This is a genomic window from Pseudomonas sp. PS02288, assembly GCF_029959715.1.
GTDB classification, from domain to species: Bacteria; Pseudomonadota; Gammaproteobacteria; order Pseudomonadales; family Pseudomonadaceae; genus Pseudomonas_O; species Pseudomonas_O kuykendallii.
This window is the reverse complement of the sequence record NZ_JASCPA010000001.1, coordinates 1-56,193: the sequence shown is the minus strand read 5'-3', so window position 1 is coordinate 56,193 and position 56,193 is coordinate 1. Positions and strand designations below refer to the sequence as shown.

Here is a 56,193-nt window from a genome sequence, read left to right as displayed (position 1 = left end):
TGGCCTGAAGCAGCTCGCCCGACGCCTGCGCGCCGGGCGATTCGATCGCCGCGCTCAAGCGATGTGCAGTTGCCCGCTGGCCACCAGCGTCGCGTAGCCGCCGATCTTCACCCGTTCGCCTTCCAGCAGACACCACAGCTGCCCTCCCCGCGCGCCGCCTTGGTATGCCCGCAGTTCGTTCTTGCCGAGCCGCTGCGCCCAGTAGGGAATCAGGATGCAATGCGCCGAGCCGGTCACCGGGTCCTCGTCGATACCGATCGCCGGGGCGAAGTTACGCGAGACGAAGTCGTACTCGCTGCCCGGCGCGGTGATCATCACGGTCGGCCAGTCCTGGCTGGCGAGGCTCTTCAAGTCAGGCACGCAAGCGCGTACCGCGTCCTCCGATTCGAGGAGCACGAGCAACTGCGGCGCATCGAATACGGCAGACACCTTCTGCCCGAGGATGCTTTCCAGGCCCTCGGGAATGGCGACGGGCGTCGCCGCCTGGGCGGGAAAGTCCAGCACCAGCCGCCCCTCCTCCCGCGTCACCGCCAGTTGGCCACTGCGACAGGTGAAATCGATGCGCTCACCCGGTTCGCGGTATACCTCGAACAGCACGTGGGCGCTGGCCAAAGTCGCGTGGCCGCACAACGGCACCTCGGCGGTCGGGGTGAACCAGCGGATGTGCCAGGCGGCCCCCTCGCGCACCACGAAGGCGGTTTCCGCCAGGTTGTGTTCGGCGGCGATGCGCTGCATCAGCGCGTCGTCGAGCCATCGATCAAGGCGATAGACCATCGCCGGGTTGCCGGCGAACGGGGTGTCGGAGAAGGCATCGACCTGGTGGAAAGCGAGGGGCATATCGGGCTCCATTGCTGAACGGTGGTGGCAAAGCATGCCCGTTCGACCGAAATGGCGAGCGATACAGTTTCGAACTTTTATGGCGATACAAGCCGCTGTACGGATGACCCTCGCAGGGTCGCCTGAGCCATCCGTGAGCGGACGGCGCGTTCAGCCGCGGCCGATGGCGGCGAACAGCCCGCCGGTGTGCTCGGCCAGCACCGCGGCGGCCAGCTCCACTTCCAGCCCGCGGCGCCCGGCGCTGACGTGGATGGTCGGGAAGTTCTGCGCGGAGGCGTCGATGAAGGTGCGCAGGCGCTTCTTCTGTCCCAGCGGGCTGATGCCCCCGACCAGGTAGCCGGTCGAACGCTGCGCGGCGTTGGCGTCGGCCATCTCGGCCTTCTTCGCGCCCGCCGCGTGGGCCAGCGCCTTCAGGTCGAGGCTGCCAGCTACCGGCACTACGGCGACCAGCAGTTCGCCCTTCTCCGTCGCCGCGAGCAGCGTCTTGTACACGCGCTCCGCCGGAAGACCGAGCTTCTCGGCGGCCTCCAGGCCGTAGGACTGCGCCTTGGGGTCGTGGACGTAGCTGTGAACCTGGTGTTCGGCGCGGGCTTTCTTGAGCAGATCGATGGCGGGAGTCATGGTCGTAACGGGGTACTGGAGGGGTTTGTCTACCTTATCGCAAAGCCCGCGGCGCATGCAGCGCGCCGCGTCAATCGCCTCAGATTTCCACCTGGGTGCCCAGCTCGATCACCCGGTTGAACGGCAGCTTGAAGTAGCGAAGGCTGCTGTTGGCATTGCGCAGCAGGAAGGCGAACAGCGCCTCGCGCCAACGCGCCATGGCCATGCGCTTGGTCGGGATCACCGTTTCCCGGCTGAGGAAGTAGGTGGTGCGCATCGGGCTGAAGTCCAGGTCGGTGAGATGGCACAGGGTCAGCGCCTGCGGCACGTCCGGCTCCTCCATGAAACCGAAATGCAGGATCACCCGGTAGAAGCCCTCGCCATAGGCCTCGACCTCGAAGCGCCGGTCCTCCTCGACCCGCGGGCGGTCTTCGCTGACCACAGTGAGCAGCACCACCTGCTCGTGCAGCACCTGGTTGTGCAGCATGTTGTGCAGCAGCGCATGCGGCACCGCATCGCTACGGGCGCTGAGGAACACCGCCGTGCCCATCACCCGGGGCGGCGGCTGGATACGGATGCTGGCGACGAAGGTCGGCAACGGCAGCACGCTCTCGCCGAGACGCTCGACGAGGATCTCGCGACCGCGCTTCCAGGTGGTCATGAGGACGAACAGTCCCATCCCGGCGATCACCGGGAAGGCACCGCCCTCGAAGATCTTCGGCACGTTGGCGGCGAAGAACAGGCTGTCCACCAGGAGGAAGCCGAGCAGGATCGGCAGCGTCACCAGCAACGGCCAGCGCCACAGGCGCAGCATCACCACCGAGAACAGCAGCGTGGTGATCAGCATGGTGCCGGTCACCGCCACGCCATACGCCGAGGCCAGCGCGCCGGACGACTTGAAGCCCAGCACCAGCAGCACCACGCCGACCATCAGCGCCCAGTTCACCGCGCCGATGTAGATCTGCCCACGTTCATGGCTGGACGTGTGCTGGATGAACATGCGCGGGATATAGCCGAACTGGATGGCCTGGTGGGTCAGGGAGAAGGCCCCGGAAATCACCGCCTGGGAGGCGATGATGGTGGCCAGGGTCGACAGCGCCACCAGCGGCAGCAGCGCCCAGCCCGGCGCCAGCAGGAAGAACGGGTTGCGTGCGGACTCGGGGTCGGCCAGCAGCAGCGCGCCCTGGCCGAAGTAGTTGAGCGTCAGCCCCGGCAGCACCAGGCCGAACCAGGCGCGGGCGATAGGCGCGCGGCCGAAGTGGCCCATGTCCGCATACAGCGCCTCGGCGCCGGTGAGCGCCAGCACCACGGCGCCGAGCACGGTTACGCCGATGCCCGGATGAGCGAGGAAGAAATTCACGCACCAATACGGGTTGATCGCCTTGAGCACTTCCGGGCTCTGCACAATGCCGTACAACCCGAGTGCGCCAAGGGCGATGAACCACGCCAGCATCACCGGACCGAACACCACACCGATGCGCGCCGTGCCATGGCGCTGGATAAGAAACAGCCCGATCAGCAGCGCCAGCGACAGCGGCACTACCCAGTGCGCCACCCTGGGGAATGCCACTTCCAGGCCTTCCACGGCCGAGAGCACGGAAATCGCCGGGGTGATCATGCTGTCGCCATAGAACAGCGCGGCGCCGAACAGGCCGAGCAGCATCAGCAGGTTCTGCAGCCGCGGATAGCCCGCCGCGGCGCGGCGCGCCAACGCGGTGAGCGCCATCACGCCGCCCTCGCCCTGGTTGTCGGCGCGCAGCACGAAGAGCATGTACTTGATCGAGACCACCCAGATCAGCGACCAGAAGATCATCGAGAGAATGCCGAGCACGCCGTCGTGGTTGGCCTGCACGCCGTAATGCCCGGCGAAGACTTCCTTGAGGGTGTACAGCGGGCTGGTGCCGATGTCGCCGTAGACGACGCCTACCGCGGCGATCAGAAGGCCTATCCCCGCAGGGCGATGCGCGTTGGCGACGGCGGGCGTGGGTTCGCTCATGGACTCTGATTTTTCCGCACAAAAGGGAGCGAATGCTGCGCCTCTCTCGACGGCCGATCAAGCCCCCGGCCACCACGCCCGCGGCCTGCAAGGGTTCGCCGCGAGGCAAGGCGATGCCCACGTCTCGCCCCGATGCCCTGCCGAACGCCGGCTGTCTGAAGCCGCCCCAGGGGCGAGCCGAACTCAGGCCAGTTGGCTGCGCAATTGCCGCGCGGCGGCGACCATGTTCGCCAGCGCCTGTTCGGTTTCCGCCCAGCCGCGGGTCTTCAGGCCGCAATCCGGGTTCACCCACAGACGCTCGGTGGGAATCCGCCGCGCCGCCTTGCTCAGCAGGCCGACCATCTCCGCAGTTTCCGGCACGCGCGGCGAGTGGATGTCATAGACGCCGGGGCCGATGTCGTTCGGGTAGGCGAAGGCCTCGAACGCCTCCAGCAGCTCCATGTCCGAGCGCGACGTCTCGATCGTGATCACGTCGGCATCCATCGCGGCGATGGACTCGATCACGTCGTTGAACTCGCTGTAGCACATGTGGGTGTGGATCTGCGTCTCGTCGCGCACGCCGGAGGCGCACAGGCGAAACGCCTCGGTGGCCCAGTCGAGGTAGTGCTGCCAGTGTTCGCGGCGCAGCGGCAGGCCCTCGCGGAACGCCGCCTCGTCGATCTGGATGATGCGGATGCCGGCGGCTTCCAGGTCGACCACTTCGTCGCGGATCGCCAGCGCCAGTTGCCGCGCCTGCACCTCGCGCGACACGTCCTCGCGCGGGAACGACCACATCAGCATGGTCACCGGCCCGGTCAGCATGCCCTTCATCACCTTCTCGGTGAGGCCTTGCGCGTAGCGGATCCAGTCCACCGTCATGGCGTGCGGGCGGCTCAGGTCACCGTAGATCAGCGCCGGCTTCACGCAGCGCGAACCGTAGCTCTGCACCCAGCCGAAACGGCTAAACGCATAGCCGTCGAGCTGCTCGGCGAAGTACTCGACCATGTCGTTGCGCTCGGCCTCGCCATGCACCAGCACGTCCAGGCCGAGGCGCTCCTGCACCTGAACGGCGTGGCGGATTTCGCTGTGCATCGCCTCGGTGTACTCCGCCACCGACAGCCTGCCCTGCCTGAACGACTGCCGCGCCAGGCGGATCGCCGAGGTCTGCGGAAAGGAACCGATGGTGGTGGTCGGGAACACCGGCAAGCGCAGGCGCTCGCGCTGCAGCTCGATACGCGTTTCGAACGGCGACTGGCGCCGCGCGTGGACCGGCCGGATCGCCGCCAGACGCGCCTGCACCTGCGGCTTGTGGATGCGCGGCGAGGCGGCGCGGCTGGCCTGCACGGCGCGACTGGTGCGCAGCGCGGCCTGCACGTCGGCAGCATTCGGCTCCTCCAGCGCGCGGGCCAGGATCGACACTTCGGCACACTTCTGCACGGCGAAGGCCAGCCAGCTCTTGAGCTCATCGTCGAAACGGTCCTCGCGGTCCAGGTCGACCGGGCTGTGCAGCAGCGAGCAGGACGGCGCCACCCAGAGGCGCTCGCCGAGCCGTTCGGCGGCCGGGCGCAGCACGTCCAGCGCCTTGTCCAGGTCGCACCGCCAGACGTTGCGCCCGTTGACCAGGCCTAGGGACAGCACCTTGTAGGTCGGCAGGCGGTCGAGAATCGTCGGGTACTGTTCCGGCGCGCGCACCAGGTCGACGTGGATGCCGTCCACTGGCAGATTCACCGCCAGCCCGAGGTTGTCATCGAGTGCCGAGAAATAGGAGGCCAGGAGTTTCTTCAGCGGCGCGTGCTGCAGCAGGTTGTAGGCGCGCTCGAAGGCATTCTTCCACGCCTGCGGCAGGTCGAGGGTGAGGATCGGCTCGTCGATCTGCACCCATTCGACGCCCTGCGCGGCCAGCCGGCCGAGCACTTCGCCGTACACCGGCAGCAGCCGTTCGAGCAGGTCGAGCTTGTCGAAGCCGGCCTCCTTCTCCTTGCCCAGCCACAGGTAGGTCAGCGGCCCGATCAGCACCGGCTTGACCGCATGGCCCAGCGCCCGCGCCTCGGCGACCTCCTCGAACAGTTGCTCCCAGGACAGGCGGAACTGCTGGTCGGCGCCGAATTCGGGGACCAGGTAGTGGTAGTTGGTATCGAACCACTTGGTCATCTCGGCCGCATGCGCGCCACCGCAGCAGCTGGAACTGACGCCGCGCGCCATGCCGAACAGGGTGTCCAGCGTGGGCAGGCCGCCTGCCGGACGAAAGCGCTGGGGGATCGCGCCGAACATCAGCGAGTGGGTGAGCACCTGGTCGTACCAGGCGAAATCGCCCACGGGCAGCAATTCGATGCCGGCATCCTTCTGCAATTGCCAGTGTGCGGCGCGCAATGCGCTGCCGACCGCACGCAGCCCGCTTTCGTCGAGTTCACCCTTCCAGAAGGCTTCGAGGGCTTTCTTCAGTTCGCGGTCGCGACCGATGCGGGGAAAGCCGAGGTTGTGGGCGAGTGCCATGAATATCTCCATCCGATTGATGGGAGGTAGTGTCGACGGCAGCGCCCACATGAGACAAACTCAACCTGTTCTCTTTCATCACAAATTCTGCTCATCCAAAAGCAGCCGGAGTCAGTCCTCCATGCTCGAACTTCGCCATCTGAAGACCCTTCACGCCCTGCGCGAATCCGCCAGCCTGGTGGAAGCCGCCGAACGCCTGCACCTGACCCAGTCCGCCCTCTCCCACCAGTTCAAGGAACTTGAGGATCGGCTGGGGATGTCGCTGTTCGTGCGCAAGACCAAACCGGTGCGCTTCACCAGCGCCGGGCTGCGCCTGCTGCAACTGGCCGACTCGCTGCTGCCGCAGTTGCGCGCCGCCGAGCGCGACCTCACGCGGCTGGCGGGCGGCACCGCCGGCCGGCTGCACATGGCCATCGAGTGTCACAGCTGCTTCCAGTGGCTGATGCCGACCATCGACCAGTTCCGCGATGGCTGGCCGGAGGTCGAACTGGACCTGGCTTCCGGCTTCTCCTTCGCGCCGCTGCCGGCGCTGGCGCGCGGCGACTTGGACCTGGTAGTGACCGCCGATCCACTGGAACTGCCGGGCATCACCTACGTGCCGCTGTTCACCTACGAAGCGCTGCTGGCGGTGGCCAACCAGCACCCGCTGGCGAGCAAACCCTTCGTGCTGCCGGAAGACCTGGAGAAGGAGATCCTCATCACCTATCCGGTGGAACGCGATCGCCTGGACATCTTCACCCGCTTCCTCGAGCCGGCCGACATCGAGCCGGCCCAGGTACGCACCTCGGAACTGACGGTGATGATGATGCAGTTGGTGGCTTCGGGGCGCGGCGTCTGCTGCCTGCCGAACTGGGCGATCCATGAATACAGCTCGCGCGGCTACGTCACCGCCCGCCGCCTCGGCGAGAAAGGCCTGTACGCGACGCTCTACGCCGGCATCCGCAGCGACATGCTGGATGCGCCGTTCATGCGCGACTTCTTGCTCACCGCCAAGGACACCTCCTTCGCCACGCTGGAAGGCGTCAGCGCCGCGGCGAAGAACCGCTGAAAGAGGCAACCGTAGGGTGGGTTAGCGGCACGCCGGGGCCGAAGATTTCCCTTCGGACCCTCCCCGCGTAACCCACCGGGCGGAGCCAGGCGAACCTTCGCATCCGCGTGGGTTGCGACGCAGGGGCTTTCTTCGGTGACCGAATCGACCAGCAGGCGCCTTTACCCACCCTACGGTTCATGCCCACCGCAAACGTAGGGTGGGTTAGCGGCACGCCGAGGCCGAAGATTTCCCTTCGGACCCTCCCCGCGTAACCCACCGGGCGCACCCAAGGCGAATTCCGCAGCCTCGGCGAAACCCGAGGCCGCCCATCACGCCTCGCTGAAATCCATCTCCGGCGGCTGGCGGCGGAAGCCGCCGGTGAGCTTGACCAGGTAGATCACCCCAATCGCCAGCCAGGTCAGGCCAAGGATGATCGCCATGCGGTCGAGGTTGGCCATCAGCCAGAGGTCGGCGAGCATGCCGATCAGCGGCAGCAGCAGGTAGGAGAAGATTTCCTTCGGTCCGCGCTGGCTCGCACCGATGAAGTAGTGGCCTATCACCGCCAGGTTGACCAGGGCGAAGGCCAGGAAGGCACCGAAGTTGATGAACGAGGTCGAGGTAGTCACGTCCAGTTTAAGCGCCAGCAGCGCGACGACGCCGCACAGCAGAAGGCTGTTCACCGGCGTGCCAAAGCGCGCGCTGAGCGTGCCGAACAGACCCTTGGGCAGCACGCCGTCGCGGCCCATCGCATAGATCAAGCGCGACGCGCTGGCCTGGGCCGACAGCCCGGAGGTGAACTGACCGACGATCAGACCGATCAGGAAGATAGTGACGAAGACATCGCCGCCGATGTTCCTGGCGATCTCGTAGGCCGCCGAATCGACGCTCTCGAACTGGATCGACGGGTGCGCCAGCTGCACGAAGTAGGACACGGCGATGAAGATCAGCCCGCCGAGCAGCGTGATCAGCAGGATCGCCCGCGGAATGGTGCGCTGCGGGTCGCGGGTTTCCTCGCTGAGGGTGCTCACCGCATCGAAGCCGAGGAACGAGTAGCAGGCGATCGCCGCGCCGCCCATCACCAGCGGCAGCGAGGCACCGGCGCCGAGGAACGGCTCCAGGGTGAACAGCGGCTGGCTGCCGTCGCCCAGCACGTAATGCACGCAGAGCACGACGAACGCCGCCAGCACCAGCAGTTGCACCAGCATCAGCAGGCTGTTGATGCCGTTGGCGAGCTTCAGGCCGACCACGTTGATCAGCGTGGTGACGCCGATGAAGGCGAGCACCCACAACGCCTGCGGCACCGCCGGGAAGGCCGAGTGCAAGTAGGAGGCGCCGATCAGCCAGATCGCCATCGGCAGGAACAGGTAGTCGAGCAGGATTGCCCAGCCGGCGATGAAGCCGAGCTTCGCGCTGATCGACTTGCGCACGTAGGTGTACGCCGAACCGGCCTGCGGGAAGGCGCGGGCCATGCGGGCGTAGCTGAGGGCGGTGAACAGCATGGCGACGGAAGCCGCCAGGTACGCCGCGGGGACCTGGCCCTGGGTGACGTCGGCGAGGATGCCGAAGGTGCCGAGGACGATGATCGGGGTCATGTAGGCGATGCCGAACAGCACCACCGAACCCAGTGACAGGGTTCTTTGCAGACGGGCCATAACTTCTCTTCTCCTTTAGTTGTGTTTTGGCAGAGCGCCGGAAGCCGGCTGGAAGCAAAAAGGAAGGCGAACCCCGCTCTGACCGGGCTGCGGAACACGTCACGCAGCCTGTGCCGGCGGAGTTTCGGATCGAGCCGTTGTCAGGGAATCAGCAGCTCCCGGCGGCCATCGGCGTGTTCGATCAGCTCACCGGGCAGGCGCATGCGGCGCTCGTCGAGGTAGCGGTAATCGCCGCGGGCGGCCTGCAGGCGGTCGAGGTCGAGCTCGAGAATCTGCCGGCATTCGTCGCGGCCGGCTTCGCAGAGCAGGGTGCCGAACGGATCGACCACCGCGCTGCCACCGGCGAAGGTCAGCCCGCCGTCGCCCTCGCCGACGCGATTGACCATCACCGCGTAGGCCTGGTTTTCCATCGCGCGGGCCATGATCGCGGTGCGATGTACCGGGCCGTAGGGGTCCATGTTGCCGTTGGTGATCACCAGCAGCTCGGCGCCGAGCTGGGCCAGGGCGCGGGCGGACTCGGGGAACTCGATGTCGTAGCAGATCAGCAGGCCGATGCGCAGGCCGTTCCACTCGCAGGTGGCGTAGCGGTCACCGGGGCTGAACACGCCGCGATCGGAGGCCCAGAGGTGGGTCTTGCGGTAGCGCAGCGCGATGCCCTGCGGGGTGATCAGCAGCGTGGTGTTGTAGAACTGCCCGGCATCGGTCTCGGCGATGCCCAGCACCACCGCCACGCCGCGCTCGCCTGCCGCGCGCTGTACCGCCTGGATGCTCGGCCCGTCCAGCGGCTCGGCCAGCTCGGCGATGTTGTCGGCGGTGGGAAAGCCTGTGAGGTGGGTTTCCGGGAACACCAGCAACTGGGTATCCGGGGCGCTGTTGGCGATGGCCTGCAGCGTGCGCGCCAGGTTGTACGCGGTGTCGCCGTCACGGCCGGCGAGCTGAACCAGTTCGACCTTCATCGATGCTCCTGGGAAGTTGGTCCCCGGTGCATGACCGGGGCGCGGCGAAGGGGCAGAATGCAGCCCTCGCCCAGTCGGGATGGCCTGAGTATGCGGTGCGTCTCGCGGCCGCATAATCACGCGCATGAGGTAACCCATCGGGGGTAGAAGTATGACGCTGACCTTGCAGGATGTGGCCTGGCACCGCGATGTCGGGCAGTTGATCGCGGCGCTCGACAAGCCGAATTTCTGGACGCTGCTGATCCGCCTGCTGCGCCGCTACCTGCCGTTCGATAGCTGGGTGGTGCTGCTGTTCGGCGCCGGCCGCCCGCAGGTGTTCGCCGAGAGCCCGGGCGCGGACGGCGGCGTCGACCCGCTGTTCCAGGACTATCTCAAGGGCCTCTACCTGCTCGACCCGTTCTACATCGCCGCGCGGGAAAACCCCGCCAGCGGACTGTTTCGCCTGGCCGACGTGGCGCCGGAGTGCTTCGAGCAGACCGACTACTACCAGCGCTATTTCAGCCTCAACGTGGTCGCCGACGAGGTTCAGCTCAACGTGCAGCTGGACGAGCATCGGGTGCTTTGCCTGTCGCTCGGCTCGCACCGCCCGTTCAGCCCCGAGCAGACCGCGCTGCTGGGCCTTCTGAGCCCGTGGCTCGGTGCGCTGCTGGCGCAGCGCCGGCATTTCGAGGCGCTGCCGCGTGCCGAGACGGCCGAACCGGACTGGCAGTCGCGCCTGGCGCAGCAGCTCACCCAGCGCGAACTGGACGTCGCGCGGCTGATGCTCAGCGGCCACTCCGGCAAGGAGATCGCGCGCAAGCTGGAGATTTCCGCGGAAACCGTGAAAGTCCACCGCAAGCACATCTACAGCAAGCTCGGTATCAAATCGCACTCCGAATTGTTTTCCCTGCTGCTCAAGGCGCAGGACGCCTGAGCCGCCGACTGGCGGCGCTGAACCAGTGTCGTGACGCCGCGATCTAGTGTGCAGCCCCGGAAATACGGCGCAGAACGGCCGGGTGGATTTCGCTGGAAGCGAAAGAAACCGCCGCAATGCGACCGCCGTTTCCGAGTGCACCAGGCTCAGCACTCACCTACCTCGAACCCGGATGGACCTTATCGTGTCAGCTGCCTACTCCGTCACCAGCCATCGCAACGGCCCGCGCAAGACCCGCCTGATCGGCGAAAAAGCCCACTACCAGTGCGCCTGCGGGCAGGCGGTGTTCTTTCGCAACAGCGTCTGCCTGGCCTGTTCCTCGCCGCTGGGATTCGCGCCGGATCGCGGCGAGATCGTCCCGCTGAGCCCGGCCGGCGAAGCGGATACCTGGCGCATCACCGACGACCCGAAATCGCAGGTCTATCTGCGCTGCGCCAACCTGACCATGCCGGCCGGCTGCAACTGGCTGGTGCCGCAGGCCAGCGGACAGACGCTGTGCGTCGCCTGCCAGTTGAACCGGACCATCCCCGATCTCTCGGTGGAAGGTAACGGCGAGCGCTGGCACAAGATCGAAGCGGCCAAACGCCGCCTGGTGGCGCAGTTGCTCGACCTCGGGCTGCCGCTGATCAGCAAGGCGCAGAACGAGGAAACCGGCCTCGCCTTCGATCTGCTGGGAACCGACGCCGAAGGCCAGAACCCGATGACCGGCCACTCGGGCGGGCTGATCACCCTCAACGTCGCCGAGGCCGACGATGCGCATCGCGAGCGCATGCGCGCGCAGTTGCACGAGCCCTACCGCACCCTGCTGGGGCACTTCCGCCACGAGGTCGGCCATTACTACTGGGATCGCCTGATCGCGGGCAGTGGCTGGCTCGCCGACTTTCGCCGGCTGTTCGGCGACGAACGCCTGGACTACGGCGAAGCGCTGCAGCGCCACTACGACAACGGCGCACCGGCCGACTGGCAGCAGAGCTTCGTCAGCGCCTACGCGACCATGCACCCTTGGGAAGACTGGGCCGAGACCTGGGCTCACTACCTGCACATGATGGACACTCTGGACACCGCGGTGGGCTTCGGCATGACCGCGATGAACAGCGACCTCGACTTCGTGCCCTACACCCGCGACGTGCTCTACGACCCGCAGGACGAACAGGGCGACGACTTCATCGCCTTCGTCAACGCCTGGATCGAGATGGCCGCGATGCTCAACGAACTGGCCCGCAGTATGGGCCAGCCGGACACCTACCCGTTCGTCCTGCCCGCGCCGGTGATCGCCAAGCTGCACTTCATCCACCGCGTGGTGCAGACCCGCGGCAACCCACCCTCGCTGGCCAATCTGAACGATGCCTGAGGCGCCGCGCCAGAGCGCACGGCGGCAGGCGATGCACGGCAACGCGCCGCGCCTGCCGTGCCGGGGTACGAAACCGCTCCCGCCAGAGACGCACCCACGTTCTTAACACATCTGGAAACCCCTTCCGACGAGCGGAGTACGGGGTTTTCCGGCGCCCTTCGCGCTGCGCGCCGCTGCGGCATATTGGCCCGAGGGCCGACGATTGCGCTCCCACGCCCTGCGGGCGCGAAGCTTGCTAGTAGAATGCGCGCCCATGCGCCGCCGTCGACCCTTCGTCAGCGCCGGCGCCGAGGGCGCGAGCACGCCCTGCACTAATCGGAAAAACACATTGTCCATAAAACAGAGTCGCCTTTCGGCTGGCTGCCGGAGCCCTGCAGCCCCACTGTCGCGACAGAACGAGAGGCGCACGCCAATGAATACTGGACGTGATCACCGCATCGATTTTTTTCGCGGGCTGGCCCTGATCTTCATTTTCTGGGACCACATTCCGCAGAACGTCCTCGGGCTGATCACGCCGCGCAACGTCGGTTTCAGCGACGCCGCGGAGATCTTCGTGTTCCTCGCCGGCTACGCCTCGGTCCTCGCCTACGGCAAGGTCATGCAGCGCGACGGTTACTTGGTGGGCTGTCTGCGGGTACTGCGTCGTGCCTGGGTGCTCTACGTCGCGCACATCTTTCTGCTGGCCGTGCTGATGGGCATCGTGTTCACCGCCAACGACCATATCGAAACGCGCAACATCTCCCAGGAGATGGGCCTCGATTACTTCCTCGCCAACCCGCAGCAAGCCCTCATCGACGAACTGCTGCTGCGCTTCAAACCGAACCTGATGGACCCGCTGCCGCTGTACATCGTGCTGCTGCTCAGCCTGCCGGTGGTGCTGCCGCTGCTGCTCAGGCGCGTCGACGTGGCCGTCGGACTGTCGCTGCTGCTTTACGTGCTGGTGCAGGCATTCGGCTGGAACTTCAACGGCCTGCCGCCGGATGGGAAGTGGTACTTCAACCCGCTGGCCTGGCAGGTAATCTTCGTCCTCGGCGGCGCGGCGGCGGTGATGGCGCAACGCGAGCCGACCACCACGCCGGCACAGCGTCGGCGCGGCGCGCTGTTCTTCGTGTCGATGGCCTACCTGGCGGTCTGCGCACTGGTCGCGCTGTCCTGGAAGTGGCAGCCGCTGCACGACGCGCTGGTCCCGGAAAGCGTCGCCCAGCTGATCTACCCGATCAGCAAGACCGACCTCTCCCCGGTGCGCCTGCTGCACTTCATGGCGCTGGCCTACTGCGTGCCACTGCTGCTCGCCCGCGGCCCCTGGCTGCAAACCTGGCCGGCGCAACAGCTGTGCCGCATGGGGCGTTACTCGCTGGAGGTGTTTTGCCTCGGCGTGCTGCTGGCGCCGCTGGCCGACTTCACCAACTCGCTGAACGGCGACACCCTCGCCGCCAGCCTCTTCACCGCCCTGCTCGGGGTCGTCCTGATGGCCTTGCTGGCGCTGTGGCTGGACTTCAACAAGCGCCTCAATGCTCCTCAGAAAGCGCCGGCCGCCGCCGGGCCGCTTACCGCCACGCCGAGCTGATCGGCGCGCCGCGTGCGTGTCTAGCCCCTGGCACGCATGCGGATGAACAGCGCTTCGACCTTCTCCCGCGCCCACGGTGTCTTGCGCAGGAACGCCAGGCTCGACTTGATGCTCGGGTCGCTCTTGAAGCAGCGGATGTCGATGCGCCGCGCCAGTTCCTCCCAGCCGTAATGCTCCTGCAACTGCCGCAGGATGGCTTCCAGCGTGATGCCGTGAAGGGGATCGTTGGAACTCATGGGGATCGTCCTGGAGAAGAATCCGCGCACCTTAGCCGAGCGGCTCGAGGGGCGAAAGAGCCGCCAGGCAACATCGGGTAACGCCTGCGCGACACCCTCGGCGAAACGCCGCAGCGCTGTCCCGGTCAACCAAAACGAGGTTTCACCCACCGAGGAGGTCGAATGCCGGCTGGCTGGATCGAGGCGCTGAAACGGCGCTGGCTGCGCCTGTGCATGCTTGCCGCGCTGCTGCTGGCGCTGCCCATCGGCTGCGCGCACCTGGAACAGAAAGAGCGCGAACTGGTGTTTCGGGTCGAGTCGGGAACCGCCAGCTGGTACGGCGGCCTGCCCGCCGACGTGGAGGAAATGCAACTGGACTCCAGCGACTTCCTCGCCGGCCAGAACGTTCACGCCTGGTGGTGGCCGGCGACCCGCGAGGATGCGCCCGCCCTGCTCTACCTGCACGGTTCGCGCTGGAACCTGACCGGCCAGCTGTTCCGCATCGAGCAATTGCACGACCTCGGCTTCTCGGTGCTCGCCATCGACTACCGCGGCTTCGGCGAAAGCCCGGGCGACCTGCCATCGGAACGCAGCGTCAACCAGGACGCGCGTATCGCTTGGCAGCGCCTCGAGCAGTTACAGCCGGCACCCGGCAAACGCTACATCTACGGCCACTCCCTGGGCGGTGCGGTTGCCGTCGACCTCGCCGAGGAACTCAGCCAGGACGCCGAGCGAGAGGGCCGGGCGCCGGAGGCCGGCGGCCTGATCATCGAGTCGACCTTCACCAACCTCGCCGATGTGGCCGCCAGCATCGCCCACACTTCACTGCCGATCCGCTGGATTCTCTCGCAGAAATTCGACTCGCTGGAGAAGATCGCCCAGGTTCGCCTGCCACTGCTGATCGTCCACGGCAGCAACGACCCGTACGTCTCGCCGCGCTTCAGCGAAGAGCTGTTCGTGGCCGCCAACGAGCCCAAGCAACTACTCATGGTCGAGGGCGGCACCCACAACAACAGCATGCGCCTGGGCCAGCGCCAGTATCGCCTGGCGCTGGAGCGCCTGCTCGGCGAGGTGCCGGCACAGGCGGCGCGCACCCCGTAAGGCCACCTGAAACCGGCGTCGGTGGCACTCAGTACCAGACCGGCGCCGCCTCGCGCATGAAGATTTCCACGGTCTTGGGGCCGACGCCCTCGAACCGGGCCAGGCGCTTCTCGAACGCCGCGCGGTTTTCGCTGCGCGCCTGGATCGCCCCGACCGCACCTCCGTACTCGTCCATCAGCGTCCGGCAGAGTCTGAGCAGACGCTCGGCCGTCGACTCGTCGTAGCGCACGTAACGCGCCTCGCCGAGCATGCCGACGAGCCGTCGATGGCTGCAGGCACGCAGCTTCTGCGGCGTATCGAGGCCACGCCTGTCGACGATCACCCGGTAGGCCTGCGCGGCGATCTCGCCCTGGATGCGCTTGCCGAACAGGAAGCTGGCGATCAACCACCTGAACAGCGCGGCCTCGCCGCCGTGGACGAGGTCGATGTTCAGGTCCCGCGCGCCGATCTGCGCCGCCATGTCCGACTCCCCATGATGCCCTCCTGCGGATGACGTACGCCGCGCCGGGCGGGTTCGACCGAATCGCCGAATGGCCGGCGCCGAAATGCAAGCGGCCCGTCCTTTCCGGGACGGGCCGCGTGCGTCTGCGTTACAAGGCTGCGCTCAGGACCTCAGAGGTGAGCGTCCTGGTATTCCTTCTCGGCGGCGTCGAAGCGTTCGAGCATCCCGGCGGTAGGCCCGCTGCCGATCTTGCTGAAGATCAGGATCGCCAGGCTGGCGAAGATGAAGCCCGGAATGATCTCGTACAAGCCGAGGCCGACGTACTGCTTCCACAGCACCACGGTCACCGCACCGACCAACATGCCGGCCAGGGCACCATTGCGGGTCATGCCCTTCCACACCAGCGAGAAGATCACCACCGGGCCAAAGGCCGCGCCGAACCCGGCCCAGGCGTAGGACACCAGGCCGAGCACCTTGCTCTCCGGGTCACGGGCGACAATGATCGCGACCACGGCGATCAGCAGCACCATGCCGCGACCGACCCAGACCAGCTCGCGCTGCGAGGCACCCTTGCGCAGGAAGGCCTTGTAGAAATCCTCGGTCAGCGCGCTGGAACAGACCAGCAGCTGGCAGCTCAGGGTGCTCATCACCGCGGCGAGAATCGCCGAGAGCAGCACGCCGGCGATCCACGGGTTGAACAGCAGCTTGGCCAGTTCGATGAACACCCGCTCGGGGTTCTCGCTGACCGCGCCAGCAACGTCCGGGTGGGCCGAGAAGTAGGCGATGCCGAAGAAGCCCACGGCAACCGCGCCGCCCAGGCAGAGGATCATCCAGGTCATCGAGATGCGGCGTGCGGCGGGGATCGACTTCACCGAGTCGGCTGCCATGAAGCGCGCGAGGATGTGCGGCTGGCCGAAGTAGCCCAGGCCCCAGGCGAGCAGCGAGATCACGCCGACGAAGCTGGCGCCCTTGAGCACGTCGAAGTTGGTCGGATCGTTGGCCTCGATGGCCAGGAAAGTGGTATCGACTCCACCGGTGGCGAGCACCACCACGACCGGCGTGAGGATCAGAGCGAAGATCATCAGCGTCGCCTGCACGGTGTCGGTCCAGCTCACCGCGAGGAAGCCTCCGACGAAGGTGTAGGCGATGGTCGCCGCTGCGCCGGCCCAGAGGGCGGTCTCGTAGGACATGCCGAAGGTGCTTTCGAACAGGCGAGCGCCGGCGACGATGCCCGAGGCGCAGTAGATGGTGAAGAACACCAGGATCACCAGGGCCGAGAACACGCGCAGGATGCGGCTGTTGTCCTCGAAGCGGGTGGTGAAGTAGTCCGGCAGGGTCAGCGCGTTGCCGTTGTGCTCGGTCTGCACGCGCAGGCGACCGGCGACGAACAGCCAGTTGAGCCAGGCACCGGCGATCAGGCCGATGGCGATCCAGCTTTCCGAGAGGCCGGACAGGTAGACGGCGCCCGGCAGGCCCATCAGCAGCCAGCCGCTCATGTCCGAAGCACCGGCGGAGAGCGCGGTGACGAAACTGCCGAGGCTGCGACCGCCGAGGATGTAGTCGGAGAAGTTCTTGGTGCGCAGATAGGCGACCAGGCCGATCAGGACCATGGCAGCGATGTAGATCACGAACGTGATCAGCATGGGGGTATTGGCGCTCATTGATGGCTCCATTGGTTGTTGTTATGGGCTCACGGGTTGGCCGTGGCCGTTTGCGCAAGCACGCTCTGGAGGCAGGCGTGTCGTCTTGTCCGGCGGCGCGGTTGGCGCGGCGCGGGTCTCTTGCTCGGAAATGAAAACGGGCCCGGCCCGCGAAGGCTGCAATCAGCGCTCGCGGACCGGGCCCGCCTTCTACGGCAAAACGGGGCGAATGATCAATCCCCCAGCGACAGCAGCGAGGCGTTGCCGCCCACCGCAGTGGTGTTGATCGAGGTGGTGCGTTCGTTGGCGAAGCGCATCAGGTAGCTCGGACCGCCGGCCTTCGGCCCGGTGCCGGACAGGCCGCAGCCACCGAACGGCTGCACGCCGACCACCGCGCCGATCTGGTTGCGGTTGACGTAGAGGTTGCCGACCCGTGCCAGGGCCTCGATTCGCGCAGCGGTTTCCTCGTTGCGGCTGTGCACGCCGAGGGTCAGCCCGTAGCCGGTGGCGTTGATCGCCGCGACGACCTTCTCCAGGTCCGCCGCCTCGAAGCGCACCACGTGCAGCACTGGGCCGAAGTGTTCCTCCTTCAGCTCGTGGATGCCGCCGATCTCGAACGCCACCGGCGCGACGAAGTGACCGTTCAGGCCGGCCGGAAGCCTGGCTTCGGCGATCAGCTTGCCCTCGTCCTTGAGCGCGGCGATGTGCGCCAGCAGGCCGGCGCGGGCTTCCTCGTCGATCACCGGACCGATGTCGTTCTCGCGCAGGTGGGTCGGGCCGACCTTCAGCTCGGCCATCGCGCCCTTGAGCAGGTCGATCACACGGTCGGCGATGTCGCGCTGCACGTAGAGCACGCGCAGGGCCGAGCAACGCTGGCCGGCGCTGGTGAAGGCGGAGCCGACGGCGTCCTTGACCACCTGCTCGGGCAGCGCGGTGGAGTCGACGATCATCGCGTTCTGCCCGCCGGTCTCGGCGATCAGGGTAGCGATCGGACCTTCCTTCTCGGCCAGTTGGCGGTTGATGATGCGGGCGGTGTCGGTGGAGCCGGTGAAGCACACGCCGACCACGCGCGGGTCGCGGCAGAACACGCCGCCGAGGGTGGCACCGTCGCCCGGCAGGAAGGCGATGGCCTGTTTCGGCAGGCCGGCCTCGAACATCAGCTGCAGCGCGCGGGCGGCGATCAGGCTGGTCTGCTCGGCCGGCTTGGCCAGCACGGTATTGCCGGCGACCAGCGCGGCGGCGATCTGGCCCAGGTAGATCGCCAGCGGGAAGTTCCACGGGCTGATGCAGACGAACACGCCACGGCCCTCGTGGAACAGTTCGTTGCGCTCGCCGGTCGGGCCCTTGAGCTCTTCGCGGCCGAGCTTCAGGCGCGCCTGCTGGGCGTAGTAGCGGCAGAAGTCGACGGCTTCGCGAACCTCGTCGATGCCGTCCTGCAGGGACTTGCCGGCTTCCACGGTGCACAGCGCCATCAGCTCGGCGCGGTTGCTTTCCAGCAGGTCGGCGAGACGCTCGAGGACGTTCGCGCGGGTATCCACCGGGGTGGCGTTCCAGCGCGGCCAGAACGCCGCGAGGGCGTCCACCGCCTGTTTGGCCTGGGCGGCCGTGGCGAACTGCGCGCTGCCGACCACCTTGTTCAGGTCGAACGGGCAGCGCACTTCGCTGGCGCTGCCGGCGAGCGTCTCGCCATCGATGACCGGCGCGGCCTGCCACTGGCGGTCGATGAAAGGCTGGTAGGCGTTAGCCAGTTCGTTCCACTGATTCTGGATATTCATGTTGAGGCCCTGGGAGTTCTTGCGCTGGCCGTACAGCGCCGGCGGGAGCGGGATTCTGTCGTTGGCGAGGGTTTTGAAGCTGCGCAGCTGGGTGACCGGGTGATCGATGAGCGATTCGACGGCGACGCGCGGGTCGACCAACTGGTGGACGAACGAGGAGTTGGCGCCGTTTTCCAGCAGGCGGCGGACCAGGTACGGCAGCAGGTCCTTGTGCGCGCCGACCGGGGCGTAGATGCGTACGTTCTTGCCGTGCTTCTCCAGCACCGTGTCGTAGAGCGCGTCGCCCATGCCATGCAGGCGCTGGAACTCGAATTCGCGCTCGCCCGCCATCGCCAGGATGCAGCTGACGGTGTGCGCGTTGTGGCTGGCGAACTGCGGGTAGATGACCCCGCGGGTGTGCTCGGAGAGCAAAAAGCGCGCGCAGGCCAGGTAGGAGGTGTCGGTGGCTTCCTTGCGGGTGAACACCGGGTAGCCGTCGAGGCCCCAGACCTGGCACTGCTTGATCTCGCTGTCCCAGTAGGCGCCCTTGACCAGGCGCAGCGGGATGCGCGCGCCGAGTTCACGACCCAGCAGGGTCAGCCAGACCAGGGTCGGCAGGCAGCGTTTGGAATACGCCTGAACGACCAGGCCGAACTCGCCCCAGCCGGCGATGGCCGGGTCGCGCATCAGCTTCTCGAACAACTCCAGCGACAGCTCCAGGCGGTCGGCTTCCTCAGCGTCGATGGTGATGCCGACGTTCAGCCCGCGGGCCATCACGGCCAGCTCGCGGACGCTGCCGAACAGCTCGGTGAGCACGCGCTCGCGCTGCGCCACTTCATAGCGCGGGTGCAGTGCGGAGAGCTTGATCGACACCGACGGACGCGGGCCGGGGCCGACCTGCGGCTCGGCGCCGACGGTCTGCACCGCCTTGCGGTAGTCGGCCATGTACTTGGCGGCGTCCTCGACGGTGAGGGCCGCCTCGCCCAGCATGTCGAAGGAATAGGTGTAGCCCTTCTCGCGCTGCGGACGACCGTTCTTCAGCGCTTCGGAGATGCTCCGGCCGAGGACGAACTGCTTGCCCATCAGCTTCATCGCCTGGTTCATCGCGGCGCGGATCACCGGTTCCCCGGAACGTTTGATCAGGCGACCGAGAACGCTCTTCGGCCGGCCATCGGCGGTTTCCGGGTCGACCACCTTGCCGGTCATCACCAGGCCCCAGGCGGCGAAGTTGACCAGCACGTTGTCGCTCTGGCCGAGGTGCCGTTCCCACTCGGCGGCGTTCAGCTTGTCGCGGATCAGCGCGTCTGCGGTGGCGGCGTCCGGCACCCGCAGCAGCGCCTCGGCCAGGCACATCAGCATCAGGCCTTCGTGGGTGTCGAGGCTGTACTGGCGCAACAGGGCATCGAGGGTGTCTTCGACGTTGTCGCGGCTGCGCACGTCTTCGATCAGGCTGCGGGCCTTCTGGCGAACGGCTTCGATGCCGGCTTCGCCCGGATCGGCGAGCTGCAGGAGTTCGGTGAGGTAGGCGGCCTCGTCGACGGCGTAGTTGGCGCTGATGACGGGGAAGAACTCGGCGGCCGACGCATTGAGTGCGTCGGCCTGCAGGACATGAGCGGCTTTGAACATCGAGACCCTCCTCGGGTGGAGACTGCTTTCGTGGGTCTTGCCAGGCGTGCACGGTCGGGCAAGGACCCGGCGCAGGCGAGCGCGTGAGCGGACGGTGGAATGTAGTGGCAGTCGCCGCGCCGGTTCTTGCGCAAAGCTACGGACTTTTTACGAAAAGCTCCGGCCCGAGGAACTCGATCAGAAAGCGGCGGCCAATAGCGGTTGGCCGTCCGCCGACCGCCGCCTCAGCGGCGGACGACGTCGCCGCGCCCCGGCGCCAGGCGCGCCAGCAGCTGGCTCTGCACCGGGCCGGGAACGCCCTGGGCGTCCATCGACGCCCGCAGGTCCTCGACCAGCGCGCCGAAGCCCGCGGGCGAGAGGCCCAGCCCCTCGCTGATGTGCTGCACGCTGTCGCCGCGCTCGCAGGGGCCGCCGCTCTCGGCACAGAACTGCTCGATCAGCCTGTCGCGCAGGCGGACGATGTCGACGTCATGGAAATGCCGGAAGATGCGCGGGTCAGCAGCGACGTTGAGCAGCATGCCTTCGACGATACGGGTGATCCCGGCCTGCTCGCCCAGCTCGCGGTAGAGACGCTCGTCCTGCGCCGGCCGCTGTGCGCACGCGGACAGCGCCAGCCCCAGCGCCACCAGCAGCACGCGCGCGTCGGTGATTCTCCTGCGGCGAAAGATGCGCACCATTCCGATCCTCCTACGTAGCCCGTGCGAGCGGGGCATGCTTCTCGGGAAAACCACGGCCGAACGAACCACTCTCGGCGGCGAACGGCAGATCAGGCGTCGCTGCCGCGCAGACGTTTCGGCGTCAGGCCCAGGTAGCGCCGCATGGCGGTGGTCAGCGCGCTCTGGCTGGAAAACCCGCACTCGCCGGCGATGCGCACCAGCGGCAGCGGGCTTTCGCGCAACAGCCGGGCGGCGCGGTCCAGGCGGGTCTTCAGCAGGTATTGGTGAGGGGTCAGGCCGACGCTGTCCTTGAACTGGACGTGGAAGTGGCTCGGGCTGAGGCAGGCCACCTGCGCCAGTTCGGCCACGCTGATGCGCCGCGCCAGGTTGTCCTGGATGTGCGCGTCGAGCCGTTCCAGATCCAGCGGGCCGCGCACCTGCGGCGCGTGCTCGCCGAACAGGCGCAGGTGCATGGCACGCAGCAAAAGGCCGCCGAGGGCGCGCGACAACGCCGGGTCGCTGCCGTAGCGGGTGAGTTCGGCGCCGGCGTAGTTGAGCAGGTTCTGGAAGTCCGGATCGAGGGCCGGGTAGCGCGGAATCTCGAACAGGCGCATGAGCAACTGGAGATCCTCGGCGCTGGACTCCTCGCCGTCCATATCGATGATCAGCATGCGGTTGTCACCCACGCCGGCGAACTCGTGCTCGGCATCACCCGGCACCAGGCAGGCGCGCATCCGGCAGACCTCGCCGCCCGCACCGTTCACCTCGAATTCCGCGCGCCCGGAAAGGGACATCACCAACTGGTGATAGTCATGGGCATGTTCGTGGGCCTGGGCATCCAGGCACATGAGGCGGGCTTTGAGCATGGGCGGATCACGGCTGATCAAATTTTGCGCATTCTACTGGAAGGACGCCTTTTTTCCCAATATCGGCCGGTCGACGGCAGGTTCCACCGCGGTGCCATTGAATTCCTCGCTGCACCGACCCATCTAGATCTGCATACACGGATTACAGGTGCCCCATGAGCGACCAGGACATCACCGCTGAACTCGTTGAAGAAGTCATCCATTCGGAAGGAAAACTGGCGCTGCCCGGGCAGACCCTGCCGGACAAGGTCTACATCATTCCGATCCACAACCGGCCGTTCTTCCCGGCGCAGGTGCTGCCGATCATCGTCAACGAGGAGCCATGGGCGGAAACCCTGGAGCTGGTGGCGAAGACCGATCACCACTGTCTGGCGCTGTTCTTCATGGAGAACCCGCCGGAGGACCCCCGCCATTTCGACACCAGCAGCCTGCCCGAGCACGGCACCTTGGTGCGCATCCATCGCGCCAGCCGCGAGAACGGCAAGGTGCAGTTCGTCGCCCAGGGGCTTTCTCGGGTGCGTATCCGTGGCTGGCTGAAGCGCCACCGGCCGCCGTTCCTGGTGGAGGTGGACTACCCGCAGAGCCCGCCGGACCCGCGCGACGAGGTGAAGGCCTACGGCATGGCGCTGATCAACGCGATCAAGGAGCTGCTGCCGCTCAACCCGCTGTACAGCGAGGAGCTGAAGAACTACCTGAACCGCTTCAGCACCAACGACCCCTCCCCGCTCACCGACTTCGCCGCCGCGCTGACCACGGCGCCGGGGATCGAGCTGCAGGAAGTGCTCGACTGCGTGCCGATGCTCAAGCGCATGGAGAAGGTGCTGCCGCTGCTGCGCAAGGAAGTCGAGGTGGCGCGCCTGCAGAAGGAGCTGTCCGCCGAGGTCAACCGCAAGATCGGCGAGCGCCAGCGCGAGTTCTTCCTCAAGGAACAGCTGAAGGTGATCCAGCAGGAGCTGGGCATCACCAAGGACGACCGCAGCGCCGACACCGACGAATTCCGCGCCCGCCTGGAGGGCAAGACCGTGCCGCCGGCCGCGCAGAAGCGCATCGAGGAGGAGCTGAACAAGCTGTCCATCCTCGAGACCGGCTCGCCGGAATACGCCGTCACCCGTAACTACCTGGACTGGGCCACCGCCCTGCCCTGGGGCGTGTTCGGCCAGGACAAGCTCGACCTCAAGCACGCGCGCAAGGTGCTCGACGCCCAGCATGCCGGCCTCGACGATGTGAAGAACCGCATTCTCGAGTTCCTCGCGGTGGGCGCCTTCAAAGGTGAGATCGCCGGCTCCATCGTGCTGCTGGTCGGCCCGCCCGGCGTCGGCAAGACCAGCATCGGCAAGTCCATCGCCGAATCCCTGGGCCGGCCGTTCTACCGCTTCAGCCTCGGCGGCATGCGCGACCAGGCCGAGATCAAGGGCCACCGGCGCACCTACATCGGCGCCCAGCCGGGCAAGCTGGTGCAGGCGCTGAAGGATGTCGAGGTGATGAACCCGGTGATCATGCTCGACGAGATCGACAAGATGGGCCAGAGCTACCAGGGTGATCCGGCTTCGGCGCTGCTGGAGACCCTCGACCCGGAGCAGAACGTCGACTTCCTCGACCATTACCTGGACCTGCGCCTGGACCTGTCCAAGGTGCTCTTCGTCTGCACCGCGAACACCCTCGACTCGATCCCCGGCCCGCTGCTCGACCGCATGGAAGTGATCCGCCTGTCCGGCTACATTACCGAGGAGAAGCTGGCCATCGCCAAGCGCCACCTGTGGCCCAAGCAGCTGGAAAAAGCCGGCGTGCCGAAGAACCGCCTGGGTATCAGCGACGCCGCCCTGCGCCTGGTGATCGAGGGCTACGCCCGCGAAGCCGGGGTGCGCCAACTGGAAAAGCAGCTGGGCAAACTGGTGCGCAAGGCGGTGATCAAGCTGCTCGACGACCCGCAGGCGAAGATCAAGATCGCGCCCAAGGACCTGGAAGAATCCCTCGGCATGCCGCACTTCCGTACCGAACAGGTGCTGTCCGGGGTCGGCATCATCACCGGTCTGGCCTGGACCAGCATGGGCGGCGCCACCCTGCCGATCGAGGCCACGCGCATCCATACGCTCAACCGCGGCTTCAAGCTCACCGGGCAGCTCGGCGAGGTGATGAAGGAGTCGGCGGAGATCGCCTACAGCTACATCAGCTCGAACCTCAAGGCGTTCAAGGGCGACCCGACCTTCTTCGACCAGGCCTTCGTCCACCTCCACGTGCCCGACGGCGCCACGCCCAAGGACGGCCCCAGCGCCGGCGTGACCATGGCCAGCGCGCTGCTGTCGCTGGCCCGCGAGCAGGCGCCGAAGAAAGGCGTGGCGATGACCGGTGAACTCTCGCTGACCGGCCAGGTGATGCCGATCGGCGGGGTTCGCGAGAAGGTCATCGCCGCGCGGCGGCAGAAGATCTTCGAGCTGATCCTTCCGGAAGCCAACCGCGGCGATTTCAAGGAACTGCCGGACTATCTCAAGGAAGGCATCACCGTGCACTTCGCCAAGCGCTTCGCGGATGTGGCGAACGTGCTCTTCCCCTGATGGCTGGCGCCCGGCGCCGTGATGACGATCGGGCGCGGCCATGCCGGTCGCGCTCCTGTCCGCCTCCAGCACGGGCGGCGGCGCGCTCGAACCGACCCGGCTGGCGTGGTTTTGGGTAGAGTAAGGCGGCATCCCCTTCGAGGTATCCGTCGATGTCCGTTCCGCTCCGCCTGCTCCTGCCCGCCATCCTGCTGCTCGGCGGTTGCGCCGGCAAGCCGCCCGCTACCGTGACCCTGGAAGAAAGCCAGGCTTCGCGATGCCATCCATTGAAGTTGCACCAGGGCCAGACGCTGGTGCTCAGCCTGCCCAGCGACCCCACCAGCGGCTACCGCTGGCAATTGCTCGACGCCGCTCCCGCGATGCTGCGCAGCCTCGGCCCGGAGGTCTACGCCAACCCGGAAGACAGTGGCGACCTGGTAGGCAGCGGCGGCGAGTCGACCTGGCGCTTCCAGGTGGCGAACGCCGGCGACGCGCTCCTGACGCTGCGTTATCAGCAGGCGTGGGATGCCGACGGCGCCCCGGCCCGGACCTTCGAGTGCGCCCTGCACGCCGAGTGACGCCACGCCGCCCGGATACGGCCAGCCGGCGTGCCGGCTTTGGCATTCGCTCAGGCTTGGCTAGAATGCCGGCCTTTCCGCACAGCGCCGGTAGTGACCACCGTGAAACAACAGCCCGACCGCCTCTTCGCCCAGCCCGTCCAGCAGGTGCCGGACTTCGTCTTCAACGAAGACGTGGTGCGCGTGTTTCCGGACATGATCAAGCGCTCGGTGCCGGGTTACCCGACCATCGTCGAGAACCTCGGCGTGCTCGCCGCACGGTTCGCCCAGCCCGACACCGCGCTCTATGACCTGGGCAGTTCCCTCGGCGCGGTGACCCAGGCGCTGCGCCGCCACGTGCGCACGGAGCGCTGCCGGGTGATCGCGATCGACAACTCGCCGGCGATGGTCGAGCGCTGCCGCGAATACCTGCACGCGCAGGACTCGATGTTCCAGGAACTGCTGCCGGTGGAGGTCATCGACGCCGACATCCTCGCCTTGGAGTTCCAGCCGGCGTCGCTGGTGGCGCTGAATTTCACCCTGCAGTTCATCGATCCGACGCAGCGCCTCGCCCTGCTCGGCCGTATCCGCCAGGCACTGCTTCCCGGCGGTGCGCTGATCCTCTCGGAAAAACTGCGTTTCGAGGACGCCGAGGAACACGCCCTGCTCAACGAGCTGCACCTCGACTTCAAACGGGCCAACGGCTACAGCGAGCTGGAAATCGCGCAGAAGCGCAGCGCCATCGAGAACGTGATGAAGCCCGACAGCCTGGAACAGCACCGCGAGCGGTTGCTGGCGGCCGGTTTCAGCAAGGTGGTGCCGTGGTTCCAGTGCCTCAACTTCGCCTCGCTGATCGCCCTGCCATGATCGGCCGCTTCGACCTCGATGCCCTGCAGGCCCGGTTGGCCGGTAGCCCGCTGCAGGACTGGAGCGCCGACCTGCCGGCGCAGATCGATGCCAAGCTGGCCATCGGCCACGGCGACCTGCCGCGCTGGTATGCCGCCGTCGAGGCGCTGCCGCCGCTGCACGCCGGGCAGGTCGACCTGCTGCACGCGTTCAGTCTCGAAGGCCCGCGCGACGATTCCGCCCGCGACGCCCTGGAAACCGCCCTGCGCGGCCTGATTCCCTGGCGCAAGGGACCCTTCCACCTGTTCGGCGTGCACGTGGACACCGAATGGCGCTCGGACTGGAAATGGCAGCGCGTCGCCCCGCACCTGGACCTGGCCGGCAAGCGCGTGCTGGATGTCGGCTGCGGCAATGGCTACTACATGTGGCGCATGCTCGGCGCCGGCGCCGATGCGGTGGTCGGCATCGACCCCAACTGGCTGTTCCTCTGCCAGTTCCTGGCGATGAAGCATTACCTGCCGGAGCTGCCCGCCTGGCACCTGCCGCTAGCGTTCGAGGAACTGCCCGGCAAGCTGCAGGGTTTCGACACGGCGTTCTCCATGGGCGTGCTCTATCACCGTCGCTCGCCCATCGACCACCTGCTCGACCTCAAGGACTGCCTGGTGCGCGACGGCGAACTGGTGCTGGAAACCCTGGTGGTGGAAGGCGATGCCCAGCAGGTGCTGGTTCCCGAGGATCGCTACGCGCAGATGCGCAACGTCTGGTTCCTGCCGTCGGTGCCGGCACTGGAGCTGTGGCTGCGCCGCGCGGGCTTCGTCGACGTGCGCTGCGTGGACGTCAGCATCACCTCGGTCGAGGAACAGCGCGCGACGGACTGGATGCGCTACCAGTCGCTGCCCGACTTTCTCGACCCCAGGGACCCGCGCCGTACCGTCGAGGGCCTGCCGGCGCCGCGCCGCGCGGTACTGGTCGCGCGCAAGCCGTGACCTGAAGGCCCCCGGCTATCCTCAGCGGCGCCCGGCCGCCGCGACGATCAGGTGCTTCATCTCCAGCACCGCGGCCTTGAAACCGACGAACAGCGCGTGCGCGACGATGGCATGGCCGATGTTCAGCTCGTGAATCCCCTTGATCGCCGCCACCTGCTCGGCGTTGTGGTAATGCAGGCCGTGGCCGGCGTTGACGATCAACCCTTCGGCCACGCCAAAGGCCACGCTGTCGCGCAGACGCTGCAGCTCCTGAGCCGCGGCGGCCGGCGTCTCGGCGTCGGCGTAGCGCCCGGTGTGCAGCTCGATGGCCGGCGCGCCGATGCGTTTGGCGGCGGCGATCTGGCGTTCCTCGGCGTCGATGAACAGCGACACCTCGCAGCCCAGCCGGCCGAGGCGCTCGACCGCGTCGCGGATGCGCTCTTCCTGACCGGCGACATCCAGGCCACCCTCGGTGGTCAGTTCCTGGCGGGTTTCCGGAACCAGGCAGATGTGCTCCGGGCGAATGCCTTCGGCGAACGCCAGCATCGACGCGGTGACGCCCATCTCGAAGTTCATCCGCGTCTGCAGGGCGTCCTTCATCACCCGCACGTCGCGTTCCTGGATGTGCCGGCGGTCTTCGCGCAGGTGCAGGGTGATGCCGTCGGCGCCGGCTTCCTCGGCATCCAGCGCGGCCTTCAGCGGGTCGGGATAACGCGTGCCGCGGGCCTGGCGCAGGGTGGCGACGTGGTCGATGTTGACGCCCAGCAGAATGCGATTGAGGTCACTCACTTGGGAGGCTCCTTGAGGGTCATGAACAACTCGCGGCTGACCAGCGGTCGGCCGCCCAGATGGGGCGCCAGGGCTTGGCGCATCAGGCGCTTGGCCGCAGCCAGCGCGCCGGGAGAAGACCAGTCGGCCTCGGCCATGGCCAGCAGGTCGGCGCCATGGAACGAGCCGGGCTGCAGTTGGCCGATCGGCTCCAGGCCGGCGTCGGTGAGCAGCCGGTAGATGCCGTCGGCAGCGATCGCTTCGCCATGCCGGTCGGTGTCCAGGGCGAAACCATAGCCCAGCTCGTCCAGCAGGCGCCATTCGAAGGCGCGCAGCAACGGTTCGATCGGCCGCCCCTGGGCCAGCGCCGCGACTGTCGCGGCGTAGTGCTCGAAGAACTGCGGGTGCGCGACTTCGGCCGGCAGCAGCCGGATCAGCAACTCGTTGAGGTAGAAGCCGCTGAACAGCGCCTCGCCCGCCAGGAGGTTGGGAATGCCGGCGCTTTCCAGGCGGGCGATGCTCTTCAGCTCGCCGCGCCCGCGCAGTTCGACGTCCAGCGGCAGGAAAGGCCGCGCGCCACTTCCCGACTTGCCCCTGGCGCTGCGCTGCACGGCGCGCAGACGACCCTGCTCGCGCGTGAACAGGTCGACCATCGCGCTGGTTTCCTTATACGGCCGACTGTGCAGGACGAACGCGAGCTGGCTCATGGGCGGGGACACTGCAGCGGTTCGGAAACGGACGCCCGCGCCGGGCACGGGCGCCGGAGGGTGCGGGGTTTACTGGTCGTGGTAGCCCAGCGAGTGCAGCGCGCGCTCGTCGTCGGACCAGCCGCCCTTCACCTTGACCCAGAGGTTGAGCATGACCTTGGAGTCGAACAGCACTTCCATATCCTTGCGGGCGTTCTGGCCGATGCTTTTGATCCGCTCGCCCTTCTCGCCGATGATGATTTTCTTCTGCCCGTCACGCTCGACCAGGATCAGCGCATGGATGTGCAGGATGCGGCCTTCCTGCTTGAACTCTTCGATTTCCACGGTGATCTGGTACGGCAGCTCGGCGCCGAGCTGGCGCATGATCTTCTCGCGCACCAGTTCGGCGGCGAGGAAGCGGCTGGAACGATCGGTGATCTGGTCTTCGGGGAAGAAGTGCTCGTTTTCCGGCAGCCGCTCGGCCACCAGTTTCTCGAACAGCTCGAGGTTCTGCCCGTGCTGGGCGGAAATCGGCACCACCTCGGCGTTGGGCAGTTGCTCGGACAGCCACTTCAGGTGCGGCAGCAGATCGCCCTTCTCGTCCAGGCGATCGGTCTTGTTCACCGCGACGATCACCGGCCCGGTGACGTACTGCACGCGCTCGAGAACCATCTGGTCCTCATCGGTCCAGCGAGTGCGGTCGACCACGAAGACCACCACGTCGACGTCCTTCAGGGCGGCCGACGCGGTCTTGTTCATGTAGCGATTGAGCGCTTTCTCGCCGTTCTTGTGCAGGCCGGGAGTGTCGACATAGACCGCCTGGATCGCGCCCTCGGTCTTGATCCCGAGCATGTTGTGGCGGGTGGTCTGCGGCTTGCGCGAAGTGATCGCCAGCTTCTGCCCGAGAATGTGGTTGAGCAGGGTCGACTTGCCGACGTTGGGACGGCCGACGATGGCGACATAGCCGCAACGCGTCACGCTTTCATCATTCATTGCCATTCTCCACGCCCAGGGCGATTAGGGCGGCAGCGGCCGCTACCTGCTCGGCGATACGCCGGCTGGCGCCCTGCCCGCGGGTCTTTTCGTTCAACAGCGAAATCTGGCACTCGACGAAGAAACTCCGGCAGTGCGGTTCGCCCTGGATATCCACCACTTCGTAACGCGGCAGTTCGCAGGCGCGCGACTGGAGGAACTCCTGCAGGCGCGTCTTCGGGTCCTTGTTGGTGTCGACCAGCGTCAGGCTGTCCAGCTCGGAAGTGAGCCAGGCCAGCACGCGCTCGCGGGCAGCCTGCATCCCGGCATCGAGATAGATCGCGCCGATCAGCGCTTCCAGCGCATCCGCCAGGATCGACTCGCGACGAAAACCGCCGCTCTTCAGCTCGCCCGAGCCCAGACGCAGGTATTCGCCGAGGTCGAAACCGCGCGCCAGCAGCGCCAGTGTCTCGCCTTTGACCAGCCGCGCGCGCAAGCGCGACAGCTGGCCTTCGCGGGCCTGCGGGAAGCGCTCGAACAGCGCCTCACCGGCGACGAAGTTGAGGATCGCATCGCCAAGGAACTCCAGACGCTCGTTGTTGCGTCCGGCGAAGCTGCGATGAGTGAGGGCCAGGAGCATCAGCTCGCTGTCCTTGAAGGTGTAGCCGAGCTGACGCTCGAGACGGGCCAACTGTGGATTCACGGCATTCTTACGCGAAATTCTTTATCGAAACGGGCCACCAGATCGAGGTTCTGGATCAGCGGCTCGCGTTTTTCGTACTGGAGGTGAACGCGGAAGTCGTTGTTCACCACTTCGACCTTGACCGCATCGTTGACGTTCAGGTCGCGGATGTTGTTGATCTGCATGCCCCGGCTGACATGGCTGTAGAACTCGGGAATGGTGCGGATCTGCGAGGCCTTCTCGGTTTCCACCGAGGTGATGATCTTCTCCATCGACATGTAGTCGAGATAGTGCGGGATCATCTTGAACGCCGCGCTGGCGAAGAACGCGACAAGTGCCAGGACCAGCATCCAGCCCAACAGCGAAAAGCCTTTCTGCGAACGCGCACCTTTCATGCTCGACCTCAATGTCATGTATTCCGATGGGGAAACGCAGCGGCGCCCGGAGGCGCCGTCGACGAATCAGTGGATCAGACCGACCCGGCTGAAATTGGGCAGGTTGCTCATCTTCGGATCCGGCCAGCTCAGCCAGACCGCAAAGGCCTTGCCGACGATATTGCGGTCCGGAACCATGCCGAGAACGTCCTTCGGAATCTTCGGATCGTTCCAGTAGCGGCTGTCATTGGAGTTGTCGCGGTTGTCACCCATCATGAAGTAGTGACCACCGGGCACCGTCCACTCGCGGCCGGGTTCGGCGCGGTAACGGCTCATCTCCTTGCGGATCAGGTGCTCGGCCTCGCCCAGCTGTTCCTTGTAAAGCACCGCGCTGCCGAGGGTGCCCGGCTCCTCGCCGATCAGTTGCTCGGCAACCGGCTGGTCGTTGACGAACAGGTGCTTGTCGGTGGTGTAGCGCACCTTGTCGCCCGGCAGCCCGACCACGCGCTTGATGTAGTTGACGTTGGGATCGCTGGGGTAACGGAACACCATCACGTCGCCGCGCTGCGGATCGCCCACTTCGATCACCTTGCTGTCCAGCACCGGCAGGCGGATGCCGTAGGCGAACTTGTTGACGAGGATGAAATCGCCCACTTCAAGGGTCGGTTTCATCGAGCCGGACGGAATCTGGAAGGGCTCGACGAGGAACGACCGCAGCACCAGCACGATGGCCAGCACCGGGAAGAACGACTTGCCGTACTCGACCAGCAGCGGCTCCTTGTTCAGGCGCTCCACCACCACGGGATCGGCCTGCCCGACGCTGCCCTGGTAGGCCGCGATGGCAGAACGCCGACGCGGCGCCAGCACCAGCAGATCGATGAGCGCGAGGAAGCCGCAAACGGCCACCGCGATGACCAGCAACAACGGGAAATTGATCGACGACATCTAGCTATCCACTTTGAGTACGGCGAGGAAGGCTTCCTGGGGAATTTCCACGCTACCGACCTGTTTCATTCGCTTCTTACCGGCCTTCTGCTTTTCCAGAAGCTTGCGCTTACGGCTGACATCGCCGCCATAGCACTTGGCAAGAACGTTCTTGCGCAACGCCTTCACGGTCGTCCGCGCAACGATCTGACCGCCGATGGCGGCCTGGATCGCGACGTCGAACATCTGACGCGGGATCAGCTCTTTCATTTTCTCGGTCAGGGCGCGGCCTTTGTAGTGCGCCTTGTCACGATGCACGATCAGGGCCAACGCATCGACCTTCTCGGCGTTGATCAGCACGTCGAGCTTGACCAGGTTGGCCGACTGGAAGCGGTCGAACGCGTAGTCCAGCGAGGCATAACCGCGGCTCACCGATTTCAGGCGGTCGAAGAAGTCCAGCACCACCTCGTTCATCGGCAAATCGTAGCTGATCTGGACCTGGCTGCTGAGGAACTGCATGTCACGCTGCACGCCGCGCTTCTCGATGCACAGAGTGATGACATTGCCCAGGTGTTCCTGCGGCACCAGGATGTTGGCGCGCACGATCGGCTCGCGCATTTCCTCGATGGAGGCGAGATCGGGAAGCTTGGACGGGTTGTCGACGTAGAGCGTGTCGCCGTTCTTCATCACCACTTCGAAGACCACGGTCGGCGCGGTGGTGATCAGGTCGAGGTCGTACTCGCGCTCCAGGCGTTCCTGGATGATCTCCATATGCAGCATGCCGAGGAAGCCGATGCGGAAACCGAAGCCCAGCGCTTCCGAGCTTTCCGGCTCGTACTGCAGTGCGGCGTCGTTCAGCGTCAGCTTTTGCAGCGCTTCGCGGAAATCCTCGAAATCGTCGGAGCTGACCGGGAACAGGCCGGCGTACACCTGCGGCTTGATGCGCTGGAAGCCGGGGAGCACGTCGACGTCCGGCGTGCTCGACAGGGTCAAAGTGTCACCCACGGGCGCGCCGTGGATGTCCTTGATGCCGGCGATGATGAAGCCCACTTCGCCGGCCTTGAGGTCCTCGGTGCTGGTGTGCTTGGGGGTGAACACCCCGACGCTGTCCACCTGATGGATCTTGCCGGTGGACTTGACCAGTACCTTGTCGCCCTTCTTGATTCGCCCGTGGCGTACCCGCACCAGCGAAACCACGCCCAGATAATTGTCGAACCAGGAGTCGATGATCAGCGCCTGCAACGGCGCCTCGATGTCGCCGGTCGGCGCCGGGATCACCTTGACCAGGCGTTCGAGCACGTCGATCACGCCCATGCCGCTCTTGGCGCTGCACGCCACCGCGTCGGTCGCGTCGATGCCGATGATGTGCTCGATCTCGTCCTTGACCCGCTCCGGCTCGGCCTGGGGCAGGTCCATCTTGTTCAGCACCGGCATCACTTCCAGGCCCTGCTCGATGGCGGTGTAGCAGTTCGCCACCGACTGCGCCTCGACGCCCTGGCCGGCATCCACCACCAGCAACGCACCTTCGCAGGCCGCCAGCGAACGGCTGACTTCATAGGTAAAGTCGACGTGCCCGGGGGTATCGATGAAGTTCAGCTGGTAGGTTTTGCCGTCCTGCGCGTTGTAGTGCAGCGTCACGCTGTGGGCTTTGATGGTGATCCCACGCTCGCGCTCCAGATCCATGGAGTCGAGGACCTGGGCCTCCATCTCGCGATCGGCGAGGCCGCCGCAAATCTGGATGAAGCGGTCCGCCAGCGTCGACTTGCCGTGGTCGATGTGGGCAATGATGGAAAAGTTGCGGATATGACTCAGATCACTCACGGATCAACACTCGAAAGACCGCGGAAGATTCCCGCCGAAAAATAGCCGGCAAGTGTACCCGATAGGCCTGCCGAGCGTCACGCCCGCGCAGGCCTGCGGGCATGAAAAAGGGCGATTCGCATCGCCCCTTTTCACGTCGTTCAAATGGCCTTTAGCCGCTATTCGGACAGCTTGAAGGTGATGAAGCTGGCGCGACCCTGACGCAGTACACGCATCGATACCGAGCGATTCTTCGGCAGTTGCTGGGCAACTTCGGTGAAGGTCTTCGCCGAGTCGATGGACTGGTTGTTCAGGTGGGTAATCACGTCACCCGGACGCAAGCCGATCAGCGCCGCAGGACCGTCGAGCACCTCGCGAATGACCACGCCGCCCTGCAGATCGAGGGATTTCTTCTGCTCGGCGGTCAGCTCGACCACTTTCACGCCCAGACGGTTGCTGCTGCGCTCGACGCCTTCCTCGGCGCCGCCCATCGACATCTCCTCGCCTTCCGCCGGCAGCGCGCCGACCGTCAGTTCGAGTGTCTTGCGCTGGCCTTCGCGGGCGACCTCCAGCTTGACCTTGGACCCCGACTTCATCGCACCGACCAGGTGCGGGAGGTCCGCGGACATCACGATCGGTTGACCGTTGAGGCTGAGAATGACGTCTCCGACCTTCAGACCCCCAGCCGCCGCCGGGCCGTTGTCGAGGACCTGGGCAACCAGCGCACCGGCCGGTTTGTCGAGACCGAAGGACTCGGCGAGATCCTTGTTCACTTCCTGAATCACCACGCCCAGCCAGCCGCGGCTGACCTTGCCGTCGGTCTTCAACTGGTTGGCGACGTCCATCGCGACATCGATCGGGATGGCGAACGACAGACCCATGAACCCGCCGGAGCGGGTGAAGATCTGCGAGTTGATCCCGACCACTTCACCTTTCAGGTTGAACAGCGGACCGCCGGAGTTGCCCGGGTTGATGGCCACGTCGGTCTGAATGAACGGCACGTAGCTCTCGTTCGGCAGGCTGCGACCCTTGGCGCTGACGATGCCGGAGGTCGCGGAATGATCGAAACCGAACGGCGAGCCGATGGCCAGCACCCACTCACCGACCTTGAGCGCCTCGGAGTTGCCGATCTTCACGGTCGGCAGGTTCTTGCCGTCGATCTTCAGCAACGCCACGTCAGTACGCGGATCGGCCCCGATCAGCTTGGCCTTGAGCTCGCTGCGATCCGGCATGCGCACAAGAATCTCGTCGGCATCAGCGACCACGTGGTTGTTGGTCAGGACATAACCGTCATCGGAAATGATGAAACCCGAACCCAGGGACTGCGCTTCACGCTGGCGCCCCTTTGGCGCATTGGGCCCCTGCTGAGGCATCCCGCGCTCCAGAAATTCCCGCAGCATCGGCGGGAGACCTTCGAGGTCGGGCATCTGCGATTGCGCGACGCCGCGATCGGGCAGTTTCTGCGTGGTACTGATGTTCACCACCGCAGGCGAAGCCGCTTCCACCAGTCCGGTGAAATCAGGCAGTTCCGCCTTCGCCACCAGCGCCTGGGACATCAGCAGCAGCGCCGCGACACCCGACAGATAGGATTTGAAACTTGCTTTGAACATGGGGCCTCCCCGGAAACAAAAAAACTCGGCACGCGCCCGAAGGCACCGCGAGTCTGGTACGCCACCCCAGGCGGCGCAACTCGACATCAGCACAAGGCTGAAAATCAGGAAATGGGCATTTGCATCTATGAGCCTCGCAGGACGACGGATACTACGAAATCACGCCTTTCTTCGCTCATTGCAGGCTTTGCGCTTCACCAGGACGGATCGATAGCGCTATTCGCTCGGCGGTGCCCAGCGGAATCTCGCCCACAACGGTCACCATCACCTCGCCCTCGGCGGTCGGCATATGCCGGGAGACGGCTACGGTCGGGCCCAGTTGGCTACGCGCATCGTCGAAACGAGCGCCGCGCAACGGCTCGAGAAATACGGAAAATTGGGTGATGCCATCGCCATAAAGCATGCAGGCGACGGGCTCTGAGGACGCAGGGCTGCGCCGCTGGAGAATGCTGTTCAGGGTGAATCCCGGTGGAACCCAGTCCGAACGCCAGGCGTTATCGGGAAGAACCTTGCTTTGTGCAACTTGGACCGGCTTGCATTCGCCGCTCGCCTTGGCGGCGCCGCCTTCCCCAGCCTCTTGCGGAACGAAGTCGGTGAACTGGAAACGTTCCAGAACGTGACCGTCTTCGTTGATCAGCAGGGACTTCAGCGGCAGTGCGGTTTCCCGGTCGAGGTGCAGCTCGAAGCCGTAGCGATGCTGATCACGCGGAACCAGTGCCAGTACGACGGCATTGCGACCCGCGACCCGGGATTCGCCCGCATCGCGCAAGTCATACCATTGGGAGAGTTGCCGAGGATCGAGCGTGCGGGTGAGCCAGGACTGGCCCGCCTCGCTCAACTGCTCGACCGGCGTACCGGTGGAGCAATCGGTTTTGCCGTTTGTGCGCAGCACTTCGTAAGGAGGACCGTCGAGTTGCAACAGCCGCTCTTTCACGGCGCCACTCGCGTCCACCTCATGCCAGATACCATGCGTGGAAAAGCTCCCATCGCGCTCATACACGAACGTCCCGTGGAAGCTTTTCTGTTGCTCAGCGCTTTGCAGTTTGAGAAGCCAGTCCTGCGCATCGGCGGCATTGGCCGCCGAGGTCGCCAACAAGCTCCCCATCAACACCACCAAGGGGAGACTGCGCATGTAACCCCTCAGTTCAGTGCTGTTCTTCGAGGCTCGCTGCGCGGGCGTAAGGCAGAGGACCTTCGACACCGTTGGAGGCGGACTGCTGAGCGTGCTGGCGCAGGTACTCGGCCAGACGCTGGTCATGCCAGGCTGCCTGGTTGCCATCTGCAGCTACCGGAGTCTCGGCCTGGGCACCGTTGGCGGTGAAGCCTGCGAGCACAGCTCCACCAGCGACCTGTTGAGGCACGGTTACCTGTGAAGGCTGAGCCTGTTGAGCAAGCTGAACGCCGCCCACTTCGTCCTGGTTGTAGAAGCGTACGCCTGCCAGTACGGCGACGGTCACCGAAGCAGCAACGGCCAGGCGGCCAACGCTGCGCCAGGCGGTCGAAACCTTGCCCGGAACCTTCTCTTCAGCGATCGCTGCGGATACCGCGGAAGCGATGTCCAAGTGAGGGACAAGCAACTCCTTGTGCATAACGGCACGGGCGACCTGGTAGCGGGACCAAGTGGCACGTACGTCGGCATTTTCGCTGGCGGCGATCACTCGACGCAATTCAAGTTGGTCCGCTTCGTTATCCATCACCGCGGACAGCGATTCCTGCAGGGATTCACGAGTCATGGCAGTTCCTCTCTTGGCTTTCGCCGCTGTCTTAGGAGTTATCATGCAACAAGGGTTGCAATGCTTTATCGATCACTTCTCGCGCTCGGAAGATGCGCGAACGTACAGTGCCCACCGGACACTGCATGACGCTCGCAATGTCCTCGTAGCTCAAACCATCGAACTCGCGCAGCGTCAGCGCTGTACGCAAATCCTCAGGCAACTGCTGGATGGTTCGATGGACCGTGTCCTCGATCTCGTCCCGCAGCATTGCTCTTTCCGGCGACTCGATGTCCTTGAGGGCGTGATCGCCGTCGTAGAACTCCGCGTCTTCGGCACTCACGTCGTTGTCAGGTGGACGACGACCGCGTGCTACCAGGTGATTCTTGGCCGTGTTGATGGCGATCCGGTACAACCACGTATAGAACGCGCTGTCCCCGCGAAAGTTTCCCAGTGCCCGGTATGCCTTGATGAAGGCTTCCTGAGCCACGTCCTGAGCCTCATGGCTGTCGTGCACGAAACGCACGATCAGACCCAAAATCTTGTGCTGGTACTTGAGCACCAGCAAATCGAAAGCCCTTCTGTCTCCGCGCTGAACACGCTCGACCAGCTGCTGATCCTGCTCCTGGGTTAGCATGACAACTCCTCGTTGAGCCTGGAGTTAGGTCGCGCTCCGTGACAGATCGGCTTAGCAAAATAGACCCACATGTTGCGCAAAAGTTCTCCCCTCCAGGCAAAGCTCCAGCAGCCCGCTCAGGTTCTGCTTGGAAAATCAGGCAGTGGGCTTTCCACTGCATCGAATACGTCTTTATGCCGAGCCTTGAAGTGAGGGCAACCGTGAGACTACTTTCACCACAAGCGCCGGGCGTACCTTTCTAGGTAACCTGCTATGGAACCTGGCTGAATTAGAAAGTTCCAGAGCACCACCGAACGACATAAGCCCGCTATTGTGCCGAGCCCCTGCTCTATATACTAGGTCCCGCTTCTTCCGCGGAATCTGGTCATGAGCCAACACTTACAGCACGACGTCCTGGTCATTGGCAGCGGTGCTGCCGGTCTCACCCTCGCCCTCACCCTTCCGTCCCATTTGCGTATTGCCGTGCTCAGCAAGGGCGAACTGGCGAACGGTTCGACCTACTGGGCCCAGGGTGGCGTAGCGGCGGTACTGGACCACGCCGACACCGTCGAATCGCATGTCGAGGACACCCTCATCGCGGGCGCCGGCCTGTGCCGCGAGGATGCCGTGCGCTTCACCGTCGAGCACAGTCGCGAAGCCATCCAGTGGTTGATCGATCAGGGCGTGCCGTTCACCCCGGATGACGAAGCGGATCGCGAGGACGGCGGTTTCGCCTTTCACCTGACGCGCGAGGGCGGCCACAGCCACCGGCGCATCATCCATGCGGCGGATGCCACTGGCGCCGCGATCTTCAACACCCTGCTCGAGCATGCGCGACGCAAGCCGAACATCGAACTACTGCAGCAGCGCGTGGCCGTCGACCTGATCACCGAGCGCAAGCTCGGCCTGCACGGCAAGCGCTGCCTCGGCGCCTACGTACTCAATCGCGACAGCGGCGAAGTGGACACCTACCACGCGCGCTTCGTCGTGCTCGCCAGTGGCGGTGCCTCCAAGGTCTACCTTTATACCAGCAACCCGGACGGCGCCTGTGGCGACGGCATCGCCATGGCCTGGCGCGCCGGCTGTCGGGTCGGCAACCTGGAGTTCAACCAGTTCCATCCGACCTGCCTCTATCACCCGCAGGCGAAGAGTTTCCTGGTCACCGAAGCCGTGCGTGGCGAGGGTGGCTTGCTCAAGCTGCCCAACGGCGAGCGCTTCATGCAACGCTTCGACCCGCGCGCCGAGCTGGCCCCGCGCGACATCGTCGCCCGCGCCATCGACCACGAGATGAAACGGCTGGGGGTCGACTGCGTCTATCTCGACATCAGCCATAAGCCCACCGAATTCATCAAGGCACATTTCCCCACGGTCTACGAGCGCTGCCTGGATTTCGGCATCGACATCACCCGCGAAGCGATTCCGGTGGTCCCCGCGGCCCACTACACCTGTGGCGGCGTTCTGGTCGACCAGCATGGACACACCGACATTCCCGGCCTCTATGCGATAGGCGAGACCAGTTTCACCGGCCTGCACGGCGCCAACCGGATGGCCAGCAACTCGCTGCTGGAGTGTTTCGTCTACGCACGTTCGGCGGCGGCGGACATCGTCGGGCAACTGGACGACGTCACCGTGCCCAGCAAGCTGCCCACCTGGGACTCCAGCCAGGTCACCGACTCGGACGAAGACGTGATCATCGCGCACAACTGGGACGAGCTGCGGCGCTTCATGTGGGACTACGTCGGCATCGTACGTACCAACAAGCGCCTGCAGCGCGCCCAGCACCGGGTGCGACTTCTGCTCAACGAGATCGACGAGTTCTACAGCAACTACAAGGTGAGTCGCGACCTGATCGAGCTGCGCAACCTGGCGCAGGTCGCTGACCTGATCATCCGCTCGGCGATGCAGCGTCACGAAAGCCGCGGCCTGCACTACACCCTGGATTACCCGGAGATGCAGGCCGAAGCCCATGACACTATTCTGCTGCCGCCCATCTACGCCGACTGAATTTCAGGCAGACCCGCAGGCGCCGATGCTCCACACGGCTCAGAGCGTCGCGGGGAATGCACAGGCTGCGTACCCGGCGCAGCCCCGGAAAACGAAAGCGCAGCACCACGATCGAGGGTAACGCCAGGCTGTCCGGTCGTAGCTGAACGGGCTGCCAGCCGGCGCCCGGACTCCACAGCCGCCAGCCATCCTCGTCATACTGCAACCCGCGAAATGCGGCCTCTGCGCTCAGCAGCACGTTGCGCGGCAGATACCACGCCGCGTGGGCGAGACAGAGGACGAAGCCGAGCAGCCGGAATGGCCAGGGAATGTCGGCGACGATGACCGCTATCGAGGCCAGCACCGCCGCGAACAGGTAGAACGCCAGCAGCAACCGTGACGGTCGCCAGTGGCATTCGAATCGATCACTTGGGCTGGACACGATCCAGGATCATGCGAACCATGCGCTGGAGGTCCGGATCGTCCGGTTCGGCGCGCTGCATGAACCAGCCGAACATGTCCTGATCCTCGCAGGTGAGCAGCTTGCGATAACGCGCGCGGTCCTCGTCATCGAGGTTGGGATAGACCTCGCGCACGAATGGCACCAGCAGCACGTCGAGCTCCAGCATGCCGCGGCGGCTGTGCCAGAAAAGTCTATTGAGTTCGATATCGTCGACCATGCAGCGGGCTCCTTTGTGAAGGCCGGCATTATAGCCCCCTGCCCCTCGGCCGACACCCGCTGACAACCCGGGAGCGGCACTCTATGATGACGCTCCAAACCCTTGCGCAGCGAACTCCATGGCCGACTCCGCTTTTTTCTGCCCACTCGCCCACGAGGGCGTCATCGCCGTTCGTGGTCCGGATGCGAGCACATTTCTCCAGGGCCAGCTGACCTGCAACCTCAATTACCTGAACGAAAGCCACAGTCTTGGCGCCCGCTGCACGCCCAAGGGACGCATGCTGTCGAGCTTTCGCATCCTCCCCCAGGGCGATGGTTACCTGCTGGCGATGGCCGCGGAACTGGTCCAGCCGCAGCTCGATGACCTGAAGAAATATGCCGTGTTTTCCAAGTCCAAGCTGTTCGATGAAAGCGACGCCTGGTCGCGTTTCGGCCTTTTCGAGGGTGATTCGGCCCTCGGCGAACTGGGCTTCGCCCTGGCACCGGAAGCTGGCGCGCTGCAGCAAAAGGATGGCCTGCTCGCCTTGCGCCTGGAGAACGGCCGCGCGGAACTCTGGGCTCCGGCGGACCAGGCACCGACGTTGCTCGGCAAGCTGGTCGCCCTGCTGCCAACGGCCGACGTCGACGCCTGGAAGCTGACGCAGATTCGCGCCGGGGTCGGCCAGGTCTTCGGCGAAACCCGCGAGACTTTCATTCCGCAGATGATCAACCTGCAGGCCGTCGGCGGCGTCAGCTTCAAGAAGGGCTGTTACACCGGACAGGAAATCGTCGCGCGCATGCAGTACCTCGGCAAGCTCAAGCGGCGCCTGCAACGGCTGGCCGGTGACGCCGACCTGCCCGCTCCCGGCACGGAACTGTTCTCCCCGATTCATAGCACCAGCGTCGGCGAGGTCGTGCTCGCCGCCCGCTCGGAGGGCGGCATCGAGCTGCTCGCCGTGCTGCAGGAAGATGCAGTCGGCGACGGCCGGATTCACCTGGGGAGCAGCGACGGAGCCGCCCTGCGCCTGCTGGACCTGCCTTATAGCCTGGACGCAGATCGCGAGATCATGCGCTGAGCGCAGCCCCCAAGAACGCCTGAAACCTCAGAGAGAACCCATGAGCAAGCTTGCCGAAAAAGTACAACACGAGTTGATTCAGGCGATCGAGAACGACGAATTGGTGCTGCCGACGCTGCCGGAAGTCGCGCTGCGCGTTCGCGAGGCGGCCGAGGACCCGAACATCGGCATCCCCGCGCTGAGCAAGGTCATCGGCAACGACGCCGCGCTCAGCGCACGCATCATCAAGGTGGTCAACAGCCCGCTGCTGCGCACCAACAAGGAGATCACCGATCTGCAGATGGCGGTCTCACGGCTTGGCATCAACTACACCTGCAACCTGGCCACGGGCCTGGCCATGGAGCAGATGTTCCAGGCCACCTCCGACGTCATCGACCGCAAGATGCGCGAGGTGTGGAACCGCAGCACCGAAATCGCCGGCATCTGCCATGTGCTGTGCCGCAGCTACACCCGCCTGGCGCCTGACCAGGCGACCCTCGCCGGGCTGGTTCACCAGATCGGCGCGCTGCCGATCCTCACCTACGCCGAGGATCACGCCGAACTGATGAACGATTCGATCAGCCTTAACCATGTGATCGAGCGTATCCACCCGGTCATTGGCGACAAGATCCTGCGCACCTGGGATTTCCCGCTGCCGATCGCGGTGGTGCCCGGCGAGTACCTCGACTTCACCCGCAACTCGGAAAAGGTCGATTACGTCGATATCGTCCAGGTCGCCACGCTGCAGAGCTATCTGGGCACCGAGCACCCGTTCACCCAGATGGACTGGAGCGGCATCAGCGCCTTCGCCAAGCTGGGTCTCGATCCGAACATCGACATGCAGGCGGAGGACGAGTTGTCCAATGCGATGGAAGCGGCGATGAGCATGCTTCGCTGAGCAGCGCCTCCGCGTGATGGGCCGCCGATAAGGGGCGGTGTCATCTCACCCGTCGGCCAAAAGGAATTAGCCATGCGCCAGTCGTTGACGTACCTGTTGTTCGCTTCGCTCGCGCTGTTCGGCCATGGCGTGGCGGCGGAGGAAATCCTCCTCACCAACGGCGAGTGGGCGCCGTACCTGGGCCAGCAACTGCCCCACAATGGCGTGGCCTCGCGCATCGTCAGCGAAGCCTTTGCACTCGAAGGCGTTCAGGTGAAGTGGGAATTCCTGCCCTGGGCGCGCGCACTGCACCTGGCCGAACAGGGCCAGCGCGCCGGCACGGCGGTCTGGCTGCGCAGCCCCGAGCGTGACACGCAGTTCTACGTCAGCACCGAAGTGGTCAGCAGCGGCTACAGCCTGTTTCATCGCAAGGGTGAGACGCTGAACTGGCAACGCGTTGCCGACCTTCGCGGGCTGCGCATCGGCGGCATCAACGGCTATGACTATGGCGCGGATTTCCAGCGCGCCGAGCAGTCCGGCGAACTCAAAGTGGTCCGCCTGCCCAGCGAAGAACAGGGGCTGCGGATGCTCCTGGCGAACCGTCTGGATGTGTTTCCCATCGATCCCGTCGTCGCCATGGACCTGCTGCACAGCCACTTCAGCGCCGCCGAGCGCGCGCGCCTCACCTACGCCCCCAAGCCGCTGCGCAGCGACAGCCTGCACTTGCTGCTGTCGCGCAAGGTGGCCGGCAACGACGCCCTGATGGTTCGGTTCAACCGTGGCCTGGCCAGCCTGCGCGCCAGCGGACGGGTAGCCCAGTACCTGATGGAAACCCGGCAGTCGCTGAGCATGACGCGATAAACGCGCCACCGGACAACGTACGCACAGTCCGCGCCACGCCCGCCGCTCAGCCCGCTTCGGGGAAACGCACCCGCACCAGCAGACCGCCCTGCGTGCCCTCGTGGAGGCTGATCTGCGCCAGGTGGGCACGGCAGATCTCGCCGACGATCGCCAACCCGAGCCCGGCGCCGCCCACCTGAGGGTTGCGCCGGTAGAAGCGCTGGAAGACCTTGTCTCGCTCCGCCGCTGGAATCCCCGGACCGTCGTCCTCGACCTCCAGCGTCGCCGGCGCAACCACCCGCAGGATCACGTTACCGCCGCTCGCGCTGTGCGCCATCGCGTTGTCCAGCAGGTTGCTCAGGAGCTCGTTGAGCAGCGTCGGCTCACCCATCACCCAGGCCGCGTCTTCCGCCTCCAGCGCCACGGCGATGCCCCGCGCATGGGCCAGCGGCGCCAGCGCCATGCCCAACTCACGTGCCAGCGCCCCCAGCTCGATGCGCTCCGCGCCGCCCTCGGCGATGGCCCGCGCGCCGCTCTCGATGCGCGCCAGGGACAGCAACTGGTTGGCCAGGTGGGTGAGCCGGTCGGTGTTGGCGGCGGCCTCCACCAGGGTGCGATGCCACTGCTCCGGCTCCTGCTCGCGCAACCCCAGTTCCACCCGCGCCTTGAGCGCCGCCAGTGGCGTGCGCAACTCGTGGGAGGCATCGGCGATGAAATCCGCCTGGCGCTGGAACAGCCCGCGCAGGCGCCCGGTGAACTGGTTGAGGGCATCCACCAACGGCTTCAGTTCGGCCTGCACCGCCACCACCGGCAACGGGCGCAGGTCGTCGGCCTGGCGTTCCTCCACCGCGTTGCGCAGCTCGGTCAGCGGGCGCAGCGCCGCGCTCACCACCAGCCAGACCAGCCCCAGCGCCGCCAGCGACATCACCGCGAGGCGCCACAGGGTGTCCACCAGCAGCCCGCGTGCGAGGCGCTCGCGGGCTTCCTCGGTCTCGGCCACGCGGATTTCCGCCATGCCCTTGATGCTCTCCTCGCTCACCGGCCGCAGCAGGCTCACCACACGCACGTCGACGCCCTCGTAGCGCGCATCGTAGAAGCGCGCCAGGGCCGGATAGTCATTGGTGCGCGGCATCCCCTTCGGCGGGCCGGGCAGGTTCTCGTAGCCGGACACCAGGTTCCCCTCGATGTCGGTCACCTGGTAGAAGATGCGCCCCGCATTGTCGTAGGCGAAGGTGTCCAGGGCCACGTAGGGCACATCGGCCTTGAGCCGGCCGTCGGTCTCGTAGAGCCCGGCGGAAATGGCCCGCGCCGAGGCCAGCAGGGTGCGGTCGTAGGCGGTGTCGGCGGCCTCGCGGGCGTTGAAATAGGCGGTCAGGCTGCCTATCAGCAACAGAACCGTGAGCAGCGCGGCCAGGCGCAGCAGCAGCCGTCCGCGCAGGCTGCCGATTTCACGCATCCTGGTGTTCCAGCAGGTAGCCGAGGCCCCGGAAGGTGACGATGCGCACCGCGCGGCCTTCGAGCTTCTTGCGCAGGCGGTGGATGTAGATCTCGATGGCGTCCGGGCTCGCCTCCTGGTCCAGGCCGAACACCTGGGAAGCCAGTTGCTCCTTGCTCATCACCCGGCCCGGTCGGGCAATCAGCACCTCCAGCACCGCCTGCTCGCGGGAAGTGAGCGTCAGCACCTCGTCGTCGAGACTGAAGCGGCGGGTGCCGAGGTCGTAGAGCAAAGGGCCGCAGCGTTGCTGCTGTTCGCCGCCGAGCACGCTGCGCCGCAGCAACGCCTTGACCCGCGCCTCCAGCTCGCTGAGCTCGAAGGGTTTGGCCAGGTAGTCGTCCGCGCCGAGGTTGAGGCCATGCACACGGTCCTTGACCTCGACGCGCGCGGTGAGCATCAGCACCGGCAGCGTCTTGCCCCGCCCGCGCAGGCGCGCCAGCACCTCGAAGCCGTCCAGGCGCGGCAACCCTACGTCGAGCACGGCCAGGGCGTAGTCCTCGCTGGCCAGCGCCAAGTCGGCGGCGACGCCGTCGTGCAGCACGTCCACCGTCCAGCCCACGGCCTTGAAGGCCTGGGCGACGCTCTCGGCCAGTTGGGGGTGGTCTTCGACCAGCAGGATTCGCAAGGCGGCACTCCGGAAGACGGGCGATCGGGCTGAAGTGTAACGGCCGGAAAGCCGCTGTGAATGACACCGGGAAATTTCTTTCATGCTGAAAGGCTGGCGAAAGTTTCAGCCCCTAGCATCCGGCCAGGGTGGCAAGAACCACCCAAAGACGCGGGCTCCTGGTCGGGCCCGCGCTCACAAAAACAAGAATTGGAGACCACCGATGCTCACTGCATCCCGCCAGGCGCTGCCGCCTGTTCGCACCCTGACGCTCAGCCTCGTAGGCTGCTCGCTCGCCCCCTTCGCCCAGGCCGACTTCTTCGAAGACAGCTCGGCGACCCTGGAAGCTCGCAACATCTACCTGAACCGCGATTTCCGTGACGGCGCTGGCCAGTCGCGCCGCGACGAATGGGCCCAGGGCTTCATCCTCAACATCGAGTCCGGCTACACCGAAGGCACCGTCGGCTTCGGCCTGGACGCCCTCGGCATGCTCGGCATCAAGCTCGACTCCGGTCGCGGCCAGAGCGGCACCGACCTGCTGCCGGTGCAGGACGACGGCGGCACCCCGGGTGTGTACGGCAAGCTCGGCCTCACCGCGAAGATGCGCTTTTCCAAGAGCGAGCTGCGCCTGGGCAGCCATATCCCCGAGCTGCCGGTGGTCAAGGCCAGCGACAGCCGCATCCTGCCCCAGGTGTTCGAGGGCGGCCTGCTGAGCTCGAAGGAGATCGCCGGCCTGACCTTCAACGGTGGCCGCCTGCGCGAGGTCAAGGACCGCGCCTCGACCAACTCCGAAGACATCGCGCTGAACAACAAGAACCGCCGCTTCGCCAGCGCCGCCAGCGGTTCGCACTTCGACCTGGCCGGTGCCGACTACGCCTTCAGCAAGCAGCTCACCGGGCGCTACTACTTCGCCGAGCTGGATGACGTCTACCGCCAGCACTTCCTCGGCCTGCTCGCCAGCCAGCCCCTGGGCGCCGGCACCCTCAGCGCCGACCTGCGCTACGCCATCAGCGACGACAGCGGCCGCGCCGAAGCCGGCAAGGTGGACAACCGCGCACTCAACGGCATGCTCAGCTACGCCCAGGGCAGCCACAAGTTCGCTCTCGGCTACCAGCGCATGAGCGGCGACACCGGCTTCGCCTACATCGATGGCAGCGACCCCTTCCTGGTCAACTTCGTGCAGATCAACGACTTCGCCAACGCCGACCAGCGTTCCTGGCAAGCCCGCTACGACCTCAACTTCGCCGCCATGGGCGTGCCCGGCCTGAGCTTCCTGACCCGCTACATCAGCGGCGACAACGCCAAGGTCACCGGCAGCACCGAGGAAGGCCGCGAGTGGGAGCGCGATGTCGAGTTCAAGTACGTGGTTCAGAGCGGCGCGCTCAAGGACCTGACCTTCCGTGCCCGCCATGCGGGATTCCGTTCTACCTTCGCCCGTGATGCGGACGAGCTACGCCTGATCGTCAGCTACGCCCTGCCGATCTGGTGATTCACAATAAGACCCAAAGGAGAACACCGATGAAGATTGCCCTCACCCGCCTTGCCCTCGCTGCGTCCTGCCTACTGATCTCGGGCCAGTTGCTGGCCGAACCCAAGCGTCCCGAGTGCATCGCACCGGCCGCGCCCGGCGGCGGCTTCGACCTCACCTGCAAGCTGGCCCAGAGCGCCCTGGTGGACGCCAAGCTGCTGAGCAAACCGATGCGCGTCACCTACATGCCCGGCGGCGTCGGCGCGGTCGCCTACAACGCGGTGGTCGCCCAGCGCCCGGCCGACGCCGGCACCCTGGTGGCCTGGTCCAGCGGTTCGCTGCTCAACCTCGCGCAGGGCAAGTTCGGCCGTTTCGACGAGAACGCCGTGAAGTGGCTGGCCGCAGTCGGCACCAGCTACGGCGCCATCGCGGTGAAGAGCGACTCGCCCTACAAGACCCTCGACGATCTTGTCGCGGCACTGAAGAAAGATCCGGGCAAGGTGGTGATCGGTTCCGGCGGCACCGTGGGCAGCCAGGACTGGATGCAGACCGCGCTGATCGCCAAGGCCGCCGGGATCAACCCGCGCGACCTGCGCTACGTGGCCCTGGAAGGCGGCGGCGAGATCGCCACCGCGCTGCTCGGCGGCCATATCCAGATCGGCTCCACCGACATTTCCGACTCCATGCCGCATATCCAGAGCGGCAACATCCGCATCCTCGCCGTGCTCTCGGAAAACCGTCTGGACGAGCCGGAAATGAAGGACATCCCCACCGCCAAGGAGCAGGGCTACGACATCGTCTGGCCGGTGGTTCGCGGCTTCTACCTCGGGCCGAAGGTCAGCGATGAGGATTACGCCTGGTGGAAGGACTCGTTCGACAAGATGCTCGCCTCCGAAGACTTCGCCAAGTTGCGCGACCAGCGTGAGTTGTTCCCCTTCGCCCTGACCGGCGAGGAGCTGAACGCCTACGTGAAGAAGCAGGTCGCGGAATACAAGGCGCTGGCCAAGGAGTTCGGGCTGATCCAGTAAGCCTTTCGGCTTCGCCACCCCGTTCACTCATCCAGTTCGAGCATCTCCGACGAGGATTCTTCCATGATCCTGCAACGCCTTTTCGCCCTGGTTCTGCTGGCCGTATGCGCCGCCCTGGCCGTGATGGCCTGGCCCTACCAGGCCGCATTTTCCTATGAACCGGTCGGACCCCGGGCCTACCCGTTGCTGATGCTCGGGCTGATGAGCCTGGGCCTGCTGTACCTGGCCATCCGCCCCACCCCCATCGTGCACAAGGAAGACGAGCCGCAACTGGACCGCGAAAGCCTGATCAAGATCGCCGCCTGCGTCGGTCTGCTGATCGTCCTGGCCGCCACCTTCGAGTCGCTGGGTTTTATCCTCAGCGCGATCCTGGTCGGCCTGCCCATGGCACGCCTGTATGGCGGCCGCTGGCTGCCCGGCGCCGTCGTCGTGGTGGGCATGAGCATCTTCCTCTACTGGCTGTTCGATCGCGTGATGGACGTGCCCCTGCCCCTCGGCCTGCTGAGCGCACTGGAGAACTGACACATGGATACTTTGAGCTACCTGGGCCAGGGCTTCGGCGTCGCCCTGAGCCCCTACAATCTGGTCACCGCCCTCACCGGCACCCTGATCGGCACCGTGGTCGGCCTGCTGCCGGGCCTGGGCCCGATCAACGGCGTGGCCCTGCTGATCCCCATCGCCTTCGCCCTGGGCCTGCCACCGGAATCGGCGCTGATCCTGCTGGCCGCGGTCTACCTGGGCTGCGAATACGGCGGCCGGATCAGCTCGATCCTGCTGAACATTCCCGGTGAAGCCTCCACCGTGATGACCACCCTCGACGGTTACCCCATGGCGCGCCAGGGCCTGGCCGGCGTGGCCCTGTCGCTGTCGGCGTGGAGCTCGTTCATCGGCGCGCTGATCGCCACCTGCGGGATGGTGCTGTTCGCCCCGCTGCTGGCAAAATGGGCGATCGCCTTCGGGCCGGCGGAGTACTTCGTGCTGATGGTGTTCGCCATCGTCGCCCTGGGCGGCATGGCTGGCGACAAGCCGCTGAAGACCTTCATCGCCGCGCTGATCGGCCTGTTCCTCTCCGCGGTGGGCATCGATGCCAACAGCGGCGTGTACCGCTTCACCGGCGACAACGTGCACCTGGCCGACGGCATCCAGTTCGTGGTGCTGGTGCTGGGCCTGTTCTCCATCAGCGAGATCCTCCTGCTGCTGGAAAAGACCCACCATGGCCACGCAGCGGTCAAGGCCACCGGGCGCATGCTGTTCAACATGAAGGAAGCGGCCTCGGTGTTCGCGGTGAACATCCGCTGCGGCCTGCTGGGCTTCTTCATGGGCGTACTGCCGGGCGCCGGCGCGACCCTGGCCAGCGCCGTGGCCTACATGACCGAAAAACGCATGGCCGGCGACAAGGGCAATTTCGGCAAGGGCGACATGCGCGGCCTGGCAGCCCCGGAAACCGCCATCGGCGCGTCCTGCTGCGGTGCTCTGGTGCCCATGCTGACCCTCGGCGTACCCGGCTCGGGCACCACCGCGGTGATGATCGGCGCGCTGACCCTGTACAACATCACCCCCGGCCCGCTGCTGTTCCAGCAACAGCCTGACCTCGTCTGGGGCCTGATCGCCTCGCTGTTCGTCGCCAACATCATGCTGGTGATCCTGAACATCCCGATGATCCGCATCTTCACCCGCATCCTCGCCGTGCCGAACTGGGCGTTGGTGCCGGTGATCGCCATCATCACCGCGATCGGCGTGTACGCCGTGCATGCCACCACCTTCGACCTGTTCCTGATGGTCGGCATCGGCATCATGGGCTATATCCTGCGCAAGCTGGACTTCCCCCTGTCGCCGATCCTGCTGGGCTTCATCCTTGGCGGGCTGATGGAACAGAACCTGCGCCGTGCGCTGTCGATCTCCAACGGCGAACTGGGCATCCTCTGGTCGAGCCCGATCAGCATGAGCACCTGGGCCCTGGTGGTGGTGATGCTGGCCCTGCCGCTGCTGCGCATCTGGCGCCGCCGCAGCGCCCGGCAGCGCATCCTGGCCGATGCGTGATGGCTGGCGCGCCTGGTGGGCGACCCCGCTCGTAGGCGCGCTGGGCGGGCTGCTGGCCAGCCTCGCCCACTGGCCCCTGCCATGGATGATCGGCGCCCTGGTAGCGGTCATCCTGTTCCGCTGCACCACCCCCTGGCAGATCCGTGATCTGCCAGGGGGCCGCAAGACCGGTCAATGCATCATCGGCGTCGGCATCGGCCTGCACTTCAGCCCCGAAGTGGTGGAGCAGGTGCTGGCGCACTTCTGGCTGATCCTCTTCGGCGCCCTGTTCACCCTCCTCTCCAGCGTCGCCGCCGTGTGGCTGCTGCGGCGCGCCGGCGAAGACCCGGCCACCGCGTTCTTTTCCTGCATGCCCGGCGGCTCCGGGGAAATGGTCAACCTCGGCCAGCGTCACGGCGCGGTACTCAGCCGGGTCGCCGCGGCGCAAAGCCTGCGGGTGGTGGCCCTGGTGCTCTGCGTGCCGACGATCTTCAAACTGCTGATGGGCGACGGCGACGCGCAGTTCCAGGCGGCGCCGGTGGACGGGCTCTGGCTGGCTGTGCTGCTGCCGGCCGGCGCGCTGCTCGCCTGGCTGTGGCAACGCCTGCAGCAGCCCAACCCGTGGCTGTTCGGCCCGCTGCTGGTGAGCGCCACCGCGAGCATCGTCTGGAACCTGCACATCGGCCTGCCGCACGGTGCCAGCCAGCTTGGCCAATTGCTCATCGGCAGCGGGCTGGGCTGTCATTTCGACCGTGCATTCTTCCGCCGCGCACCGGCGTTCCTGCTGCGCACGTTGTTTTCCACGGCCTTGATGATGGCGCTCGCCACGCTGGCGGCATTCGCTCTGGGCGCGCTGACGGCACTGGATATCCGCTCGCTGACGCTGGGCATGATGCCCGGCGGGATCGCCGAGATGAGCCTCACGGCGGAGACCCTGGCGCTGTCGGTGCCGCTGGTGACGGCAATGCAGGTGATGCGTCTGTTGCTGGTGCTGTTCCTCGCCGAACCGCTGTTCCGGATCTGGCGCAGACGCCCGGATGAAGGGACGTGAAACACGCCTCCCTCTCCGCACGGGAGAGGGAGGCGTCGCGGCTCATTCGCCGCCGGGGATGTCCTTGCGCAGCTTGACCGGGTCATTCTGCTTGCGACCCAGCTTGGTGCGCAGGCGGATGTTCAGCGCCTCGACACCCAGCGAGAAGGCCATCGCGAAGTAGACATAGCCCTTCGGCACGTGGACTTCGAAGGCTTCGGCGATCAGCACCGTACCGACCACGATGAGGAACGACAGGGCGAGCATCTTCAGCGACGGGTGCTTTTCGATGAAGTCGCTGATGGTGCCGGCGGCCAGCATCATCACCATCACCGCGACGACGATCGCAGCGATCATCACGGGGACGTGGGCGACCATGCCAACCGCGGTGATCACCGAGTCCAGCGAGAAGACGATGTCGATGATGGCGATCTGGATGATGGTGCCGACGAAACCGCTGGCCTTGCTTTTCGGCTCTTCGCCGGCGGTTTCGTCTTCGCCCTCGAGGCCGTGGTAGATCTCCGAACTGCTCTTCCAGAGCAGGAACAGGCCGCCGAAGAAGAGGATCAGGTCACGCCCGGAAATCCCCTGGCCGAGGACATGGAACAGGTCCGCCGTCAGGCGCATCACCCAGGTGATCGACAGCAGCAGCAGAATCCGCGTGACCATCGCCAGCGCCAGCCCGAAGAAGCGCGTCTTCGGCTGCATGTGCTTGGGCATCCGCCCCACCAGGATCGAGATCATGATGATGTTGTCGATGCCGAGGACGATTTCCAGGGCGGTCAGGGTGAAGAAGGCAATCCAGATTTCCGGATTGGTGAGCCATTCCATGATGGTTCCTCTAGGGGGTTCGAGAGTGTTCGGATGACGCTAAACGTGGCGACCCGGAAGCCCGGACTTCCTGCCTGCCCGGGCTTTTGCCGTTCGCATCAGACGCCGCCGTGGCCGGGAAAATCCCGCCGGCGAAACCGCCGAGCAGGATACAGGCGCGGATGCCGACTGCCCACTTCGAGGTGAGGCGCGGCTCGTCAGGCCCGATCCTCGCCCGCCCATCCGCAGATCCGGCAACGAAAGCGGCGCACAGGGCAGACGCATGATCGAGCAACGTAAGCATCGGTTCAGGGCACGGCATGCGGTCAGCGCAAAGTTTCTGGCGCAGAGCAAACGATCGGCGGGAGAGACAAGAGCGGCAAGGGACGTTTCATGGCGATCACCGTTGTTGTTTTTGTAACTGGCGCTGCGGCCAGGCGCCGATCGGAATCGGCGGCACGTCGATCCTAATGCGGCGAGCTTTCGCTCACCTTTCGCTGGAAATCGCGCAAAAACCGGCGCTCGGGCGTAGCGCCGGCACTCAGGGCGCGTCCGGCAGGCGCCAGTCGATCGGCTCCAGACCCTGTTGCTGCAGGTACTTGTTGGTGCGGCTGAAATGCCCGTTGCCGTTGAAGCCGCGGTGCGCGGAGAGCGGCGAGGGATGCGCGGACTTCAACACCAGGTGCTTGGTCGCGTCGATGAGCTTTTGCTTGCCCTGCGCGTGGGAACCCCAGAGCAGGAACACCAGGTGCGGGCGCTGCTCGCTCACCACCTCGATGATGCGGTCGGTGAACGGCTGCCAGCCCTTCGCCGCGTGGGAGCCGGCATTGCCCTGCTCCACCGTCAGTGACGTGTTCAGCAGCAGCACGCCCTGCTCCGCCCAGTGCTGCAGGTAGCCGTGGCGCGGGATGTCGATGTTCAGGTCGCGCTTGAGCTCCTTGTAGATGTTCTGCAGCGACGGCGGAGTGGGCACGCCCGGCTGCACCGAGAAGCACAGGCCGTGGGCCTGGCCGGGCCCGTGGTAAGGGTCCTGACCGAGGATCACCACCTTCACCCGATCGAGCGGTGTGGAGTTCAGGGCATTGAAGATCAGCGGTCCGGGCGGGAAGACGACCTTGCCGGCCGCCTTCTCCTGGCGCAGAAACTCGCTAAGCTGCTGCATGTAGGGTTTGTCGAACTCGTCGCGCAATACGGCCTTCCAGCCTGCCTCGAGCTTGATCCGATCCTGCGTCTGCGCCATGGTGCACCTGCCGTGAAAGTAGCCGCGGCACCCTAGGAAAGCCTCACCGGCTTGTCAATCTGCAATAGCGAGCCCCCATGCAAAGCCAACCCCATGCCGACGCCAGAAACCTGCGTCTCGCCCTCCTCGACCGCTTTCTGCGCGGCGAAGCCCGAGTCCCGCAGATGCCCGAGAATGCCGAAGCCATCCGGCGCCTGCTGGAAGATTCACGGACCCAGCTGGAACAGTTGTCACGGGTGATCAACGGCGACCCAGCGCTGGCCGCCTACCTCATGCAGTTCGCCGAGAACCCGCTGTTCAAGACCGGCCGCCCCTGCCAGCACCTGCGCGACGTTCTCGGCCGCCTGGGCATCCGCAATCTCAACAACCTGGTTCTGGCGTTCTCCCTGCGCAACCTGTTCACCAGCACCGAACCGACCTTGCAGCGGGTCTTCCGCAACCGCTGGAAGAACGCCCAGCTGCGCGCCGCCTACAGCGCGGCGCTGTGCGGCCGCTGCCTGGGCATTGCCGTGGAGGATGCCCTGCTCGCCGGCTTGCTGCAGGACATCGGCAGCCTGCCCCTGCTCGACGAGATCGGCCGCTGGCCGGACGCGCCGCGCGAGGAAGACGAACTGCACGCGCTCTGCGACGCCATCTCCGGACCGATCGGGGTGATCTTGCTGACCAGCTGGAACCAGGTGCCGGCAATCGTCGATGTCACCCGTCACCGCGACGACTGGCAGCGCGAACACGCCGGCAAGGCCGACCTGGCCGATCTGGTGCAGGTCGCCAGCCTGCTGCAACAACCCCGCGACGAGGCACCCTTGGCGCAGTTGCCCGCGCTCCGCCGCCTGTTTCCCGACGCCGACCACGCGGCCCTGGCGCAGCAACTGGGCGAGGAGGTTCCAGGCGAAGCGGCGTTCTGGCTCAAGCTGCTGGGTGGCAAGGCCAGCTGAAAACGGCATGACGCCCGCCGGAGAATGAGGCAACCTGAGGGCGTCCAGCGGCCGGCAGCCACGAGCGGCCCGCCCTGCAACCCTCGCACCGAGGGCACAACAAGAACAACGTACCCACGAGGACGCCCATGGATTTCGAATTCTCCGAAGAGCAGCGCCTGCTGATCGAAAGCGCACGCACCTTCGCCAGCCGCGAACTGGCACCGCACGCCGCGGACTGGGACCGCGACCACCATTTCCCGGTGGATGTCATTCGCCTCGCCGCCGACCAGGGCTTCCTGGCGCTCTACCTCGACGAGACGGACGGCGGGCTTGGCCTGTCGCGGCTCTCCGCCTCGCTCATCTTCGAACAGCTGGCCGCCGGCTGCGTCGCCACCACCGCCTTCCTCACCATCCACAACATGGCCAGCTGGATGCTCGCGCGCTTCGCCGAACCGGAGTTGAAGGACGCCTGGCTGCCGCGCCTGATCAGCGGCGAACTGCTCGCCTCCTACTGCCTCACCGAGCCGGACGCCGGCTCCGATGCCGCGCACCTGCGCACCCGCGCGCGCCCCGAGGGCGACAGCTACGTGATCGACGGCAGCAAGTGCTTCATTTCCGGCGCCGGCAGCACCCAGGTGCTGATCGTGATGGCGCGCACCGGCGAAGACGGCGCCCGTGGCATTTCCTGCTTCCTGGTGCCCGGCGATGCCGAGGGCGTGCGCTACGGGCGCAACGAACTGAAGATGGGCTGGCGCGCGCAGCCGACCCGGACCATCACCTTCGAGGGCGTGCGCATCCCTGCCGGCAACCGCATCGGCCCGGAAGGCCAGGGTTTCGTCTACGCGATGAAGGGCCTGGACGGCGGGCGCATCAACATCGCCAGCTGTTCGCTGGGCGCCGCCCAGGCCGCGCTGGAGCAATCGCTGCGCTACGTCGAGGAACGCAAGCAGTTCGGCAAGCCGCTGGCGGAGTTCCAGGCGCTGCAGTTCAGGCTCGCCGACATGCTCACCGACCTCGTCGCCAGCCGGCAGATGGTCCGTCTGGCCGCGCACAAGCTCGACGCGGGCGACGCCGAGGCCAGCCTGTACTGCGCAATGGCCAAGCGTTTCGCCACGGACCACTGCTTCGAGCTGTGCAACCAGGCGCTGCAACTCCACGGCGGTTATGGCTATCTCAACGATTACCCGCTGGAGCGCTGGGTGCGCGACAGCCGCGTGCACCAGATCCTGGAAGGCACCAACGAGATCATGCGGGTGATCATCGCGCGACGCCTGCTCGAACAGGGCGGCATGCTCGACCGGATTGCGTAGGTGCGCCACGGTGGGCGGTGCGCACGATGTTTCCCGCCAGGACTTGAGAAGAAAACAGGAGGATTCGCATGAGCAATGCACTGGAACCCTACAAAACCCAGCTATTCGACCTGACCCACAAACTCACCGTGGAGAAGCACGGCAACACCGCCCTGCTGACCATCAACAACCCGCCGGCCAACACCTGGGAGCGCGAGTCGCTGATCGGCCTGCGACAGTTGATCGAGCACCTCGACCGCGACGATGACATCTATGCGCTGGTCATCACCGGGCGCGGCGAGAAGTTCTTCAGCGCCGGAGCCGACCTCAAGCTGTTCGCCGATGGCGACAAGGCCCGCGCCCGCGAGATGGCCCGGCTGTTCGGCGAAGCCTTCGAGGCGCTGCGCGACTTCCGCGGCGTGTCGATTGCGGCGATCAACGGCTATGCCATGGGCGGCGGCCTGGAGTGCGCGCTGGCCTGCGACATCCGCATCGCCGAGCGCCAGTCGCAACTGGCCCTGCCGGAAGCCTCGGTCGGCCTGCTGCCGTGCGCTGGCGGAACCCAGGCACTCCCCTGGCTGGTCGGCGAAGGCTGGGCCAAGCGCATGATCCTCTGTGGCGAGCGCGTGGATGCGGACACCGCGCTGCGCATCGGCCTGGTCGAGCAGGTCGTCGATGCCGGCGAAGCGCGCGGCCACGCCCTCCTCCTCGCAGCGCGCGTCGCGCGGCAGAGCCCGGTGGCGGTGCGTGCGATCAAGCCGCTGATCCAGGGCGCCCGCGAACGCGGCCCGAGCACCTGGCTGGCCCAGGAGCGCGAGCGCTTCGTAGACCTGTTCGACGCCGAAGATACCCGCGAGGGTGTCAACGCCTTCCTCGAAAAACGCGACGCCCACTGGCGCAACCGCTGAACGACAACCGGATGCGAGGCCACGGCGCCTCGCGATGGGAACCCAAGAATGAATGTGATCTTTCAGGAACTCCCCGCGCTGCACGGCGTGCGCATCGGCATCGCCACGCTGGATGCGGAAAAAAGCCTCAACGCCCTGAGCCTGGCGATGAACGAGGCCCTCGACGACAAGCTGACAGCCTGGGCCAACGACCCGGGCATCGTCTGCGTGATGCTGCGCGGCAACGGCGCCAAGGCGTTCTGCGCCGGGGGCGACGTGCGCAAGCTGGTCGAAGCCTGCCGCGAGCAGCCCGGCGAGGTGCCGGCGCTGGCGGCGCGTTTCTTCGCCGCCGAATACCGCCTCGACCATCACCTCCACCGCTTCCCGAAACCGCTGATCGCCTGGGGCCACGGCTACGTGATGGGCGGCGGCATGGGCCTGTTGCAGGGCGCCTCGCTGCGCATCGTCACCCCAAGCTCGCGGCTGGCAATGCCGGAAATCAACATCGGCCTGTACCCGGACGTCGGCGCCAGCTGGTTCCTTTCGCGCCTGCCGGGCAAGCTCGGAACCTTCCTCGGTCTCACCGCCAGCCAGATGAATGCGCGCGATGCGCTGGATCTGAACCTCGCCGACCGCTTCCTGCTCGACGAACAGCAGGACGAACTGCTTGAAGGGATGGTCCAGTTGAACTGGCTGGAACAGCCGGAGATGCAACTGATCAGCCTACTCAGGTCGCTGGAGCACGAAGCCCGCGATCGGCTCCCGGCGGCCCAGTGGCTGCCACGCCGGGAACGCCTGGACGACCTGCTCGACGTCGCCGACCTGCCTGCCGCCTGGCGGGCGATCGCCGCGCTGCGCGACGACCGTGACGGCCTGCTCGCGCATGCCGGCAAGACCCTCGCCGAAGGCTGCCCGCTGACCGCGCACCTCGTCTGGCAACAGATCGCCCGCGCGCGCCACATGTCGCTCGCCGAAGTGTTCCGCATGGAATACGCGATGAGCCTCAACTGCTGCCGCCACCCGGAATTCAGCGAAGGCGTGCGCGCGCGCCTGGTGGACAAGGACCACGCCCCGCGCTGGCACTGGCCGGATGTCGCGAGCATCCCGGACGCGGTCATCGAGGCGCACTTCGAGCCGACCTGGGAAGGCGAGCATCCGCTGGCGGATTTGCGCTAGTGACCCGTGGTTTGCCCGGCCGACGCTCCTCGTCGGCCGGGCAGCCGCCTATAGCCGGCGTCGAAGGCGGAACGCCAGAACTCAGCGCTCGCCCCACCCG

General features: G+C 66.0%; 52 protein-coding genes (1 of these 52 only partly in view). 23 read left to right on the top strand and 29 right to left on the bottom strand.

Annotated elements, in window-relative coordinates:
* On the top strand, positions 1–8 hold the final stretch of the coding sequence (locus QMX85_RS00260; RefSeq protein ID WP_282338101.1) for an ABC transporter ATP-binding protein. It extends 1,090 nt beyond the left edge of the window; only the last 8 of its 1,098 coding nucleotides appear in the window; its start codon lies beyond the left edge, outside the window; the stop codon is at positions 6–8.
* A 46-nt stretch (positions 9–54) separates the two neighbouring features.
* Here QMX85_RS00260 and QMX85_RS00255 read toward each other — a convergent pair whose 3' ends face one another.
* From QMX85_RS00255 to metE, 4 genes are all read right to left on the bottom strand, one after another.
* Positions 55–837 carry a PhzF family phenazine biosynthesis protein gene (locus tag QMX85_RS00255; protein WP_282338100.1) on the bottom strand — a complete coding sequence of 261 codons (783 nt, stop codon included), beginning with the start codon at positions 835–837 and terminating at the stop codon, positions 55–57.
* A 150-nt stretch (positions 838–987) separates the two neighbouring features.
* Complete coding sequence (gene ybaK / locus QMX85_RS00250) at positions 988–1,458, bottom strand: Cys-tRNA(Pro) deacylase (RefSeq protein ID WP_282338099.1); 471 nt, start codon at positions 1,456–1,458, stop codon at positions 988–990.
* A gap of 79 nt (positions 1,459–1,537) precedes the next feature.
* Entirely contained in the window at positions 1,538–3,433 is a 1,896-nt protein-coding gene (locus QMX85_RS00245; protein WP_282338098.1) for a potassium transporter Kup, read from the bottom strand.
* Between the two features lie 183 nt (positions 3,434–3,616).
* Positions 3,617–5,905, bottom strand: a complete 2,289-nt coding sequence (metE, locus tag QMX85_RS00240) for a 5-methyltetrahydropteroyltriglutamate--homocysteine S-methyltransferase (protein WP_282338097.1) — start codon at positions 5,903–5,905, stop codon at positions 3,617–3,619.
* A 121-nt stretch (positions 5,906–6,026) separates the two neighbouring features.
* On the opposite strand from metE, the gene metR reads away from it, so the two are divergent.
* Complete coding sequence (gene metR, locus QMX85_RS00235; protein ID WP_090229768.1) at positions 6,027–6,953, top strand: transcriptional regulator MetR; 927 nt, start codon at positions 6,027–6,029, stop codon at positions 6,951–6,953.
* A gap of 311 nt (positions 6,954–7,264) precedes the next feature.
* On the opposite strand, the gene QMX85_RS00230 is transcribed toward metR, so the two are convergent.
* Both QMX85_RS00230 and QMX85_RS00225 read right to left on the bottom strand, forming a co-directional pair.
* A complete protein-coding gene (locus QMX85_RS00230; RefSeq protein WP_282338096.1) occupies positions 7,265–8,587 on the bottom strand; it encodes an APC family permease in 1,323 nt (440 codons plus the stop codon).
* A 140-nt stretch (positions 8,588–8,727) separates the two neighbouring features.
* The gene (locus QMX85_RS00225; protein WP_282338095.1) at positions 8,728–9,543 is read right to left on the bottom strand and encodes a carbon-nitrogen hydrolase family protein; all 816 of its coding nucleotides are present in this window, start codon (positions 9,541–9,543) and stop codon (positions 8,728–8,730) included.
* Between the two features lie 151 nt (positions 9,544–9,694).
* Between QMX85_RS00225 and QMX85_RS00220 the strand changes: the two genes are divergently transcribed.
* The 3 genes from QMX85_RS00220 to QMX85_RS00210 all read left to right on the top strand — a co-directional run bounded on the left by QMX85_RS00220 (position 9,695) and on the right by QMX85_RS00210 (position 13,374).
* Entirely contained in the window at positions 9,695–10,456 is a 762-nt protein-coding gene (locus tag QMX85_RS00220; RefSeq protein ID WP_090229774.1) for a helix-turn-helix transcriptional regulator, read from the top strand.
* 238 nt (positions 10,457–10,694) lie between these two features.
* The gene (locus QMX85_RS00215) at positions 10,695–11,807 is read left to right on the top strand and encodes a putative zinc-binding peptidase (protein WP_245728207.1); all 1,113 of its coding nucleotides are present in this window, start codon (positions 10,695–10,697) and stop codon (positions 11,805–11,807) included.
* A 412-nt stretch (positions 11,808–12,219) separates the two neighbouring features.
* Positions 12,220–13,374, top strand: coding sequence for an OpgC domain-containing protein (locus tag QMX85_RS00210; protein ID WP_282338094.1), 1,155 nt, complete (start codon positions 12,220–12,222; stop codon positions 13,372–13,374).
* 20 nt (positions 13,375–13,394) lie between these two features.
* On the opposite strand, the gene QMX85_RS00205 is transcribed toward QMX85_RS00210, so the two are convergent.
* Complete coding sequence (locus QMX85_RS00205; RefSeq protein WP_090229781.1) at positions 13,395–13,610, bottom strand: VF530 family protein; 216 nt, start codon at positions 13,608–13,610, stop codon at positions 13,395–13,397.
* A 162-nt stretch (positions 13,611–13,772) separates the two neighbouring features.
* On the opposite strand from QMX85_RS00205, the gene QMX85_RS00200 reads away from it, so the two are divergent.
* On the top strand, positions 13,773–14,690 hold the full coding sequence (locus tag QMX85_RS00200; protein ID WP_282338093.1) for an alpha/beta hydrolase: 918 nt from the start codon (positions 13,773–13,775) through the stop codon (positions 14,688–14,690).
* Between the two features lie 28 nt (positions 14,691–14,718).
* On the opposite strand, the gene QMX85_RS00195 is transcribed toward QMX85_RS00200, so the two are convergent.
* The 5 genes from QMX85_RS00195 to QMX85_RS00175 all read right to left on the bottom strand — a co-directional run bounded on the left by QMX85_RS00195 (position 14,719) and on the right by QMX85_RS00175 (position 21,674).
* Complete coding sequence (locus QMX85_RS00195) at positions 14,719–15,150, bottom strand: DNA methylase (RefSeq protein WP_282338091.1); 432 nt, start codon at positions 15,148–15,150, stop codon at positions 14,719–14,721.
* Between the two features lie 152 nt (positions 15,151–15,302).
* Positions 15,303–16,793 carry a sodium/proline symporter PutP gene (putP, locus tag QMX85_RS00190; RefSeq protein WP_282338090.1) on the bottom strand — a complete coding sequence of 497 codons (1,491 nt, stop codon included), beginning with the start codon at positions 16,791–16,793 and terminating at the stop codon, positions 15,303–15,305.
* A gap of 212 nt (positions 16,794–17,005) precedes the next feature.
* Positions 17,006–20,152, bottom strand: coding sequence for a bifunctional proline dehydrogenase/L-glutamate gamma-semialdehyde dehydrogenase PutA (gene putA, locus QMX85_RS00185; RefSeq protein ID WP_282338089.1), 3,147 nt, complete (start codon positions 20,150–20,152; stop codon positions 17,006–17,008).
* Between the two features lie 224 nt (positions 20,153–20,376).
* Entirely contained in the window at positions 20,377–20,829 is a 453-nt protein-coding gene (locus QMX85_RS00180) for a group 1 truncated hemoglobin (RefSeq protein ID WP_282338088.1), read from the bottom strand.
* 89 nt (positions 20,830–20,918) lie between these two features.
* Positions 20,919–21,674 carry an AraC family transcriptional regulator gene (locus QMX85_RS00175; RefSeq protein WP_282338087.1) on the bottom strand — a complete coding sequence of 252 codons (756 nt, stop codon included), beginning with the start codon at positions 21,672–21,674 and terminating at the stop codon, positions 20,919–20,921.
* Positions 21,675–21,829: 155 nt separating this feature from the next.
* Here QMX85_RS00175 and lon point away from each other — a divergent pair, with 155 nt between their 5' ends.
* The 4 genes from lon (at position 21,830) to cmoB (ending at position 26,594) form a co-directional block, all read left to right on the top strand.
* Positions 21,830–24,226: an endopeptidase La gene (gene lon, locus QMX85_RS00170; RefSeq protein ID WP_282338086.1), complete on the top strand. Its 2,397-nt coding sequence runs from the start codon at positions 21,830–21,832 to the stop codon at positions 24,224–24,226.
* Positions 24,227–24,378: 152 nt separating this feature from the next.
* On the top strand, positions 24,379–24,783 hold the full coding sequence (locus QMX85_RS00165; RefSeq protein ID WP_282338084.1) for a protease inhibitor I42 family protein: 405 nt from the start codon (positions 24,379–24,381) through the stop codon (positions 24,781–24,783).
* 102 nt (positions 24,784–24,885) lie between these two features.
* Complete coding sequence (cmoA, locus tag QMX85_RS00160) at positions 24,886–25,629, top strand: carboxy-S-adenosyl-L-methionine synthase CmoA (protein WP_282338083.1); 744 nt, start codon at positions 24,886–24,888, stop codon at positions 25,627–25,629.
* Positions 25,626–26,594, top strand: a complete 969-nt coding sequence (cmoB, locus tag QMX85_RS00155) for a tRNA 5-methoxyuridine(34)/uridine 5-oxyacetic acid(34) synthase CmoB (protein ID WP_282338082.1) — start codon at positions 25,626–25,628, stop codon at positions 26,592–26,594. The genes cmoA and cmoB overlap by 4 nt, the downstream gene beginning before the upstream one ends.
* Before the next feature lie 21 nt (positions 26,595–26,615).
* On the opposite strand, the gene pdxJ is transcribed toward cmoB, so the two are convergent.
* The 11 genes from pdxJ to rpoE all read right to left on the bottom strand — a co-directional run bounded on the left by pdxJ (position 26,616) and on the right by rpoE (position 36,738).
* Positions 26,616–27,362 carry a pyridoxine 5'-phosphate synthase gene (pdxJ, locus tag QMX85_RS00150; RefSeq protein WP_282338081.1) on the bottom strand — a complete coding sequence of 249 codons (747 nt, stop codon included), beginning with the start codon at positions 27,360–27,362 and terminating at the stop codon, positions 26,616–26,618.
* Positions 27,359–28,048, bottom strand: coding sequence for a DNA repair protein RecO (gene recO / locus QMX85_RS00145; RefSeq protein ID WP_282338079.1), 690 nt, complete (start codon positions 28,046–28,048; stop codon positions 27,359–27,361). The genes pdxJ and recO overlap by 4 nt, the downstream gene beginning before the upstream one ends.
* 69 nt (positions 28,049–28,117) lie before the next feature.
* Positions 28,118–29,020, bottom strand: coding sequence for a GTPase Era (gene era / locus QMX85_RS00140; RefSeq protein WP_273228636.1), 903 nt, complete (start codon positions 29,018–29,020; stop codon positions 28,118–28,120).
* Positions 29,013–29,702: a ribonuclease III gene (gene rnc, locus QMX85_RS00135; RefSeq protein WP_090229814.1), complete on the bottom strand. Its 690-nt coding sequence runs from the start codon at positions 29,700–29,702 to the stop codon at positions 29,013–29,015. The genes era and rnc overlap by 8 nt, the downstream gene beginning before the upstream one ends.
* Positions 29,699–30,076, bottom strand: a complete 378-nt coding sequence (locus QMX85_RS00130) for a DUF4845 domain-containing protein (protein ID WP_273228637.1) — start codon at positions 30,074–30,076, stop codon at positions 29,699–29,701. The genes rnc and QMX85_RS00130 overlap by 4 nt, the downstream gene beginning before the upstream one ends.
* Before the next feature lie 66 nt (positions 30,077–30,142).
* Complete coding sequence (gene lepB / locus QMX85_RS00125; protein ID WP_273228638.1) at positions 30,143–31,000, bottom strand: signal peptidase I; 858 nt, start codon at positions 30,998–31,000, stop codon at positions 30,143–30,145.
* The gene (gene lepA / locus QMX85_RS00120; protein WP_282338076.1) at positions 31,001–32,800 is read right to left on the bottom strand and encodes a translation elongation factor 4; all 1,800 of its coding nucleotides are present in this window, start codon (positions 32,798–32,800) and stop codon (positions 31,001–31,003) included.
* Between the two features lie 158 nt (positions 32,801–32,958).
* Positions 32,959–34,389 carry a DegQ family serine endoprotease gene (locus tag QMX85_RS00115; protein WP_273228640.1) on the bottom strand — a complete coding sequence of 477 codons (1,431 nt, stop codon included), beginning with the start codon at positions 34,387–34,389 and terminating at the stop codon, positions 32,959–32,961.
* Between the two features lie 175 nt (positions 34,390–34,564).
* A complete protein-coding gene (locus tag QMX85_RS00110; protein WP_282338074.1) occupies positions 34,565–35,521 on the bottom strand; it encodes a MucB/RseB C-terminal domain-containing protein in 957 nt (318 codons plus the stop codon).
* A gap of 13 nt (positions 35,522–35,534) precedes the next feature.
* Entirely contained in the window at positions 35,535–36,122 is a 588-nt protein-coding gene (locus tag QMX85_RS00105; protein ID WP_282338072.1) for an RseA family anti-sigma factor, read from the bottom strand.
* A 31-nt stretch (positions 36,123–36,153) separates the two neighbouring features.
* Entirely contained in the window at positions 36,154–36,738 is a 585-nt protein-coding gene (gene rpoE / locus QMX85_RS00100) for an RNA polymerase sigma factor RpoE (RefSeq protein WP_090229832.1), read from the bottom strand.
* 366 nt (positions 36,739–37,104) lie between these two features.
* On the opposite strand from rpoE, the gene nadB reads away from it, so the two are divergent.
* A complete protein-coding gene (gene nadB, locus QMX85_RS00095; RefSeq protein ID WP_282338071.1) occupies positions 37,105–38,721 on the top strand; it encodes an L-aspartate oxidase in 1,617 nt (538 codons plus the stop codon).
* On the opposite strand, the gene QMX85_RS00090 is transcribed toward nadB, so the two are convergent.
* Both QMX85_RS00090 and QMX85_RS00085 read right to left on the bottom strand, forming a co-directional pair.
* Positions 38,690–39,142, bottom strand: a complete 453-nt coding sequence (locus QMX85_RS00090; protein WP_282338070.1) for a protein YgfX — start codon at positions 39,140–39,142, stop codon at positions 38,690–38,692. The two genes, nadB and QMX85_RS00090, sit on opposite strands and share 32 nt — an antisense overlap.
* The gene (locus QMX85_RS00085; RefSeq protein WP_090229840.1) at positions 39,126–39,380 is read right to left on the bottom strand and encodes a succinate dehydrogenase assembly factor 2; all 255 of its coding nucleotides are present in this window, start codon (positions 39,378–39,380) and stop codon (positions 39,126–39,128) included. Before QMX85_RS00085 ends, QMX85_RS00090 begins: the two co-directional genes overlap by 17 nt.
* 118 nt (positions 39,381–39,498) lie before the next feature.
* Between QMX85_RS00085 and QMX85_RS00080 the strand changes: the two genes are divergently transcribed.
* From QMX85_RS00080 to QMX85_RS00070, 3 genes are all read left to right on the top strand, one after another.
* The gene (locus QMX85_RS00080) at positions 39,499–40,434 is read left to right on the top strand and encodes a folate-binding protein YgfZ (protein ID WP_282338067.1); all 936 of its coding nucleotides are present in this window, start codon (positions 39,499–39,501) and stop codon (positions 40,432–40,434) included.
* Between the two features lie 40 nt (positions 40,435–40,474).
* A complete protein-coding gene (locus QMX85_RS00075) occupies positions 40,475–41,311 on the top strand; it encodes an HDOD domain-containing protein (RefSeq protein ID WP_282338066.1) in 837 nt (278 codons plus the stop codon).
* A 72-nt stretch (positions 41,312–41,383) separates the two neighbouring features.
* The gene (locus QMX85_RS00070) at positions 41,384–42,151 is read left to right on the top strand and encodes a transporter substrate-binding domain-containing protein (protein ID WP_282338065.1); all 768 of its coding nucleotides are present in this window, start codon (positions 41,384–41,386) and stop codon (positions 42,149–42,151) included.
* Between the two features lie 46 nt (positions 42,152–42,197).
* Here the strand turns inward: QMX85_RS00070 and QMX85_RS00065 are convergent, their stop codons facing one another.
* Both QMX85_RS00065 and QMX85_RS00060 read right to left on the bottom strand, forming a co-directional pair.
* Entirely contained in the window at positions 42,198–43,586 is a 1,389-nt protein-coding gene (locus QMX85_RS00065; RefSeq protein WP_282338063.1) for a sensor histidine kinase, read from the bottom strand.
* Positions 43,579–44,250, bottom strand: coding sequence for a response regulator (locus tag QMX85_RS00060; protein ID WP_282338060.1), 672 nt, complete (start codon positions 44,248–44,250; stop codon positions 43,579–43,581). Before QMX85_RS00060 ends, QMX85_RS00065 begins: the two co-directional genes overlap by 8 nt.
* Before the next feature lie 202 nt (positions 44,251–44,452).
* On the opposite strand from QMX85_RS00060, the gene QMX85_RS00055 reads away from it, so the two are divergent.
* The 5 genes from QMX85_RS00055 to QMX85_RS00035 all read left to right on the top strand — a co-directional run bounded on the left by QMX85_RS00055 (position 44,453) and on the right by QMX85_RS00035 (position 49,795).
* Entirely contained in the window at positions 44,453–45,718 is a 1,266-nt protein-coding gene (locus QMX85_RS00055; protein ID WP_282338058.1) for an OprD family porin, read from the top strand.
* A gap of 29 nt (positions 45,719–45,747) precedes the next feature.
* On the top strand, positions 45,748–46,725 hold the full coding sequence (locus QMX85_RS00050) for a tripartite tricarboxylate transporter substrate binding protein (RefSeq protein WP_282338056.1): 978 nt from the start codon (positions 45,748–45,750) through the stop codon (positions 46,723–46,725).
* 63 nt (positions 46,726–46,788) lie between these two features.
* Positions 46,789–47,247 carry a tripartite tricarboxylate transporter TctB family protein gene (locus tag QMX85_RS00045; protein ID WP_273228653.1) on the top strand — a complete coding sequence of 153 codons (459 nt, stop codon included), beginning with the start codon at positions 46,789–46,791 and terminating at the stop codon, positions 47,245–47,247.
* A gap of 3 nt (positions 47,248–47,250) precedes the next feature.
* Positions 47,251–48,765 (top strand): tripartite tricarboxylate transporter permease, encoded by a 1,515-nt coding sequence (locus QMX85_RS00040; RefSeq protein WP_282338053.1) that lies wholly within the window; start codon positions 47,251–47,253, stop codon positions 48,763–48,765.
* A complete protein-coding gene (locus tag QMX85_RS00035; RefSeq protein ID WP_282338052.1) occupies positions 48,758–49,795 on the top strand; it encodes an AbrB family transcriptional regulator in 1,038 nt (345 codons plus the stop codon). The genes QMX85_RS00040 and QMX85_RS00035 overlap by 8 nt, the downstream gene beginning before the upstream one ends.
* A gap of 42 nt (positions 49,796–49,837) precedes the next feature.
* Here the strand turns inward: QMX85_RS00035 and QMX85_RS00030 are convergent, their stop codons facing one another.
* Together QMX85_RS00030 and ung are read right to left on the bottom strand one after the other, a co-directional pair.
* A complete protein-coding gene (locus QMX85_RS00030; protein WP_273228656.1) occupies positions 49,838–50,605 on the bottom strand; it encodes a TerC family protein in 768 nt (255 codons plus the stop codon).
* A 520-nt stretch (positions 50,606–51,125) separates the two neighbouring features.
* A complete protein-coding gene (ung, locus tag QMX85_RS00025; protein ID WP_282338049.1) occupies positions 51,126–51,824 on the bottom strand; it encodes a uracil-DNA glycosylase in 699 nt (232 codons plus the stop codon).
* Positions 51,825–51,901: 77 nt separating this feature from the next.
* Here ung and QMX85_RS00020 point away from each other — a divergent pair, with 77 nt between their 5' ends.
* The 4 genes from QMX85_RS00020 (at position 51,902) to QMX85_RS00005 (ending at position 56,093) form a co-directional block, all read left to right on the top strand.
* A complete protein-coding gene (locus tag QMX85_RS00020) occupies positions 51,902–52,759 on the top strand; it encodes an HDOD domain-containing protein (RefSeq protein WP_282338048.1) in 858 nt (285 codons plus the stop codon).
* Between the two features lie 128 nt (positions 52,760–52,887).
* On the top strand, positions 52,888–54,051 hold the full coding sequence (locus tag QMX85_RS00015; protein WP_282338047.1) for an isobutyryl-CoA dehydrogenase: 1,164 nt from the start codon (positions 52,888–52,890) through the stop codon (positions 54,049–54,051).
* 68 nt (positions 54,052–54,119) lie between these two features.
* Positions 54,120–54,938 (top strand): enoyl-CoA hydratase, encoded by an 819-nt coding sequence (locus QMX85_RS00010; protein ID WP_282338046.1) that lies wholly within the window; start codon positions 54,120–54,122, stop codon positions 54,936–54,938.
* 48 nt (positions 54,939–54,986) lie between these two features.
* Positions 54,987–56,093 (top strand): enoyl-CoA hydratase/isomerase family protein, encoded by a 1,107-nt coding sequence (locus QMX85_RS00005; RefSeq protein WP_282338045.1) that lies wholly within the window; start codon positions 54,987–54,989, stop codon positions 56,091–56,093.
* Positions 56,094–56,193: the final 100 nt, after the last annotated feature.

Excerpts from the sequence above, each read along its gene's own strand:
- QMX85_RS00255 (WP_282338100.1), bottom strand. The coding sequence starts at position 837 with ATGCCCCTCGCTTTCCACCAGGTCGATGCCTTCTCCGACACCCCGTTC.
- ybaK (WP_282338099.1), bottom strand. The coding sequence starts at position 1,458 with ATGACTCCCGCCATCGATCTGCTCAAGAAAGCCCGCGCCGAACACCAG.
- QMX85_RS00245 (WP_282338098.1), bottom strand. The coding sequence starts at position 3,433 with ATGAGCGAACCCACGCCCGCCGTCGCCAACGCGCATCGCCCTGCGGGG.
- metE (WP_282338097.1), bottom strand. The coding sequence starts at position 5,905 with ATGGCACTCGCCCACAACCTCGGCTTTCCCCGCATCGGTCGCGACCGC.
- metR (WP_090229768.1), top strand. The coding sequence starts at position 6,027 with ATGCTCGAACTTCGCCATCTGAAGACCCTTCACGCCCTGCGCGAATCC.
- QMX85_RS00230 (WP_282338096.1), bottom strand. The coding sequence starts at position 8,587 with ATGGCCCGTCTGCAAAGAACCCTGTCACTGGGTTCGGTGGTGCTGTTC.
- QMX85_RS00225 (WP_282338095.1), bottom strand. The coding sequence starts at position 9,543 with ATGAAGGTCGAACTGGTTCAGCTCGCCGGCCGTGACGGCGACACCGCG.
- QMX85_RS00220 (WP_090229774.1), top strand. The coding sequence starts at position 9,695 with ATGACGCTGACCTTGCAGGATGTGGCCTGGCACCGCGATGTCGGGCAG.
- QMX85_RS00210 (WP_282338094.1), top strand. The coding sequence starts at position 12,220 with ATGAATACTGGACGTGATCACCGCATCGATTTTTTTCGCGGGCTGGCC.
- QMX85_RS00205 (WP_090229781.1), bottom strand. The coding sequence starts at position 13,610 with ATGAGTTCCAACGATCCCCTTCACGGCATCACGCTGGAAGCCATCCTG.
- QMX85_RS00200 (WP_282338093.1), top strand. The coding sequence starts at position 13,773 with ATGCCGGCTGGCTGGATCGAGGCGCTGAAACGGCGCTGGCTGCGCCTG.
- QMX85_RS00195 (WP_282338091.1), bottom strand. The coding sequence starts at position 15,150 with ATGGCGGCGCAGATCGGCGCGCGGGACCTGAACATCGACCTCGTCCAC.
- putP (WP_282338090.1), bottom strand. The coding sequence starts at position 16,793 with ATGAGCGCCAATACCCCCATGCTGATCACGTTCGTGATCTACATCGCT.
- putA (WP_282338089.1), bottom strand. The coding sequence starts at position 20,152 with ATGTTCAAAGCCGCTCATGTCCTGCAGGCCGACGCACTCAATGCGTCG.
- QMX85_RS00180 (WP_282338088.1), bottom strand. The coding sequence starts at position 20,829 with ATGGTGCGCATCTTTCGCCGCAGGAGAATCACCGACGCGCGCGTGCTG.
- QMX85_RS00175 (WP_282338087.1), bottom strand. The coding sequence starts at position 21,674 with ATGCTCAAAGCCCGCCTCATGTGCCTGGATGCCCAGGCCCACGAACAT.
- lon (WP_282338086.1), top strand. The coding sequence starts at position 21,830 with ATGAGCGACCAGGACATCACCGCTGAACTCGTTGAAGAAGTCATCCAT.
- QMX85_RS00165 (WP_282338084.1), top strand. The coding sequence starts at position 24,379 with ATGTCCGTTCCGCTCCGCCTGCTCCTGCCCGCCATCCTGCTGCTCGGC.
- cmoB (WP_282338082.1), top strand. The coding sequence starts at position 25,626 with ATGATCGGCCGCTTCGACCTCGATGCCCTGCAGGCCCGGTTGGCCGGT.
- recO (WP_282338079.1), bottom strand. The coding sequence starts at position 28,048 with ATGAGCCAGCTCGCGTTCGTCCTGCACAGTCGGCCGTATAAGGAAACC.
- era (WP_273228636.1), bottom strand. The coding sequence starts at position 29,020 with ATGAATGATGAAAGCGTGACGCGTTGCGGCTATGTCGCCATCGTCGGC.
- QMX85_RS00130 (WP_273228637.1), bottom strand. The coding sequence starts at position 30,076 with ATGAAAGGTGCGCGTTCGCAGAAAGGCTTTTCGCTGTTGGGCTGGATG.
- lepB (WP_273228638.1), bottom strand. The coding sequence starts at position 31,000 with ATGTCGTCGATCAATTTCCCGTTGTTGCTGGTCATCGCGGTGGCCGTT.
- QMX85_RS00115 (WP_273228640.1), bottom strand. The coding sequence starts at position 34,389 with ATGTTCAAAGCAAGTTTCAAATCCTATCTGTCGGGTGTCGCGGCGCTG.
- QMX85_RS00110 (WP_282338074.1), bottom strand. The coding sequence starts at position 35,521 with ATGCGCAGTCTCCCCTTGGTGGTGTTGATGGGGAGCTTGTTGGCGACC.
- QMX85_RS00105 (WP_282338072.1), bottom strand. The coding sequence starts at position 36,122 with ATGACTCGTGAATCCCTGCAGGAATCGCTGTCCGCGGTGATGGATAAC.
- rpoE (WP_090229832.1), bottom strand. The coding sequence starts at position 36,738 with ATGCTAACCCAGGAGCAGGATCAGCAGCTGGTCGAGCGTGTTCAGCGC.
- nadB (WP_282338071.1), top strand. The coding sequence starts at position 37,105 with ATGAGCCAACACTTACAGCACGACGTCCTGGTCATTGGCAGCGGTGCT.
- QMX85_RS00085 (WP_090229840.1), bottom strand. The coding sequence starts at position 39,380 with ATGGTCGACGATATCGAACTCAATAGACTTTTCTGGCACAGCCGCCGC.
- QMX85_RS00080 (WP_282338067.1), top strand. The coding sequence starts at position 39,499 with ATGGCCGACTCCGCTTTTTTCTGCCCACTCGCCCACGAGGGCGTCATC.
- QMX85_RS00075 (WP_282338066.1), top strand. The coding sequence starts at position 40,475 with ATGAGCAAGCTTGCCGAAAAAGTACAACACGAGTTGATTCAGGCGATC.
- QMX85_RS00070 (WP_282338065.1), top strand. The coding sequence starts at position 41,384 with ATGCGCCAGTCGTTGACGTACCTGTTGTTCGCTTCGCTCGCGCTGTTC.
- QMX85_RS00065 (WP_282338063.1), bottom strand. The coding sequence starts at position 43,586 with ATGCGTGAAATCGGCAGCCTGCGCGGACGGCTGCTGCTGCGCCTGGCC.
- QMX85_RS00055 (WP_282338058.1), top strand. The coding sequence starts at position 44,453 with ATGCTCACTGCATCCCGCCAGGCGCTGCCGCCTGTTCGCACCCTGACG.
- QMX85_RS00050 (WP_282338056.1), top strand. The coding sequence starts at position 45,748 with ATGAAGATTGCCCTCACCCGCCTTGCCCTCGCTGCGTCCTGCCTACTG.
- QMX85_RS00045 (WP_273228653.1), top strand. The coding sequence starts at position 46,789 with ATGATCCTGCAACGCCTTTTCGCCCTGGTTCTGCTGGCCGTATGCGCC.
- QMX85_RS00040 (WP_282338053.1), top strand. The coding sequence starts at position 47,251 with ATGGATACTTTGAGCTACCTGGGCCAGGGCTTCGGCGTCGCCCTGAGC.
- QMX85_RS00035 (WP_282338052.1), top strand. The coding sequence starts at position 48,758 with ATGCGTGATGGCTGGCGCGCCTGGTGGGCGACCCCGCTCGTAGGCGCG.
- QMX85_RS00030 (WP_273228656.1), bottom strand. The coding sequence starts at position 50,605 with ATGGAATGGCTCACCAATCCGGAAATCTGGATTGCCTTCTTCACCCTG.
- ung (WP_282338049.1), bottom strand. The coding sequence starts at position 51,824 with ATGGCGCAGACGCAGGATCGGATCAAGCTCGAGGCAGGCTGGAAGGCC.
- QMX85_RS00020 (WP_282338048.1), top strand. The coding sequence starts at position 51,902 with ATGCAAAGCCAACCCCATGCCGACGCCAGAAACCTGCGTCTCGCCCTC.
- QMX85_RS00015 (WP_282338047.1), top strand. The coding sequence starts at position 52,888 with ATGGATTTCGAATTCTCCGAAGAGCAGCGCCTGCTGATCGAAAGCGCA.
- QMX85_RS00010 (WP_282338046.1), top strand. The coding sequence starts at position 54,120 with ATGAGCAATGCACTGGAACCCTACAAAACCCAGCTATTCGACCTGACC.
- QMX85_RS00005 (WP_282338045.1), top strand. The coding sequence starts at position 54,987 with ATGAATGTGATCTTTCAGGAACTCCCCGCGCTGCACGGCGTGCGCATC.